This window comes from Nitrosomonas nitrosa (assembly GCF_003051105.1).
Lineage (GTDB): Bacteria > Pseudomonadota > Gammaproteobacteria > Burkholderiales > Nitrosomonadaceae > Nitrosomonas > Nitrosomonas nitrosa.
The window spans coordinates 115344-160461 of record NZ_QAOO01000007.1; the positions used below are offsets into that span (position 1 = coordinate 115344).

39 protein-coding genes and 1 pseudogene (1 of these 40 running past the window's edge) are annotated in these 45118 nt (G+C 46.4%); 24 read left to right on the top strand and 16 right to left on the bottom strand.

Features of this window, described 5'->3' with window-relative positions; genetic code table 11:
* The 3 genes in view from dxs to C8R30_RS05475 are tightly spaced (at most 50 nt apart) and all read right to left on the bottom strand, a layout consistent with a single transcriptional unit that may run on beyond the window.
* A protein-coding gene (dxs, locus tag C8R30_RS05465) for a 1-deoxy-D-xylulose-5-phosphate synthase (protein WP_090667714.1) crosses the window boundary here: on the bottom strand, positions 1-262 show its 5' portion. It extends 1583 nt beyond the left edge of the window; the window shows 262 of its 1845 coding nt (coding positions 1-262); the start codon lies at positions 260-262; its stop codon lies off the left edge, out of view.
* A 50-nt stretch (positions 263-312) separates the two neighbouring features.
* Positions 313-1206 (bottom strand): polyprenyl synthetase family protein, encoded by an 894-nt coding sequence (locus tag C8R30_RS05470; protein ID WP_090667716.1) that lies wholly within the window; start codon positions 1204-1206, stop codon positions 313-315.
* A complete protein-coding gene (locus C8R30_RS05475; protein WP_107783835.1) occupies positions 1196-1462 on the bottom strand; it encodes an exodeoxyribonuclease VII small subunit in 267 nt (88 codons plus the stop codon). Before C8R30_RS05475 ends, C8R30_RS05470 begins: the two co-directional genes overlap by 11 nt.
* A gap of 613 nt (positions 1463-2075) precedes the next feature.
* On the opposite strand from C8R30_RS05475, the gene C8R30_RS05480 reads away from it, so the two are divergent.
* The 10 genes from C8R30_RS05480 (at position 2076) to chrA (ending at position 12511) form a co-directional block, all read left to right on the top strand.
* Positions 2076-2558 carry a hypothetical protein gene (locus C8R30_RS05480; protein ID WP_239654143.1) on the top strand — a complete coding sequence of 161 codons (483 nt, stop codon included), beginning with the start codon at positions 2076-2078 and terminating at the stop codon, positions 2556-2558.
* A 195-nt stretch (positions 2559-2753) separates the two neighbouring features.
* Positions 2754-3902: an N-acetyltransferase gene (locus C8R30_RS05485; protein ID WP_107789721.1), complete on the top strand. Its 1149-nt coding sequence runs from the start codon at positions 2754-2756 to the stop codon at positions 3900-3902.
* A gap of 92 nt (positions 3903-3994) precedes the next feature.
* Positions 3995-4831 carry a nucleotidyltransferase family protein gene (locus C8R30_RS05490; protein ID WP_090667724.1) on the top strand — a complete coding sequence of 279 codons (837 nt, stop codon included), beginning with the start codon at positions 3995-3997 and terminating at the stop codon, positions 4829-4831.
* A 14-nt stretch (positions 4832-4845) separates the two neighbouring features.
* A complete protein-coding gene (gene lptF, locus C8R30_RS05495) occupies positions 4846-5922 on the top strand; it encodes an LPS export ABC transporter permease LptF (RefSeq protein ID WP_107789722.1) in 1077 nt (358 codons plus the stop codon).
* Positions 5919-6983 (top strand): LPS export ABC transporter permease LptG, encoded by a 1065-nt coding sequence (gene lptG, locus C8R30_RS05500; RefSeq protein WP_107789723.1) that lies wholly within the window; start codon positions 5919-5921, stop codon positions 6981-6983. The genes lptF and lptG overlap by 4 nt, the downstream gene beginning before the upstream one ends.
* A gap of 33 nt (positions 6984-7016) precedes the next feature.
* Positions 7017-8249 (top strand): CDP-alcohol phosphatidyltransferase family protein, encoded by a 1233-nt coding sequence (locus C8R30_RS05505; RefSeq protein ID WP_107789724.1) that lies wholly within the window; start codon positions 7017-7019, stop codon positions 8247-8249.
* On the top strand, positions 8215-9225 hold the full coding sequence (locus C8R30_RS05510; RefSeq protein WP_258191947.1) for a diacylglycerol/lipid kinase family protein: 1011 nt from the start codon (positions 8215-8217) through the stop codon (positions 9223-9225). Before C8R30_RS05505 ends, C8R30_RS05510 begins: the two co-directional genes overlap by 35 nt.
* A gap of 13 nt (positions 9226-9238) precedes the next feature.
* On the top strand, positions 9239-10213 hold the full coding sequence (locus tag C8R30_RS05515) for a hypothetical protein (RefSeq protein WP_090667739.1): 975 nt from the start codon (positions 9239-9241) through the stop codon (positions 10211-10213).
* 38 nt (positions 10214-10251) lie between these two features.
* The gene (locus C8R30_RS05520; RefSeq protein WP_090667742.1) at positions 10252-10905 is read left to right on the top strand and encodes a DUF2959 domain-containing protein; all 654 of its coding nucleotides are present in this window, start codon (positions 10252-10254) and stop codon (positions 10903-10905) included.
* Positions 10906-11140: 235 nt separating this feature from the next.
* On the top strand, positions 11141-12511 hold the full coding sequence (chrA, locus tag C8R30_RS05525) for a chromate efflux transporter (protein WP_090667746.1): 1371 nt from the start codon (positions 11141-11143) through the stop codon (positions 12509-12511).
* A gap of 94 nt (positions 12512-12605) precedes the next feature.
* Here chrA and C8R30_RS05530 read toward each other — a convergent pair whose 3' ends face one another.
* The 7 genes from C8R30_RS05530 to glnA all read right to left on the bottom strand — a co-directional run bounded on the left by C8R30_RS05530 (position 12606) and on the right by glnA (position 19469).
* A complete protein-coding gene (locus C8R30_RS05530; RefSeq protein WP_107789726.1) occupies positions 12606-13076 on the bottom strand; it encodes a hypothetical protein in 471 nt (156 codons plus the stop codon).
* Positions 13077-13259: 183 nt separating this feature from the next.
* Positions 13260-15632: an endopeptidase La gene (lon, locus tag C8R30_RS05535; RefSeq protein ID WP_107789727.1), complete on the bottom strand. Its 2373-nt coding sequence runs from the start codon at positions 15630-15632 to the stop codon at positions 13260-13262.
* Positions 15633-16016: 384 nt separating this feature from the next.
* On the bottom strand, positions 16017-16328 hold the full coding sequence (sugE, locus tag C8R30_RS05540) for a quaternary ammonium compound efflux SMR transporter SugE (protein WP_090667751.1): 312 nt from the start codon (positions 16326-16328) through the stop codon (positions 16017-16019).
* 121 nt (positions 16329-16449) lie between these two features.
* Positions 16450-16914, bottom strand: a complete 465-nt coding sequence (locus C8R30_RS05545) for a methyltransferase family protein (protein ID WP_090667754.1) — start codon at positions 16912-16914, stop codon at positions 16450-16452.
* A gap of 87 nt (positions 16915-17001) precedes the next feature.
* A complete protein-coding gene (locus C8R30_RS05550; RefSeq protein ID WP_090667756.1) occupies positions 17002-17430 on the bottom strand; it encodes a DUF4124 domain-containing protein in 429 nt (142 codons plus the stop codon).
* Positions 17431-17436: 6 nt separating this feature from the next.
* Entirely contained in the window at positions 17437-17943 is a 507-nt protein-coding gene (locus C8R30_RS05555) for a DUF4124 domain-containing protein (protein ID WP_090667758.1), read from the bottom strand.
* Between the two features lie 116 nt (positions 17944-18059).
* Positions 18060-19469: a type I glutamate--ammonia ligase gene (gene glnA / locus C8R30_RS05560; protein ID WP_090667761.1), complete on the bottom strand. Its 1410-nt coding sequence runs from the start codon at positions 19467-19469 to the stop codon at positions 18060-18062.
* Positions 19470-19786: 317 nt separating this feature from the next.
* Here glnA and C8R30_RS05565 point away from each other — a divergent pair, with 317 nt between their 5' ends.
* The 3 genes from C8R30_RS05565 (at position 19787) to C8R30_RS05575 (ending at position 23236) form a co-directional block, all read left to right on the top strand.
* A complete protein-coding gene (locus C8R30_RS05565) occupies positions 19787-21247 on the top strand; it encodes an SLC13 family permease (protein WP_090667763.1) in 1461 nt (486 codons plus the stop codon).
* 33 nt (positions 21248-21280) lie between these two features.
* Positions 21281-21676, top strand: a complete 396-nt coding sequence (locus C8R30_RS05570) for an RNA-binding S4 domain-containing protein (protein WP_090667766.1) — start codon at positions 21281-21283, stop codon at positions 21674-21676.
* A 348-nt stretch (positions 21677-22024) separates the two neighbouring features.
* Positions 22025-23236 carry a porin gene (locus C8R30_RS05575; RefSeq protein ID WP_090667769.1) on the top strand — a complete coding sequence of 404 codons (1212 nt, stop codon included), beginning with the start codon at positions 22025-22027 and terminating at the stop codon, positions 23234-23236.
* A gap of 131 nt (positions 23237-23367) precedes the next feature.
* Here C8R30_RS05575 and C8R30_RS05580 read toward each other — a convergent pair whose 3' ends face one another.
* Complete coding sequence (locus C8R30_RS05580) at positions 23368-24861, bottom strand: helicase HerA-like domain-containing protein (RefSeq protein WP_090667772.1); 1494 nt, start codon at positions 24859-24861, stop codon at positions 23368-23370.
* Between the two features lie 219 nt (positions 24862-25080).
* On the opposite strand from C8R30_RS05580, the gene C8R30_RS05585 reads away from it, so the two are divergent.
* The 6 genes from C8R30_RS05585 (at position 25081) to C8R30_RS05610 (ending at position 31863) form a co-directional block, all read left to right on the top strand.
* Positions 25081-26604 (top strand): ABC transporter permease, encoded by a 1524-nt coding sequence (locus C8R30_RS05585; protein WP_107789728.1) that lies wholly within the window; start codon positions 25081-25083, stop codon positions 26602-26604.
* Complete coding sequence (locus C8R30_RS05590) at positions 26601-28676, top strand: ABC transporter ATP-binding protein (protein ID WP_107783852.1); 2076 nt, start codon at positions 26601-26603, stop codon at positions 28674-28676. Before C8R30_RS05585 ends, C8R30_RS05590 begins: the two co-directional genes overlap by 4 nt.
* Before the next feature lie 15 nt (positions 28677-28691).
* Complete coding sequence (locus C8R30_RS05595) at positions 28692-30302, top strand: peptide chain release factor 3 (RefSeq protein ID WP_107789729.1); 1611 nt, start codon at positions 28692-28694, stop codon at positions 30300-30302.
* A gap of 170 nt (positions 30303-30472) precedes the next feature.
* Positions 30473-30970, top strand: a complete 498-nt coding sequence (locus tag C8R30_RS05600; protein ID WP_090672358.1) for a hypothetical protein — start codon at positions 30473-30475, stop codon at positions 30968-30970.
* 15 nt (positions 30971-30985) lie between these two features.
* Entirely contained in the window at positions 30986-31537 is a 552-nt protein-coding gene (locus tag C8R30_RS05605) for a YMGG-like glycine zipper-containing protein (RefSeq protein ID WP_090672355.1), read from the top strand.
* A gap of 62 nt (positions 31538-31599) precedes the next feature.
* Positions 31600-31863, top strand: coding sequence for a thioredoxin family protein (locus tag C8R30_RS05610; RefSeq protein ID WP_239654144.1), 264 nt, complete (start codon positions 31600-31602; stop codon positions 31861-31863).
* A 102-nt stretch (positions 31864-31965) separates the two neighbouring features.
* Here C8R30_RS05610 and C8R30_RS05615 read toward each other — a convergent pair whose 3' ends face one another.
* Both C8R30_RS05615 and C8R30_RS05620 read right to left on the bottom strand, forming a co-directional pair.
* Positions 31966-34542, bottom strand: coding sequence for a putative bifunctional diguanylate cyclase/phosphodiesterase (locus tag C8R30_RS05615; protein ID WP_107789730.1), 2577 nt, complete (start codon positions 34540-34542; stop codon positions 31966-31968).
* Between the two features lie 412 nt (positions 34543-34954).
* A complete protein-coding gene (locus C8R30_RS05620) occupies positions 34955-36565 on the bottom strand; it encodes an NAD-dependent malic enzyme (protein ID WP_107789731.1) in 1611 nt (536 codons plus the stop codon).
* A gap of 198 nt (positions 36566-36763) precedes the next feature.
* Between C8R30_RS05620 and C8R30_RS05625 the strand changes: the two genes are divergently transcribed.
* The 5 genes from C8R30_RS05625 to C8R30_RS05645 all read left to right on the top strand — a co-directional run bounded on the left by C8R30_RS05625 (position 36764) and on the right by C8R30_RS05645 (position 42540).
* The gene (locus tag C8R30_RS05625) at positions 36764-37195 is read left to right on the top strand and encodes a group III truncated hemoglobin (protein ID WP_090672343.1); all 432 of its coding nucleotides are present in this window, start codon (positions 36764-36766) and stop codon (positions 37193-37195) included.
* A gap of 80 nt (positions 37196-37275) precedes the next feature.
* Positions 37276-38226, top strand: coding sequence for a bifunctional riboflavin kinase/FAD synthetase (locus C8R30_RS05630; protein WP_107783855.1), 951 nt, complete (start codon positions 37276-37278; stop codon positions 38224-38226).
* Between the two features lie 475 nt (positions 38227-38701).
* Entirely contained in the window at positions 38702-41518 is a 2817-nt protein-coding gene (gene ileS / locus C8R30_RS05635) for an isoleucine--tRNA ligase (RefSeq protein WP_107789732.1), read from the top strand.
* Positions 41519-41623: 105 nt separating this feature from the next.
* The gene (gene lspA, locus C8R30_RS05640; RefSeq protein WP_090672333.1) at positions 41624-42094 is read left to right on the top strand and encodes a signal peptidase II; all 471 of its coding nucleotides are present in this window, start codon (positions 41624-41626) and stop codon (positions 42092-42094) included.
* A gap of 104 nt (positions 42095-42198) precedes the next feature.
* Positions 42199-42540 carry a putative signal transducing protein gene (locus C8R30_RS05645; protein WP_090672330.1) on the top strand — a complete coding sequence of 114 codons (342 nt, stop codon included), beginning with the start codon at positions 42199-42201 and terminating at the stop codon, positions 42538-42540.
* On the opposite strand, the gene C8R30_RS05650 is transcribed toward C8R30_RS05645, so the two are convergent.
* The 3 genes and pseudogenes from C8R30_RS05650 to C8R30_RS05660 form a co-directional block, all read right to left on the bottom strand.
* Positions 42537-43991, bottom strand: a complete 1455-nt coding sequence (locus C8R30_RS05650; protein WP_090672327.1) for a DEAD/DEAH box helicase — start codon at positions 43989-43991, stop codon at positions 42537-42539. The genes C8R30_RS05645 and C8R30_RS05650 overlap by 4 nt on opposite strands.
* Positions 43992-44032: 41 nt before the next feature.
* Positions 44033-44812 carry a hypothetical protein gene (locus C8R30_RS05655; protein WP_090672324.1) on the bottom strand — a complete coding sequence of 260 codons (780 nt, stop codon included), beginning with the start codon at positions 44810-44812 and terminating at the stop codon, positions 44033-44035.
* 207 nt (positions 44813-45019) lie between these two features.
* Positions 45020-45118, bottom strand: a pseudogene (locus C8R30_RS05660) (cytochrome C554); the annotation flags it as partial.

Consider the following 45118-nt stretch of genomic DNA (forward strand, 5'->3'; position numbering starts at 1 on the left):
CCTCGCGCCGCCCTGTCAGTATCTTATGCGCATAAGTCTGATGCCCGACATCCCATACTAATCGGTCATAGGGGGTATTGAAAACATAATGCAAAGCGATGGTCAATTCGACAGTACCGAGATTTGAAGATAAATGTCCACCTGTTTTTGCCACCGATTCAATCAGAAATTGACGTAATTCATCGGCGATTTGTGGAAGCTGCTTGCGTTCGAGTTTTCTTAACTCGGCAGGTGTATTAACGCGTTCAAGTAAGGAGTACATGCAAACTCAGAAAATTTTTAGCTGATAGATAAAAATGAAAAATACTTGGATCAAAACTCACGCTGAACGATGAAATCTGTCACTTGCAGTAAACGAGGGGCAGCCACCCCTAAGTGATCAAGTGCTCGATAAGCATCTTTTTGTAGATCTTCAGCCAACTCTCGAGCCTGCTTCACACCCAAGATGCTGACATAAGTTGGTTTATTCTGTTCGGCATCTTTGCCAGCCGTTTTACCTAATGCTGCAGTAGTCGCTTCAGCATCGAGCACATCGTCAACTACTTGAAATGCAAGGCCAATACATTTAGCAAAATGATCTAAATGACTTAATTGTTCGTCATTTAATCCTTCACCGCAGCGTGCACCTAACATGACTGCAGCACGTATAAGCGCACCAGTCTTGTGAATATGCATGAATTCAAGTTCTGGTAAAGTGAGTAACTTACCCACGCTTGCCAGATCAATCGCCTGTCCACCCGCCATGCCCCGCGAACCAGCCGCTTGAGCTAATTGTTTAATCATTTCCAATTGCTTGTGCGGGTGGTCAGTCAAAGGAAATTCTGCCATCAACTGAAAAGCCAGACTTTGCAGACTATCGCCCACAAGCAGGGCTGTCGCTTCATCGTATTTTACATGACAGGTCGGCTTACCTCTCCGCAGAGTATCGTCGTCCATGCAGGGAAGATCATCATGCACCAACGAATAAGCATGTATGAGCTCCACTGCTGCCGCTGCTACTACGACGCTTTCATCTTCCGCCCCACTTAGTTCACCGGCAGCAAAAGAGAGTAATGGCCGAATTCGTTTTCCACCTCCAAGTACTACATAGCGCATCGCCTCATGCAAACGCTCTGGCGCACAATTATCGGCAGGAAGTCGGTTTTCCAGATACGATTCAATTTGTGATTGGCGGTTTTTTAACCAGCCTTGAAAATCAGCGTTCATCGGCACCCGATGCAGAAAAATCTTTCAACATATCTGCCTCAAGAATGCGTACTTGCTGCTGTGCATTTTGTAAGGTTGTTTGACAATAGTGTAGCAATTCCACTCCACGCTTATAGGCTGAAAGCGATGCTTCCAGCGTCATTTGGCCTGCTTCCATGGTTGTTACGATACGCTCTAGCTCTGCTGTTGCCGCTTCAAAACTTTCCGGTTGAGATGATAGATCGACCGTTAATGAGTCATTGGATTTCTTTTTCATGCTGTATAGTTTTTCTTGGAAGATTCAGGCGAGCAACGGAGAAACAGAATAGATTCAGGCTTATTAATTTTTATTTACTTAAAGCGATCAAAAATATCGCAATCTCTATAAATTGGTCAATCTTATTTTAACCTTTCCTTGATCTCTTAGATACCGAATTAATCAAATAACTAGGTTATACGTTTACTTTTCTTACTTCTTTTCGGATTCTTAACTATTTCGATTACACCACCACATCTACCCGAGATGCCAATCGCTTGCGTTTGCGGGTACCGCTAAGAATCTCTTGTTCGTCACAATACATCGTTGTTCACAAAAAAATGTTTTCTGACCTCTAAATCGTAGGCTGCACCAACATTTTTTGCTCTCACCTCGTCTTGTTTAAATTGCTGAATTTTTTTTAGGCATCCTTGCCTCAGTATGACTTTTTATAAAAATTCATACAAGGCACCCAAGGTATCACCCTTTTATTGATCCACAGCTTAACCTATGGCAATATCAATCATGAGTTTGCATAACAAAATTAATCGCTTAATTTATTTATGATGCTTCTCTTTTAATTTGTTTTACAATTTCAATTTACTTAACCATTACGTGATAAGACGAGGTAATTTTGGAAAATACGGAAAACACTATTAGTTTTTTTGATCAATTGAGCCTGTATTTCACGGAAGTGCCTACATGGCCGTTCGTTTTATTGGGGGTTGTTATCGTATTTGCCCTTGGCGTCGAGTTAATCAACCGCCGTCGGCGAGCGGATGCTGTGGATTATTATGACACGACATTCCGAACTGAACTCGCTGGCTTATACCCTAATCCAACAAACTGGCCAGAAGATCTTGCGCTTCATCTTAAAGCAAGCTTTCCACTCATGCGTGACGCTTTTGAAAACTTGAGAGGGTTCATTCCTCAAAAGCAGTTGTATGATTACAATCTTGCTTGGAGCAATTTCTATGATTTTTGCCGATCGAATGGTGCAATCAGCGAAAATCAAGCGGGAGAAACATCACCAGATAGCACAGAGCCTGACCCCAAGCAAGTATTTCATCAATTAGTCACTGAGCTTCTAGCATTTACTGAGCAGTTCAAGCGCTAGGCATAGACACTCCCCGCTTTGATGCTATTTGTATCGAATAGCAAAACGCCAACTTGAACTTGAAGCGTATTTAGGTAGGTACGCCAAAAAATCGTGCATTGCATGGGTAATGGCTCAACAGTGGCTTTTTTGCCAGCCCATGACAAGATGATCCTCTCGGATGTATCGAATTAAGCCATCTCTTCATCACAACTCATGAATAATTCGTCGCAGATAAGAAAAGTGATTCATATCCATCCCGTCACCTCTTATCGTGACATGAGCACATTCATTGATCTTCCATGGCAAATATACGCTGACGACCCCATGTGGATCCCTCCCTTACGTTTAGAGCGGCGCTTGCATTATTCAAAATTCAATCCCTTTTTCGCACATGCAAAATGGCAGGCGTGGATTGCTTATAAAAATGGCCGAGCAGTTGGTAGAATCAGTGCACAAATCGATGCACTCCACCGGCAACGTTACGGAGCCGATACCGGTCATTTCGGTTCGCTGGAATGTATCCAGGATGTAACGGTCTTTGCCGAGCTTATACAAACTGCGGAGCAATGGCTCACTACACAGGGTACTCATCGAGTAAGTGGACCGTTTAATTTATCGATCAATCAGGAATGCGGGGTATTAGTGGAAGGATTCGATACGCCACCCGTTGTCATGATGCCACACTCTCCTAGATGGTACGATACCTTTCTCCAGCAATGCGGTTACCGGCCTGCCAAAGACCTGCTGGCATATTGGGTGGAAGTAGACTTCACGCCCCCCCGGGTCATGCGTACGATCACACAGAAGCACGCAAATCAAATTAAACTCAGAACGTTGCGACACGATCGCTTCGATGAAGAAATGGAAATTTTACGGGATATCTTCAACGATGCGTGGTCGGACAACTGGGGATTTGTACCCTTCACGCAAGCTGAATTTGCCGAACTCGGTAACAGCTTGCGCTGGCTCGTCCCCATCGAATTTATTCAAATTGCGGAAGTGGGCGGAAAACCGGTCGCATTCATGGCTGCCCTACCCAATCTCAATGAAGTGTTTGCTGAGCTCAATGGTCGTTTGCTCCCATTTGGTTGGTTTCACTTGATTAAACGACTCAAATCCAAAAGTATCCGTACCGCCCGCATACCTCTGATGGGCGTGCGCAAACAATTTCATCATACCTCGCTTGGCATGGCGCTGGCATTCATGGTCATCGATGCACCGCGGCAAGCAGGATTGGCCAGAGGTATCAAAGAAGTCGAAATGTCCTGGATTCTGGAAGATAATCAAGCAATGCGCAGCATCCTCAAAAGTATCGGCAGCAGAGAATACAAGCGATATCGACTTTATGAGAAAACACTTTAACAGACATAGCATCCTTCCCTGCAATACGGTGATCACTGCGCACAAACGGCCTATTCAGCGCTCGAATCGCCTTATTTTCTTCAGGAGTTCCCATGCGCCAGGATGATCGTTATGTTGCCTTGGTGCTTGCCGCGGATCGCACCGCGAATGATCCCGTTGCCAGTAAAACTGGTGTCGCCTGTAAAGCTTTTGCACCGGTGGGCGGCAAACCGATGATCATTCGCGTCCTGGATGCCTTGGCTGCAAGCAGCACAATAAAAACAACCCTATTGTGCGGGCCGCCTAAAGCACTTCTGCCCCAATGCCCCGAACTCATGCAACGTATTGAAAATGGGCAAGTCATCTGGACGGAAAATCAAGATTCACCAAGTCGCAGCGCTGAGCATAGCCTTAAACAAGTGGACGCAACCGCCCGAATACTCTTGACTACCGCTGATCATGCCTTGCTCACATCGAAAATCATTGATCATTTTCTACTCGCTTCTCGTGCTATGGATTGCGATGCCACAGTGGGAATAGTCCGTCATGATATGATGCTAGCTGCATTTCCTAGCAGTCAACGCACGGTTATACGCCTCCGTGATGGTGGATTTTGCGGCTGCAATTTGTTCACTTTCAATCATGGAGGCCGTGAACTTGTTTCATTCTGGCAACGTGCCGAAGCACAACGCAAGCGCCCCTGGCGTCTGATCAGCCTTGCTCTAGGCTGGAAAACCGTAATACGCTACCTAATTGGCTCACTGACATTAACGCAAGCACTAGACGCTATTTCAGCCCAAACGGGCATACGCGTGCGCTCAGTTTTCCTGCCCTTTCCTCATGCGGGAATCGATGTCGACAAAGTAGATGATTTACTGCTGGTAGAATCGCTTCTAGAAAAGTCTGCATTGGACTCGAAAAACGCACAAGCTGATACAGCTAACGAATAAAGCCACAGCGATTAATGAAAACCATCGAAAAATACATCACTCGCGAATTGCTTATCCCATTTTTCGCTGTGACCAGCATACTTGTCGGACTGTTTGTCAGCTTCAGTACAGCACGCATCCTTGCTAGCGCGGTAACCGAAACACTTGGCATGGTCGCCATGCTCCAACTGGTCATGCTAAAAACGATCATCGCACTAGAAGTTCTGGTACCGATCTCGTTCTATGTAGCAATCATTTATGGGCTCAGCAGGCTCAGCAGGGATCAAGAAATGAATATCCTGCGTGCTGTCGGCTTTGGCGATAACCGTATCCTCTACACCGTGCTGTTGATTGTCATTCCTGTCAGCATCGTAAGTGGCACACTCTCACTTTATGCGCGTCCCTGGGCCTATGCAGAAAGCTATATTCTCGACGCACAAGCCCAGGCTGAATTAAATGCCAATCGTTTCCAAGCGGGCCGTTTCTACGGAAGTGAAAAAAGCGGCCGGGTTATCTTCGTGCAAGCAAAGGACGATTCCGGCATGCGCATGAAAGAAATTTTCCACTTTATCAAGAAGGACGGTATCAGCGAAATTGTCGTCGCCAAGGACGCTATTCAGCAACAGCAACTCTCGCTCGATCAGCGACCGCATACCGAATTATTTAATGGTTTCATTTATCGCTTAGCCTATCCAGAAGGGAAAGACAGCGCGATTCGATATGAAAAAATGATCTACTATAATGAGAACGAATTGGTAACGAATTATCGGCGTAAGGCGGCTTCAACGCGTGCATTGTGGGAATCTGACCAACCTCGCGATATCGCTGAGCTGCAGTGGCGGCTCTCCCGGCCGGTTGCAACCATTCTGCTTGCCCTCATAGCCGTCTCTTTCACACGCGTCTCACCCCGTCAGGATAAAAGCGATAAAACTCTGCTACTCGCCGCGGTAATATTCGCTGTCTATTACAATCTCACAGGTCTGGCCCAGACATGGGTGGAACAAGGTGTGATTCCTTCCATGCCCGGCGTCTGGTGGCTTTATCTATTGCTTTTCATTTTCGCCGTCCTATTACTGCCTGGAATGAGGCATCGTTTGTTTAGCAAGACATGAAAACCGCAACTCGTTATATCATCAAGCAGGTTGTGATGGGTATGGTCATCGCAACGGTCGTACTTTTGCCCTTGTTCAGCTTCTTTGACTTATTGGATCAACTTGATGACGTCGGCAAGGGCACTTATCAGACTAGCGATGCTTTCTTATATACTTTCTTGCTGATGCCACGCCGCTTTATACAGTTAGCACCGTTTATCGCGCTCTTAGGAACAGTGGGTGCATTAGGAAAATTAGCGGTCAATTTAGAGTTAGTCGCTTTACGGGTTGCCGGTCTCTCGCCGATTCAAATCAGTATGGCGCCGATCGCAATCGGCATTACGATGCTTATCGGCATTGCGTTGCTGGAACAATTTATTGCCCCGCAGCTTCAGCAACAAGCCATCACCAGCCGTGCAGTCGCACTGGATAAAACGGCGGAACTCGGCAAAGGACTGGGTATCTGGACACGGAATGAGCGTAATATTTTGCGTATTGGAGAAATGCTGCCCCCTAATCGAGCGATCGATATCGAGATCATGCATTTCGATAAACAAGGCTTCTTAGCAATGCACAGTCATGCTGAATATGCTGAAATCGTCGACGAACAATTATGGAAGCTGCATAACGTCACAGTCCGAACTTTCACTGAAAAAAATATTGCGCTGACCAGCGCCAGCAGCGTAGAGTGGCAGTCTTTCCTGAGAGCGGAAGATATCGCCACGTTGACCAAACCGCCCGAAAGCCTCTCGCCGCTCGAATTGGTACGGCATGCTGCGTTTCTGCAAGCGACTGGTCAGAAAGCGGATGCTTACCTGATGGCCATATGGCGTAAAGTAGGTAGTGCACTGATGACCTTAGCGATGATTTTGCTCGCTATTCCCTTTATCTTTGGATTAGCACGCGAGGGACTGGGAAATAAGTTGGTACTGGCCTCTATCGTGGGCGTAAGCGTTTACCTGCTCGACCAGATCATCGCTAATGCCGCTTTATTGTTACACTTGAATCCGGTGTTGATTTCCCTTCTTCCCAGTCTGACGCTCATTACCCTTGCTATTCTTTGGTTACGGCGAATTTTCTAATCTTTCAATCGTTTAAATATATCTCCATTACTCATGTCGACAACCTATATTTTTATCCTTGGCGAGAGCGAAATCAGTCTCTGGGGATTAAGCGGCCGCGAACGGCTACAACGGATAGTTGCTTCACTCAAACAAGTCTGCCTGATCGATAATCCGGCAGCCATCCCAGCGGATGCGCCCGCATTGCTGTTGCGTGCAGATCATCTGTACGATGCCAGGGTCATCACGGCTTTGGTTCAGTTACAGGAAGAAATGTTGCTCATGAGCCAGACTGCTATTCCAGTGGCGTTACGTTCCACCGGCAAAAACTTACCCACCTTGCTTGAATCAATGCGCAACGCGAACATCTCTGCGCTTTCCGGCATACAACAATACACGCTGCAAGATTTACAAGTCGGCATCCAACAAACGCTCAAAAAGAAAGAATCGCCTTTTGTACTACCCATCAACGCCGCCCAGCGCAAAGCGCTGGAATGGGAATTGTTCGCCGGCTCCTACAAAGGGGTGACTGATCTGGTCACCAAGTGGCTATGGCCTGTCCCTGCATTTTGGGTGACACACCTTTGTGTTCGCTGGAAAATCACACCCAATCAGGTAACATTTCTCAGTTTGTTACTGGCTGTTCTCGCTGGGTGGGCTTTTTGGTATGGCCATTATGCAAGCGGCCTGGTCATGGGATGGCTGATGACGTTTCTTGATACCGTCGATGGCAAACTGGCGCGCGTGACGCTTACATCGAGCCGCCTGGGTGACGTAATGGATCATGGCTTGGATATCATTCATCCTCCATTATGGTATTTAGCCTGGGGGGTAGGGCTGGCGACAACCGCATACCCGCTGGCCGATCTGGAATTTTTGGCTTGGCTGATGTTTGTAGGTTATGTCGGGGGGCGTATTTGCGAAGGGCTATTTGAATTTTGGCTTGCTCCCTTCACTTTGTTTATTTGGCAGCGTATTGATTCGTTCAATCGCCTGATTACCGCACGACGCAATCCGAATCTCATTTTAATGACATCGTGCTGGTTAGCCGGTCGACCAGATATCGGCCTTTTGCTCGTGGTAGGTTGGCATGCCGTATCGACACTTTTCCTGGCATGGCGCGTGATCTTGGCCTGGTTAACTCGCCGACGCGAAGGCAGTCTAACTTCCTGGATGGAGGGGATCGACCCGCTTCATGACAGACAACAACTGGCCGTCAGAGTATTTACTCGCGTCCCGCTCGCTGAACAAAATGTGCAAAATGCGCGTACCGACACACATTCATAGTCTGACCACAGGCACAGCGCGCGTTGGTCTGATTCTCAACCCCTTAGGCGGGCAGGCACGCAAACGTCTACATGCCATCAAACAACTATTGTCTGATATGCCGCAAATTCTTCAATGGCAAATCACGTGCGTACAAGACTTTGACTTCGCCGTAACAGCTGCAATCGAATCCCAACTTGACTGGTTGATCATTCTTGGTGGTGACGGGACTGTCCAAGGCATACTCAATCGATTACTTGGCAAACTGTCTTCGGAAAACTGGCCACTTCTGACCGTTATCCCGGGTGGAACCACCAATATGACTGCCCTGGATCTGGGTAGTCGCGACAAACCGGATCAAATGCTAAAACGCTTGAAACACTATTTGCATCAGCCTGCTCCACGCCCCGCCCCTTTACGCGTTGAACGTCCCGTGCTGTGCATCACTCAAACTGGACAAGAAAACATTTACGGGATGTTTCTTGGGTTAGGATTGATTGCACGCGGCGTAAAATTCTCACGCAGCCGTATCAAGCAAATTGGTGTGACGGGTAATTTGTTTACTGCCTTGATCGTATTGCGCTCAATTATCGGTACCTTTATGGGTCGTCCCCATCCTGAATGGGCACCTGTAAACATTGCAACTGTCGATGAAACGGGCGCAACGCACCGGGAAAACTACTTATTCGTTCTTGTCAGCGCTTTAGAGCATCTCCTGATGGGTATCCGTCCATATTGGGGAATAGAACGAGCACCCTTGCATGTAACTTTTGTCAGGCAGCAAAGTAAACGATTTTGGTATGCGATCTGGCCGTTGATAACGGGTCGTGGTCATACGCTCCGAGAAGAGCACGGTTATGTCAGTTACAATACGCCTTTGCTGGAGCTATCGCTGGATGATGACTATATCGTGGATGGGGAATTGTTCCATGCCTCGCTGCAACATGGACCTCTTCGTATATCGGCCAGTGGCCCGCTCACATTTCTGGTACTGTAATGCGTGCCCAACAATGAAAAACAACATCCCTTCGCTAGCTCAAACGGTGCCCAGCACGCTGATAGATACGATCGCTTGGCAAAATACTCAATCGGTCTCATCAGATTTTGCGCCGCTAGTCGAGGCAATCACGCAACACTTTAGTACATCCTTGGATGCGGTCATTCTGTATGGGTCATGCTTGCATACCAGTGACCTGACCGAAGGTATCGCCGATTTTTATGTACTGGTCAACGATTACCGCGCCGCTTACCCCAAACAACGATATCTGGCTTACTTGAATGCTTGGCTGCCACCCAACGTATTTTACCTGGAGGTTGTTCATCGTGAACAAATACTTCGCGCCAAGTATGCTGTCGTTTCCACCGCCGACTTCGAATATGGCAACCAATTCTGGTTTCATCCTTATCTCTGGGCACGTTTCGCCCAGCCCGCGCGGCTACTTTATGCACGTGACGACAACATACGCTTGCGTATCCATGTCGCCATGGCGCAAGCAGTCATTAAATTCTTGAAATCCAGCCTGCTTACGCTTGAATCGCAGACGTTGGATGCCGAAGAGATCTGGACACAGGGATTGATGTTGACCTATGCAGCCGAGCTGCGGGCCGAACGTGAAACACGCGCACGCCACTTGGCCCAGCAAAGCTTGCAAAATTATACCCTTCTGACCACTGCCGCTTTGCCCGCTCTAGATGGGTTATTGACAGCGCAATCGGATGAACAATATCTGTGCCATACCACGCCAACGGATAACCGTCGCGCTCGCTTCCATTGGCGTCTCCGCCGCTGGCAAGGACGGCTCCTCTCGATTCTGCGTCTCTGTAAAGCTACGCTGACCTTTCGCGATTGCCTCGATTACGCTGCTTGGAAAATCGAGCGCCATAGCGGTATTCATGTTGAAATCACTCCGATGCTGCGGCGTCATCCAATTTTGTGGGGTTTTAAGGTCATGTGGCAACTATTGCGGCGAGGAGTATTGCGTTGATAGGATGTATTGATTAATTTCATTTTCAGGAGAATCTGATGACTCTTTTATCTCGCTTTTTCATTTTCTCAGCTTTTTTATGGCTGTTTTTTCTAACCGCTTGCTCCACCATGTACTACAGCGGGCTTGAAAAAATCGGCATCCCTAAACGGGATGTACTTGTCCATCGGGTCGAAAAAGCACGCGACACCCAGGAAGAAACCAAAGAACAGTTCAAATCGGCCCTGGAGCAGTTTACCGCGGTCACCAATTTCAGAGGAGGTGATCTGGAAGCGGTTTATAATAAACTGAATAACGAATACGAAGCCAGTGTCGCAAAAGCAGAGGAAGTCAGTGATCGTATTGCGGCAATCGAAGATGTTTCACAAGCCTTGTTCACTGAGTGGGAACAAGAAATCACTCAGTATTCGAATGCTGCGCTCAAAAGCAGCAGTCAACAAAAACTGACCGCCACCCGTGCGCATTACAAACAGCTGATCAGTACCATGAAAACTGCTGAGGCCAAAATCCAGCCAGTACTGACTGTATTCAAAGACCAAGTGATGTTCCTCAAACATAACCTGAATGCCCAAGCGGTTGCGTCGCTAAAGGGCGAACTTGGCACACTCCAATCTGATGTTTCTTCTCTGATTGCCTCGATGGAAAAATCCATTAATGAAGCCAATGCATTTATCAGCACAATGGAAAAATAGTGATTTATCAACTCGATGCCGTTAAGGTGCTAGGCCAATCCGCTTGCAGACAAGGCACAAGCTTTTCAGAGCCGTGGTTATGTTTATGCAGTTTGCAATTGGTCTATTTTTTTACTCAAATTTAAAGAGACCGCGTCCCTTCAAACGCTCACGCAGTTCCGAGACAAATTTGTAAGACATTGTATAGCAATAGAAAACTGTCCATAAACCAGGCCCAACATACCTCACCCCATCAATGCCAAGCGCTCGCTCCCATCGCATAAGTTACCAAGAAGCGTTTCATACCTGGTTGAAAATTGGCTTGCTGAGCTTCGGTGGGCCGGCCGGCCAGATTGCCATCATGCACCGCATCCTGGTAGAGGAGAAACGCTGGATCAGTGAAAGCAGGTTCTTACATGCGCTCAACTACTGCATGCTCATACCGGGGCCTGAAGCGCAGCAGCTTACCATCTACATTGGATGGTTGCTACACGGTTGGCGCGGGGGCGTCGTTGCTGGCACCTTGTTCGTCTTACCAGGATTTCTGTCGATTTTCGTGCTTTCCCTTCTTTATGCACTTTACCAGCAAACGGAGTTGGTTACGGCGCTGTTCTTCGGTTTAAAAGCCGCCACACTCGCCATCGTGGTGGAAGCCGTGTTCCGTATTGGACGGAAGGTGCTCAAAAATCGCACCATGGTGATTCTCGCTGCCTGCGCTTTCGTCGGGATATTTTTCCTTGAATTACCGTTCCCACTGATCGTGCTGGCAGCTGGCCTGATTGGGCTCATCGGTGGCCATGCCCAGCCAAAGCACTTTTGCGTGATTCACGGTCACGAGGCAGCCACAGAAGAGCGAAATAGCGTGATTCATGATCACCAGATAAACCACACGCAACCGACTTGGGGGCGGGCTATCCGCGTTACTGCCCTCTGGCTTGCAATCTGGTTTGTACCCATTGCTTTGCTGTTTGCCTGGTTAGGCTCTGGCCACGTGCTGTTTGTCGAAAGCCTTTTTTTCAGCAAGGCTGCGGTCGTCACCTTTGGAGGCGCCTATGCCGTCCTTGCTTACATGGCTCAACAGGCCGTAGAAGTATATGGCTGGCTACAGCCAGGCGAAATGCTGGATGGACTTGGCATGGCCGAAACGACACCTGGCCCGTTGATTCAGGTCGTTCAGTTCGTAGGCTTCATGGGGGCCTATCGTAATCCCGACCCGTTCGACCCTCTCATGGCAGCCACCATGGCATCGGTTATCACCACCTGGGTCACGTTTGTTCCATGTTTTCTGTGGATATTACTCGGTGCACCTTATATTGAACGGCTGCGCGACAATAAACTGCTTTCCGCCGGACTCTCGGCGATTACTGCGGCCGTTGTCGGTGTTGTGCTCAATCTGGCGATATGGTTTGCGGCGCATGTCGCGTTCGGCCATGTGGAAGAATGGCGCGGATTTGGTTTGCGTCTGCTGCTTCCTGAGTGGGCAAGCGCTGACTATGCTTCGATTGTGATTGCCTTGGGTGCTTTCTTTGCAATGTTCAAACTAAAGTGGAATATGATTCTCACGCTTGGCGTCGCTTCACTCACTGGAATCGGTTATGTTTTGTTGATATACCCTTGGTTATTCTGAGTTACATCGATTCACCAGTCGGGATCGACTTGCCATCTACCGACAGACGATTGGAAAAGCGCTCTCATAGGCTGTCTTACTCGCTTTGTTGCTATTATTCTTCATAATAAGGCGTTTCATTGCTAATATCGGCCATGCTCTCAAGGTCCTCATGGGTTTTCTGTTTGGAAGGGTGGGGGCGCTCCGATCGCGTACGGTCAGGAAGTGAGTGAAACAGCGGATTAAACCCTTCAGCGCCTGATGCACTACCCGTATCGTGGCTGATTGATTGGGATTGGGCATCGATCAACTCTTGGTTAGGTATAGTTTGTGTACCGAATAAATCGGCATTGGTTTGCTGAGAAGGGGCAAAGCCACCGTACTGTGAAAACAGCGTACCAAGTGCCATACCGGTAATACCCAATACGAATAAATAATTAATCCCCTTGAATGCTTGCCGCCTTGTTTTTTGATCGCTTAGGTTACCAACCGAGAGCAACTTTAATAAACAGACTAATATGACTAATGCTAAGCCAGCCAATATCCATACATTATCGAGATATTTCCAAAGTACCAAAGACTCCACGCGTGTCCCCTCCTCCGCCCCACTGTCAAATCGATACACAAATCCAAATGGCTTATATTCATTTGTGTATTCCGTAATTCAAGTATTAATCATAAGATAATCTTTCAAACCAAAAATTCATAAAACTTGATCTCCACCTCATTTTAAGTAGATCGGGATAACAACTTAGGGCATGTTTTAACATCAAACCAGCTTCAGTTCTGAATTTGTATGCTGCCCAGTCTGTGCAAGCGCGGCTTGAATAGCATCATCCGCAGTTTCCAAAAAAATGAACTGGATGGCAGATTTGGCTGCTTCAGGCACATCGCGCAAATCCTTCTGGTTACGGGCTGGTAGAAGCACGCTCTTTAACCCTGCCCTTTGTGCTGCAAGCACTTTTTCCTTAATGCCCCCGACAGGCAGCACCAATCCCCGCAGACTAATTTCACCGGTCATTGCGACTTCATGATGCACCGGTCGATTGGTAAACAAAGAAGCCAGCGCTACGAACATTGCCACTCCTGCACTGGGTCCATCTTTTGGAATCGCGCCCGCCGGGACATGCAAGTGCACATCGATCCCTTCAAACATTGATGCTGAAATATTCAGTTCATTGGCGCGCGCCTTGACTAAAGTCAAAGCCGCCTGTGCACTTTCCTTCATAACGTCACCAAGTTGCCCAGTAAGGATCAAGCGTCCACTCCCACTCACACGCGTCGCCTCTATAAACAGGATATCGCCTCCCACCGGCGTCCATGCCAGGCCGGTCGCAACGCCAGGTAGACTGGTACGCGAGGCGACTTCATACTCATATTTAGCAGGCCCCAAGATGGCATCTAGATTGGGAGCATCGATTCGCACTTGCAGGTGTGTGTTTTCTGCTACTCGCAAGGCGACATGACGCATGATACGACCGATTTCACGTTCAAGCTGGCGCACGCCCGCTTCTCGCGTATAGTTGGCAATAAGGCTATCCAGCGCGTCGACTGTCATCTCACATTGATCCTCGCGCAGACCATTGGCTTCTCGCTGGCGTTGCACCAAATAACGCAGTGCGATCTGAAGTTTCTCTTCACGCGTATAGCCAGGCAAATCGATGATCTCCATACGATCGCGAACCGGTGGTGAGACATGATCGATTACATTGGCGGTAGCGATGAAAATCACCCTACTTAAATCAAACGGCACGCCGAGGTAATTATCACGAAAAGTCGAATTTTGCTCCGGATCCAGGATTTCGAGTAATGCAGCCGAAGGATCACCGTGTGCACTGGCTGTCATCTTATCGATTTCATCGAGCATCATGACGCAATTACGTGCACCTGCCTTACGCAATCCTTGAATAATATTACCAGGCATGGCGCCCACATAGGTACGGCGATGACCGCGCATCTCCGCTTCATCGTGCACTCCACCCAACGACACACGCACAAAAGGCCGCTGTAAGGCACGGGCGATACTCTGTCCCAACGATGTCTTGCCTACGCCTGGCGGGCCGACAAAGCATAGAATAGGTGCACGCCCTTGAGGTTTCAATTTTTGTACTGCCAGGAACTCGATAATACGTTGCTTTACGCGTTCCAAACCGAAGTGATCCGCTTCAAGAATATCACGTGCAGCATTGAGATCGATCGGTGATTCATCCGGTAGCTGCCAGGGTAGTTCTGTGATCAAGTCCAGATAAGTATGCAACATCGAATACTCGCTTGATGCACTGGGCATACGACGTAATCGCTGAAGTTCCTTCCGGACTTGAGTTTCGATCTCTTCAGGCATGCCTGCTTTGGTGATCGCTTCATCTAGCTGAGCAATTTCCTGATCGTTATCACCATCTTCACCCAGCTCTTTCTGGATCGCCTTTAATTGTTCGCGCAAAAGATACTTGCGTTCGCGATCCTCCATCTGCTCTTTCGTTCGTTCGCTGATTTCTTTCGATAACCGCAGAACTTCAATCCGGTGAGATAAAATCTCGAGAACCTTTTGCAGCCGTTCTTCGATTTTGATCGTTTCAAGCAGTGCCTGTTTTTCGCTGACTTCTGTATCGAGCAAACTGGCGGTAATATCGGCAAGCTGCGAGGGTGCCCGTGTCGTTTGTAATGCATGTCCCAGTTCTGCTGGGATACCCGGCAATAGCGATAGAATTTCAGTTGCCCGTTCACGTACTTGTACGGCAAGCGCTTCCGCTTGCGTGGAGGGTTGAGTGGTTTCTTCGATATGACTTATGCGCGCAGCCAAAAAAGGATAACCTTCGACCAATTCCTTGATTTGGAAACGCTCTATTCCTTGGCAAACGGCATGCTGTGTTCCATCCGCTGAAGTGATATGACGAACGATCCTGGCCATCGTGCCAGTCAAACACAGCTCGGCTAAGTCCGGATCATCAACCGAAGGATCCCGCTGCAATACGATACCGACAGGAGAGTTCGATTGCAGCACATGTTCAATCGCAGCGATTGATTTAACCCGTCCAACAGTTATCGGCATGAGAACGTGCGGAAAAAGTACCACGTTACGCATGGGGATGAGCGCGATAACATCTTCGGGCAATTCGAACTTGGCTATGGCTGGCTGTTCCATGATCAGTTTCTCCATAAGGGAAATAAGAAGTGAATCTTCATCTGCACCATCTTCCCGCGTTCAGATGAAATGTACTGAACACCCTATATGTTGTCAAATATGTAGAAAACAAGTAAATGCTGCACAAAGAAGTTACCGACCCAAGATTCGTTATTACCGATATTTCCTAAATAAAGGTATCGCCCAAACGTAATAGAATAAGCAGTCGTTTTCATTTGCTGAGCATGTCTAAAATGTTACGCGTGGACTACCCTTTGATAACGAGAGCGGTTATAGCTTCTGTCAAATTTAAAATGTCGTCAGGAACATACGAGAACTTTACCTTTCACCAGGCAATACTGCCCGTTGGGTATTTTTGGGTGCTTGATCAATGAGGAATACTTCTCAAGCTAACTTGAGGCCGATGATACCTGCCACGATCAACACGATGCTGACTATTCTCAACGTATTGATAGGTTCATCAAACAACACGATGCCTAGGATAACTGTCCCCACTGCACCTACGCCCACCCAGATAGTATAGGCTGTTCCCACTGGAAGAAATTTCATTGCGACACTCAACAGCCATAGGCTTGCAACGATCGCGAGTACCGTCCAAAGAGATGGCCAGAAACGGGTAAATCCTTCGGTATACTTCAATCCGATCGCCCATCCCACTTCAAACAAACCAGCCAATATAAGAATGCCCCATGCCATGGCGTTTCCTTTCAGAATGATGGGGTTGTCCCCGATGGTTGCAGCGTAGCGAGGTCCTCTAAACTACGAATAATGAATTCGAGGAGCCTAAAATAGGCTCGAATGTGATCTATCTGATCGACTACAACCACCGACGCACATTTCTCTTGTAAATTGCGTATTCCTCGCCAAATTTTGCAAGCAATGCTCGCTCCTCGGGGAAGATCTGATAACGGTTCATATACCAAACAAATGCAAACAATCCTGCAAAAGAAATCGCATTTGATAAATAGACTGCCCAAGATAATAAAATCAGCAAGAACCCCAAATACATGGGATTACGGCTGATTGCATAGACTCCTTTGGTAACAACAGCGGTAGCATTGCTGGGTTGCAGGGGATTGACAGTCGTTTTGGCTGCCCTAAACGCAATAGCCCCTGCCAAAATGAGCGCTGTCCCCGCTACGCCTAGAGCTATCGCGATGACAGTCCCTTCCGGAATTATCCAGGTCCACTCAGGAACATAATCAGCAACCAACCACATAAAGACACCATTCAGCCCCAGTACGACAAGGGGTGGAATTTTGAGTTCAAGCTTGCTGCTCATGGGTTTTAAGCTGATATTGCATTAAAACGAAAAAATTACAAAACGATAAATTGCTTTATGCTTACAGGGTGTCTGTTTCAACATCGCTCAATAACCACCTCCTAAATTATAAAGCTCTATTTCAAGCGCTTCGATATTATCCTCATACAGCTCTATATCTTCTATGAGCTGTTGCACGCGGTCATAATCGCTCATTTGCGATGTTGTTGCCTGAGTTGTGTGGTCCAATTGAGCTGCTCCGCTACCCATCATTTGATCTGTAGCCACATCGCCTGTCTTGTCGATAATTTCATGTTGCCGTTCCGCAGCGATCGTTTCGCTTTTAGCCGATAAAACTTCAGTACTTTGTGCAGGCAATACAGTTAGCTCAGGTAATTCAATTGGGTCCGCTCCTTTTGACTGTATATCGGAATATATAATATGGCCATCTTGATCTACTCGCTTATAAACCTCTGATTGTGCAGAGCAGACAAAACTAGACAGAATAAATACGAAGAATAAAATGACTTTTTTCATTGTTCACTAAAGCTTCTCTAATTCGGTACGAAGTGCCATCACGTTGCGTTCATGCGATGCAACTTGTTTACGTAATTGCGTGATTCGTTCATCATCGGATAAAGAACCCGCCATGGTTGAATCAGCCTGTACCTGCAAGCTTCTTTTTGCATCATCTAGTGCGCGTTGCATTTCAAGCAAGCGTTTCGTTTCTTCGGCTAATTCATTTTCGAGAATTTGACGGCGCTGGTCATCCCGCCGTTTTTGCTGAATAGCGCTTACTTTAGGAAAATTTCCCATTGAGGTTGGAGGTGTTGTCACCACAGCTTTTACAGCGGCTCTTGACCCAAACGCTTCTGGTGCACCAAACTGGAGTTTCTGCGCACCTCTTGCAGGCGTATTGGTATAAGTCACACGGCCATCTTCATCCACCAATTTATAAATTCCCGCTCTCACATCTGTTGTAACCGCTAACAAAGCCAGCAATGCAGTAATCGCCGTAAGCGCGGAAAGTATGAAATCTCTCTGCCTCATCGTTAATCTCCCAACTAATCAATCTAACTACTACCAAAGAAAATGACGGTAAACTAGATTTTCGGTTAATTACCGTTGATTCAATTAAGAAATAAGCGACTAAAATTTGCCGTTTTTTACAAACTGTAATACATGGAAAACTCGATCGGATGAGTTGTAGTGCGATAAAGCATGGCTTCTTCCATTTTCAGTGCGATATACGCATCGATCATGTCATTTGAAAATACGCCCCCCCGGGTTAGAAATTCCCGGTCCTTATCCAAATTTTCCAATGCTTCTTCCAGAGAGCTGCAGGTATTAGGGACTTTAGAGGCTTCTTCGGGAGGAAGATCATACAGATTTTTATCCATAGGATCGCCAGGATGAATTTTGTTCTGTATGCCATCAAGCCCCGCCATCAGCAATGCAGTAAAAGCCAGATAGGGATTGGCGATCGGATCGGGAAATCGTATCTCGATGCGTCGTTGTTTCGGGTTGCTGGCATAAGGAATTCGCACAGCAGCGGAACGGTTGCTTGCTGAATAAGCAATATTGACCGGTGCTTCGAAACCGGCTACAAGTCTTTTATAGGAGTTGGTCCCGGGATTGGTAATCGCGTTCAATGCCTTGGCATGCTTGATAACACCGCCAATGTAGTATAACGCGGTCTCTGACATGCCTGCATAACCGTTTCCCGCAAACAGGTTCTTGCCATCTTTCCAGATTGATTGATGCACATGCATGCCAGAGCCATTGTCACCGACGATGGGCTTAGGCATGAATGTAGCTGTTTTACCATAGGAATGCGAAACGTTGTGCACCACATATTTCAGTATCTGATTCCAGTCAGCGCGCTTCACCAAGCTATTAAATCGGGTGCCAATTTCACATTGCCCTGCATTGGCAACTTCATGGTGATGAACTTCTACCGGAATTCCTATTTCTTCCAGAACGAGGCACATTGCCGAACGAATATCATGCAATGAATCGACGGGAGGCACTGGAAAATACCCCCCTTTGACGGCGGGTCTGTGGCCAATATTGCCATTTTCATATTTCTTTTTTGAACTCCAGGCCGCTTCCTCAGACTCGATTTCCAAGAAACAGCCGGACATGTTAACTTGCCAACGAACAGAATCGAAAATGAAGAACTCTAGCTCAGGACCAAAATAAGCAACATCGCCCACACCCGTCGATTTGAGATAAACTTCACCCCGCTTAGCCAACGAACGAGGATCACGGTTATAACCCTGCCCATCTGAAGGATCAACGACATCGCAGGTCAGAAATAAGGTAGCTTCATCCATAAATGGATCCATAGTCGCGGTATCGGGATCTGGCATTAGCAACATATCCGAGGCGTGAATCCCTTTCCATCCAGCAATCGAAGAACCATCAAACGCGTGTCCATCCTCGAATTTGTCCGCATCAAACGCATGTGCAGGCACCGTCACATGATGCTCCTTGCCATTCGTATCGGTAAAACGCAGATCTACAAATTTAACTTCATGGTCTTGAATCTTTTTTAAAACATCTGCTACCACCATTGTTATCTCCAGACAGGCATTATGGTTTGTGAAAGCGGGTTAAGAAAATTTGTGTAGTAGAATGTCGGGAAGCACGGCATCTGTACGAGACGCAAGTCGCGGATTCCGTCGCTTACTATGCTTAGGCAGCACTGCCCAGACTCATACCCAACATATTTTTCCTGGAACGTTTGTTTCAAGCAAGGTAAATTAGCAAGTGGTAGCATCCCTATTCGTTTGCTCCACTTCTTCTTCAGCTCATCAAAAATTAATATTCAAACTGCAGTTCCAATGATTCGCTAATTATAAAGAAAGAATCCTGTAATTTTGTCATTGTGATGAAAAAATATACTGGCAACCCTTTTTCGACGATACCCAAACGTATCGGTTTTACTGTTGGCCTCGGTTGCTTGATGATGACCGTTATTTTGCCTGCGCCCACCGACATGACTGTATTTGCATGGCACACCGCCGGTATTGCAATGCTGCTTGCAGCATGGTGGGCCACGGAAGTTTTACCCATACCGATTACATCACTGCTACCCATCTTACTCTTTCCTGCTTTCGGTATCTTGACGACGGGAGAAAGCACCGCACCTTACGCTGCGCCAATTATTTTTTTATTATTTGGCGGCTTTATCATTGCGACTGGGTTGACAAAGTGGAATCTGCACAGGCGCTTGGCGTTAAAAATCTTGTCCCGCATTGGAACGAGCCCACAGGCAATCATAGCGGGTTTTATGGGAGCAACAGCCCTCCTTTCCATGTGGATCAGCAATACCGCAAGCGCTATCATGATGATGCCCATTGCACTTTCCTTAGCCTCAGACATCACAAAAACCAAGGAACACGAAAAGTTCCTTTTATGCTTGATTTTAGGGATCGCGTATGCAGCCAGCATTGGTGGGCTAGGAACCATTATCGGCACGCCACCCAATTTACTAGTGGTGGGTTACATGAAGCAAACCTATGGTATAGAAATCAGTTTCCTAGAATGGATGCTGCTGGGAATTCCGGTTGTCTTAATCATGATCACGCTGACTTGGTGGATGCTGACTAAGTGGGCCTATCCTTTCGACGGAAAAAACATTCATCTATCGCAGCGCATCATCACTGATGAATTGGACAAAATGGGCAAATTCACACAACCTGAAAAACGACTCACTATCGTCTTTCTGTTGGTTGCCATTGCATGGATCTTCCGCATTCCCGTGCAGCAGCACTTTGGTATTTTTCTTTGGCTGGATGATGCCATGATTGCCATTGGCGGTGCAGTCATGCTGTTTCTCATTCCTTCTGGCCACGCACAACAAAAAACATCTGCTCTACTGGATTGGGAAAGTGCGAATAAAATCCCTTGGGGTGTATTATTACTCTTTGGCGCAGGACTAAGTCTCGCTGCCGCTATCGAGAAAACAGGTTTGGCTGGCTGGCTAAGTAACAGTTTGGCTGCTTTAGCCAACCTCGAGTTATTTCTTATTATGCTGGGGCTCGTTACACTGGTCATCTTTCTCACCGAGCTTACCAGCAATACAGCCACTACCGCGACGCTGCTCCCTATTCTCGGCGCACTGGCAATGACACACGGAATCGAGCCGATGCTATTGATTGCACCTGCCGCTCTCGCTGCAAGTTGTGCCTTTATGCTGCCTATAGCGACAGCACCCAACGCCGTGGTATACGCAACTGGCCATGTAGCTATTGCTCAGATGGCGCATGCCGGCTTTAAATTAAATCTGATTGGCATTGCCGTACTGACGGGAATATCTTACTTGATCGTACCGAGACTATTTGGATAATCGATCAGGCAACATATTGACACTCAAAAGCAAATGATGACGAAAAACGATGTTGAGAAATTCCGTATCGACAAATGGCTTCATGCAGCCCGTTTTTTCAAGACTCGATCGCTTGCGGCGGATGCTGTAGAACGTGGCAAGGTACAAATCAATGGAATGCGCGTCAAGCCTTCCAAAACCGTGGCGACAGGAGATAAGCTCATGATACGGATTGGACCCTACCAGTACGAGATCGAAGTGCTGGCATTGTCCAATAAGCGAAGCTCAGCAACGGAAGCGCAGAAACTATATCAAGAAACCGATGAAAGCCGTAAAGCACGCGAGAAACTTACAGAGCAAATCAAAGTGCAATCGCAGCAATTTTATACCAAAGGTAGACCCACCAAACGCGACAGGCGCGAAATAGAGCGTTTCAGAAATCAGGAATAAACACGCAGCGGAACAAGTAGACGCTAGATTTTCGATCAAAGCTTTCCTCAAACGAACTTCATTCATTGAAAAAAGAATTACGTCTGGGATAGTAATTATGCAAACAGAAATGCTTTTACCTATCCTTTTATAAAGAAATGATTTTTATGTTGCACAAAAACAACATAATGTTGCTTGAAATAGAGAAAAAAGTGGTTTTTTGTTGCGTCTCAGATTGGTGTTGGGCACAATCTGCCTAACCTTTCCAGTTCGAAAGGTCTGGATAATGAAAAACGTTCGATAAGAATGAAATTGATAGACTGTAAGCATGACGATCCCTGTCGTTTTAATTTTAAAGGAGAGTTTCAAATGAAAAAGAAACTGGTTGCGTTAGTAGTAGCAGGCGCACTGGCAGCACCGATAGTTGCCTCGGCATCAGGTACACATGTCACCATCTTTGGTCGTATCCAAGGTGAATACGCTACTGTCGATATCGATCGTTTTGGCGCTCAAACTGGCGTCCTGGACGATGCGGCACAATCTCGTTGGGGTTTGCAAGTTGCTGAAGATTTAGGAATGGGCCTCAGAGCTTTAGGGCGTGTCGAGTTTGGCTTCAATCCTGGTGCAGGCACCACCCAGACCTCTCGGGAACAATGGGTTGGATTAGGTGGTGATCATTGGGGTGAAATCAAATTTGGCCGGGTTCAATCACCCTTCAAAGACTTTGCTGGTGGACACACGATAGATCCTTTTGCCTATACCAGTTTACATGCCAATGGTAGCGGTGGCTTGATGGTGGCTTCAGAAAATGGCTTAGGTTCAGGCGATAACAGCTTCGTTAACAGTGCAGTCCGTTACGATTCGCAAGTGGTCGAAGGATTCTCGATGTCTGCTTTGTTGATGCCGGGTGATGCCAGAAAACTGGATCCAATTTTCGGCAACAATAGCTACTCTGGCGGTGAAGATGGTGAGTGGGATTTCCAGGTCGCAGGTAAGTATAGCGGGCAATTCGATGCGATCGGACTTGACATTTTTGGCGGTTATTCACGTGATAACGTCAGTGATCGCATGAAATCATTGGCTGGTATAAGAGATGACGAGGAAATATGGCGTGGTGGCGCATTGATCTCAGTTGCTGATCTACGTATTCGCGGACAGTATGAATATATCAACAATGCCAATCCATTAGGTGGCGCAGCTTCCTGTACTTCTGCTGCAGCTTTTGGGCAAGCAGCTACTAATGCATTCTTTGGTGGTCAAACCTCAGGGTCACTTGATGGTCGCGGTCAATGTAATTCAGCCATGAATGCCAATGGTGATGGCTATCTCTGGTTCGCAGGCGCGGATTACACGATTGGAAACACCATGTTGGTCGCACAAGGCGGTATGAGCAGAGCGAAAAGCCTCGCTGGTGGCGCTGCTAGTAAAGATGTCGAAAATATCACCGTTGGTGTTATTCACAATTTGAGCAGACGTTCCAGCCTTTTCGGTGGTTACCAACGCGTTTGGGTTAAAGATAAAAATGTAGTAGGTGATACCGATCGTAATGTTTACTCAGTAGGCTTACGTCACGACTTCTAATCTAGTCTGTAACCGACAAAAAGGACACCTCTAGGTGTCCTTTTTTATTATGAAATACAAGAAAAAGGAAAAAGACAGGTACTGCTAGCGTCTATCCAGGGGTTCAGCCAACTTCACAATAAATACCACGATCAACGACGAGACTTCCCCAAGATAGAACCGAGTACACCCCGTAAAATTTGACGGCCAAGTTCAGTCCCTACAGTTCTTGCAGCACTTTTAGCTACTGTTTCGATAAGACCTTGCGGTTGACGTCTCGAACGTCGAGTATCGGTTTTATTACTGAATATCTCGCGCCAATCAAATTCACGATCAATTCCAGCCCCGCTCTCCTCTCCCACTTTCATTTCGACCTGCTTTTTCAGAATCTCATAAGCAGATTCGCGATCAACCATTTCCTCATAATAACCATAGAAAGCCGAATCATGGATTATTTCTTGCCGCTCTTGATCGGATATAGCCCCGATACGGCTCCTAGGTGGTAAGATTTTGCCTATCTCCACTGGTTGGGGACGCCCTTTCTCATCTAAAAAAGAAACCAAGGCTTCACCTACCCCTAGTTCCGTAATGGCTTCCTCAACATTGACACGAGGATTTGAACGAAAGGTCTGTGCAGCAGCTTTAACCAATTTCTGGTCTCGGGGAGTAAATGCACGTAACGCATGCTGAATACGGTTGCCTAGCTGTCCAAGAACGATGTCGGGAATATCCAGCGGGTTTTGGCTTACAAAATAAATGCCAACGGCCTTTGAACGGATCAAACGGGCTACCTGCTCGATTTTATCCAATAATGCTTTAGGCGCATCATTGAATAGCAAATGAGCTTCATCGAAGAAAAACACGAGCTTAGGTTTATCGAGATCCCCCGCCTCGGCAAGATTCTCATAAAGTTCGGAAAGAAGCCAAAGTAACAATGTTGCGTACAATCTAGGATTTTGATGCAGTACCTCAGCCGAAAGTATATTAATCACCCCCCGTCCCGCTGTATCGATTTGCATAAGATCAGTGAGATTGAGCATTGGCTCTCCAAACAGATATTCGCCTCCCTCATGCTCAAGCTGTAGTAATTTACGTTGAATAGCGCCCAGTGTCGCCGCTGAGATATTGCCGTACTCGATTGCCAGTTGTTGTGAATTCAAGGAAGCATACTGGAGCATCGCTCGCAAATCCTTTAGATCCAGCAGGAGCCAGCCATGGTTATCGGCAGCTTTGAAAAGTGCTGTCAAGACACCTGCTTGCGTATCGTTAAGATCCAGGACACGCGATAGCAATAAGGGCCCCATATCCGTGATGGTCGCACGCAGGGGGTGTCCTTTTTTGCCATAAACATCCCAAAAGACTACGGGAAACCCGACATACTCAATGGGTAATATCCCAAGCTCCTTAGCACGCAGCTCTACTTTCGCGTTACCACCGCCGGCCTGGCCCAAACCTGATAAATCACCTTTGATATCCGCCATGAATACGGGTACGCCTGCCAATGAAAATTGCTCAGCTAGGCGCTGTAAGGTCACAGTTTTGCCCGTGCCAGTGGCGCCCGCAATGAAACCGTGTCGACTGGCCATTGGAAGTAACAAATCAAGCGCCACACTTTCTGTCTGCGCAATAGTGAGTTTATCGACCATGATTAGATGATGTATTGATTAAAAATAGGTTTCGGCAATTCGCAAATACTAAGCTATAACTGTATGCGCTTTGATCTTATCAGTTGCGATCTTTCTTGCCTACTCATGGACAGGTTTAACGATTCAGTAAAAGTTATACCCGCAATTGCAGAACTCACGGATAAATACACTACAATACGCTATCCAATATATTGGTAATTTTAGAGAATTTAAATCATCATGCCTTTCGACCCGATCATTCTTTGGACTGATGCACTTGTCTACCTACTCGTAGGCATTGTAATCATAGTTGGTTGGTACATACGCCGCTCCCCACATTTACGTGCACCCTGGCGCCGGGTAACGCACAGTGCAAGCGGCATGGCTGCGCTTACCATCTTGGCTTTTTTTATTTTGATTGGGGTGTTAGATACGATCCACTTTCGCCCTTTGTTAGCAGATGCTAGCGAGCAGGCGGGAAAAAAAGTATATAGCGTAGAAGTACTGAGTCTGTTTGATATCATAGCCACGCCTTTGCGTACACGCGTCGAAAAAACATACTCAGCTCCCTTATCGGCCTATCTCTATGCTAAAGAAACCGTGGAGCTGCCTGATGGGAGTCAGGTACGTGAATTTACGCGACTGAAGTACGGTGGTGCACACTTGGCAGACCCGGAAACGCAACGTGTGGATGATGTTATTCAACGAGCTATCAAGGGGGGGGGCTGGGGGTTATTCGCTTGGAGTCTCATCGTAATTGGGTTAAGTTGGGGGTTAGCCAATCGCAACCATACCCATTTTTTGCATACGCAGACCTTGATTTGGCGTGGTGCCACTGAAATACCGTGGCGTGTCATCTTGATCACGCTTGCATTAGGCTGCGTATTGCTCGGCATGGTAGTTGCTTTGTCGTCTCATTACCATGTCCTGGGTACCGATAAAGTCGGGCAAGATGTGTTATACCAAGCTCTTAAGAGTATTCGTACCGGTCTCGTGATCGGCACATTGACGACTCTGATCATGCTGCCCTTTGCATTACTGCTCGGTATCGCTGCCGGTTATTTCCGCGGCTGGATCGATGATGTCATCCAGTACATCTACACGACATTAAGTTCGATCCCAAGTGTTTTACTCATTGCCGCTGCAGTACTCATGATGCAGGTATATATTGAAACCCACCCTGAAATGTTCGATACCATTTCAGCACGCGCTGACCTACGCTTACTGTTCCTTTGCATTATTCTTGGCATCACCAGTTGGACAGGGCTTTGTCGTTTATTACGCGGAGAAACGCTAAAATTGCGTGAAATGGAGTATATCCAGGCTGCTCATGCCTTTGCTGTTTCACATTGGCGCATTATCAGCCGGCACATTTTACCCAATGTCATGCATATCGTTTTAATTGCCATTGTCATGGATTTCAGTGGTTTGGTGCTGGCGGAAGCTGTGCTCTCCTATGTAGGTGTGGGTGTGGATCCATCCATGATCAGTTTTGGCACGATGATCAATGCCGCCAGACTGGAAATGGCAAGAGAACCGATGGTATGGTGGACGTTGATGGCTGCATTTGGATTTATGTTCATGCTGGTATTGAGCGCGAACCTCTTCGCTGACGCCGTGCAAAACGCGTTTAACCCAAGAATCAGAACATTACCGGGAAAAGTGATCCAATCATCACACCATAAGGCTGCGCCTACTTTACCAACACCTCAGGCGGCATCTTCCCCCCTCGCGCCTAATGCAAAGGACACGGCACACCCATGACACCACTACTCGACATCAAAAATCTCAGAACGATGCTGCATACAGGTCTAGAACCTGTCCGCGCGGTTGATGGTCTGGAGCTCTCTATTTCAAAAGGAGAAACCTTTGCTCTTCTTGGAGAATCAGGCTGTGGTAAATCCATGTCAGCACTCTCCATTATGCGCTTGCTGCCTGAAGCGGCCGAGATTGTAGATGGCCAGATTAAGATTGATGGCTGCGACTTGCTTCAGTTACCAGAAGCCGAGATGCGAAAAGTACGGGGTAAACGCATCAGCATGATTTTTCAGGAACCGATGCTCAGCTTGAATCCCGTTATGACGATTGCAGCGCAAATTGAAGAAGTATTAAATCAACACTTTGATCTGCATGCGGGCCTTGCTCAGGAACGAATAAAGGCCATCTTGCAGCAAGTAGGAATATCGGATGCAGCACGCCGCATGAATGAATATCCTTTTCAGTTTTCAGGAGGTATGAAACAAAGGGTAATGATCGCCATGGCGCTTGCAGGCAATCCAGAATTATTGATTGCGGATGAACCAACGACCGCGTTAGATGTGACCATTCAGGCTCAGGTACTTGATCTTATGCGCGATCTTCAGCAGCGTACTCATATGGCGATTCTGCTGATTACCCATGACCTTGGAGTGGTCGCTGAAATGGCGCATCGTGTTGCCGTAATGTATGCAGGTGAGATCATCGAGACAGCGCCACGCGAACATTTCTTTCAACAGCCAGCTCATCCCTACTCCCAGAAATTATTTGCTGCACTCCCGACAAGACACAAAAGAAATCAAGGTTTGGCTGTCATCAGCGGACAAGTCCCGCCGCTATCCCAAGAATTCCATGGCTGCCGCTTCGCAGATCGCTGCCCTCATGCGTGGGCATTGTGCCGCCATACCATCCCCGAATGGATCGAGATTGCTCCGAACCATCGTGTAAGATGCCACTTATTCGATCAGCAAGCACCATCTTTACGGTCAGCATCAGCAGCAGAGATGCCTGGAAATTTGCCAGCCGACTCTAAAAAGGTAATGGCAGATCAAGAATCTGAGCTTCTCAAGATTACTGATCTCAAAATTTTTTTTCCCATCCAAAAAGGACTGCTCAAACATACTGTTGGTCATGTCAAAGCGGTGGATGGCGTTTCACTCACTATCGCCCCAGGTAAAACCCTTGCTTTGGTAGGCGAGTCCGGCTGCGGCAAAACGACAGTTGGCAAAGCCATTTGTCAGCTTATCCCGATTACGGCGGGAAGCGTACTATTGAATGGCACAGAACTCATTGGGCTAGCACGCTCTCAACTACGCAAAAAACGAGCTGAATTCCAGATCATTTTTCAAGACCCATACTCTTCTCTCAATCCTAAAATGCGCGTCACGGATATCATTGAAGAAGGCATCAACGCGTTAAATCCCGGTTCGGATAAAAGTTCGTCAAAGCAAACGTCGCAATCCACTTCCACAGAGAATCAGGTCGATACGCTTTTGCAACGCGTTGGTTTACCAATAGAAGCGAAATGGCGTTACCCGCATGAATTTTCTGGTGGTCAGCGCCAGCGCATAGCGATTGCACGTGCCCTGGCGGTTAATCCCAAATTACTAATTTGCGATGAGCCAACCAGTGCACTCGATGTTTCTGTACAAGCACAAATTCTAAATTTACTCAGAACTTTACAACAAAACCTAGGTCTTGCTTATTTATTTATTACTCACAATATATCGGTAGTCGAATATCTTGCCGATGAGGTCGCAGTCATGTATCTGGGCAGAATAGTGGAAAAAGGCCATGTCGATGAGGTATTGAACACACCCAAACATCCTTATACGCAAGCCCTGCTTGCTTCGGTCCCTACAATTGAATCAACATCCAAACGCGTAAGTACCCACCTTTCGGGTGAATTGCCTTCTCCTGCCAATACACCATCAGGCTGTTATTTTCACCCCCGTTGCCCGCATGTGATGCCTATCTGCCGAGAAACTTATCCAGAAAAAAGCACATTCAGCACGACACACAGTGCACATTGCTATCTTTATCCACAAGATAAAGATAGCTCGCAAACAAACACCAATTAGTTTTAAGGATTTTCGATCATGATCGACCAAGAAGTACAACGACGCCGCACTTTCGCCATCATTTCTCATCCAGATGCCGGTAAAACCACATTAACCGAAAAATTACTCATGTTTGCAGGTGCAATCCATATAGCAGGGAGCGTCAAGGCCCGCAAAGCAAGTCGCTATGCTACCTCTGACTGGATGGAAATCGAAAAGCAGCGTGGGATCTCGGTCGCCAGCTCAGTCATGCAGATGGAATATCGGGGCCATGTCATCAATTTACTTGACACCCCTGGCCACCAAGATTTCTCCGAGGATACTTACCGTGTCCTTACGGCAGTAGATGCCGCGCTGATGGTTATCGATGCCGCCAATGGCGTCGAGGCACAGACTCTGCGCTTGCTTGAAGTGTGCCGCGCGCGAAATACGCCCATTCTTACCTTCATCAATAAGATGGACCGCGAGGTTCGTAACCCGCTCGATCTTATTGACGAGATTGAGCGCACACTGAATATGGCAACGATCCCTTTTACCTGGCCCATCGGAATGGGAAAACAGTTTCATGGCGTGTTCGATTTACGACATCATAGCATGCGTGTATTCCGCCCCGGGTCTGATCGTATTGAACAAGAAGGTGAAATCATCCAAAACTTAAATGATGATGCGCTTGCAAGTCGTTTTGGCCAAAATTTTACCGAAGCGCGACAAGAAATTGACTTGATTCAAGGTGTCATACCAGAATTTGATCGCGCTGCTTTCCTTGCAGGCGAACAAACACCCGTATTTTTTGGTTCGGCGATCAATAACTTCGGTGTGCGCGAAATTCTAGATGCTTTAGTCGATCTCGCTCCGCCTCCTGGAGCGCGCCGTTCTCTTCAACGCGAAGTACCTCCAATCGAACCCAAGTTCTCCGGTGTGGTTTTTAAGATCCAAGCAAATATGAATCCTGCTCATCGCGATCGAATTGCATTTGTGCGCGTCTGCTCTGGAGAATTTAAACGTGGAATGAGTCTCAAGGTAGTTCGGAATGGCAAAGAAATACGGACCAATACCGTCGTTTCCTTTCTTTCACAGCGAAGAGAATTACTTGATGTTGCCTATGCAGGAGATATTATCGGCATACCCAATCATGGCACGCTGCAACTGGGGGACACCCTTACTGAAGGAGAAGCGCTTCATTTTACCGGCTTGCCCTTCTTTGCTCCCGAAATTTTTCAGACAGTCGAAATTGCCGACCCCATGCGCAGCAAACAACTGAAGTTAGGACTTACACAACTGGGTGAAGAAGGTGCCATCCAGGTTTTTCGTCCACATATCGGTAGCACCTTGCTGCTAGGTGCCGTGGGAAACCTGCAATTTGAAGTCGTTACTCATAGGCTGCAACACGAATATGGTGTGGATGCGCGTATAGCGTCCGCCAAGTACCAGCTGGCTCGCTGGGTCACTGCCGATGATCCCACTGAACTTCAGCGTTTCATCGATTCGAATGCACACCGCATTGCTTATGACGCTGTCGACGCACCCACTTTTCTAGCTTCCTTCGCAGCAGAACTAAGTGTTGCCCAAGAAAACTGGCCAGCTATCCGCTTTCACAAGATGCGAGAGCATGCTGGCTTGGTATTTCAATCCCACATGCAGAACTAAAGTAAAAATATGATTTACCAACCTATCACATAGATGTTGCATACTTTTTCTATCCTGCTCCGAAACTTTAATCAAACCGATTCATCCAATTTTGGTTATATCAGCAGTATCAATCACCGGCTGAAAATGAAACGTAAGTTAACTTTGGTTTGCCAGATGGAGGTTTTTCCATGAGAAAAATAAGCTTACTTTATGGGGTCATTGTTGCTATTTTCGCCTTGATACTGCCAGATGCAGCATGGGCACACCGCCCTTATAATCATTTCCTTGGCTCTGGCTATTTTCCCAGCGGCCATAACATCGGATTAGGGTTTGGAACGGGCTACGGTTTTACCACCTTGGGTTATCGTAATTATTATGGCTATGGTAGCCGCCGTAGTGGATTTTATGGTAGCTATTCTTTTGGTGTTCCTTACGTTCCGTATTATTCCAGACCTTATTACGGTGGATATGGCTATATGCCCTTTCCTTCTTATTCTTATTACCCACCTGTGGTTGTCGTCCCCGCGACGCCGCCTGTATATATTCAGCAGCCTAGTGCACAGCCGCCATCGCCTCCGCCAGAAACAAACTACTGGCATTATTGTGAAAATCCGGCGGGCTATTATCCTTATGTCAAGAAATGCCCAGGCGGATGGTTAAAAGTTGCTCCTCAGCCAGCAGAATAATTCAAGGAGTTATCCATGCTAAATTTTCCAAGATCGATTTGTTATCTCTTATTGTTACTTTCGCTTGCAGCTTGTGTCCATATTCCCACAGGCCCAAGCGTCATGGTTCTGCCCGGCGCGGGTAAAACATTCGACCAGTTCCGCAGTGACGATTTCTTATGTAGGCAATATGCTCTCCAGCAAAGTGATCACCAAACACCGAGACAAGCGACGATATCCAGTGGCATGGAAAGCGCCGCTGTTGGCGCAGCCCTTGGTGCAGCAGCAGGCGCTGCATTTGGTGGTGGACGAGGTGCCGCAATCGGTGCAGGAAGCGGTTTACTTGCGGGTGGTTTGAGCGGGAGCAGCTCCTCGCAGACTTCCGGCAGTATTAGTCAGCAGCGATATGATATGTCGTATATTCAATGCATGTACGCGAATGGCCACCGTGTACCGATAGTCGGCCAGTTCTCGAGTGACCCTTACGCGAGTCAAGGACAAACTATGAACACACCAGCACAGCCCTCAACAAGAAGCATTCCTCCGCCGCCACCCGGCAATCCACCCCCCGCTCCTCCGGCCTATTAATATCATCAATAATTCTCATTATTATCAATGAGCCTATGTGATAAAATGCGCAAGCCATTTGTATGACTAATATTGAAAAGGAGTTTTATATGGCAGCAAAAGCTATTTTTTATCATGCAGGTTGCCCAGTTTGTGTTGCAGCAGAACAGACTGTTGCTAATGCGATCGATCGCTCAAAATATGATGTTGAAATTGTGCACTTAGGTACTGATAAATCCCGTATTGGAGAAGCTGAGGCAGCTGGCGTTAAATCTGTTCCCGCACTTGTTATGGATGGCGCTGCTTTCCATATCAATTTTGGCGCAAGTATCAATGATCTGAAATAATCTCTCGTTATTTTATTTCAGGTATTTCAGAGTACCCCCAGCAATGGGGGTTCCTTCATGGCCAGAATAACAGCATTATCAGTTTATCTACCGCTTATTAACCTAACTATATTCTTTTAGCCACAAAAGCAAATCTGTTTCCGTCATCGGATACGCCAGCAAATAGCCCTGTACCAAGTAACAACCATGTTGCTGAAGAAACGCTAATTGCTCGTTTTTTTCTACCCCTTCTGCGATGACCTCTAGCTCGAGATTCTTGGCAAGCGCAATCGTTGCCTTGACGATCTCTTGATCATTGGAATCAATCAGCATATCACGGACAAACTCTTGCGCGATCTTAAGCTGATGAAATGGCCAATGTTTCAGCCTAAGCAACGATGAATACCCTGTCCCGAAATCATCAAGCGAAAATTTGATTCCTTGTTGCGCCAAACCATTTAATACCTGGTCGATATTCGTTCTTGGTTCAACCATAATACGCTCAGTCAACTCCAACTCCAGCACATCTCCTGACAAAGAATAGGTATTCAATAAATCGATCAGCCTTTCCTGAAATTTATCACCATCCAGTTGCAGCGGCGAAATATTGACAGACATCACGCCCAGATCGATGCCTTGGTTATGTAATCGGTTCATGGTTGCACATGCCTGTTCCAATATCCTAAAACCAAGGCGATGCATCATGCCATGGGTTTCTGCAATAGGGATAAATTCGGCTGGTGAAATAAAACCTTGCGTAGGGTGATTCCAGCGAAGCAGTGCTTCGACACCCATAATTTGCTTATTCACCGTATTGATTTTAGGCTGATAAACAAGAAAAAGATTATCTGCGTTGAGTGCTTCCTTCAGATCTTGATGCAACGCAAGGCGGCGGCGTATCTCATTGGTCATCTCGCTGGTGTGAAACGTAAAGCATCCCCGTCCCTTATCTTTAGATTTGTATAGCGCGGTATCGGCCTGCTCGAGCAAATCTATCTCAGTTGAAAGTCCAGGTTGCCAATGCGCAATTCCAATGCTTGCACCTACCTGAACTTTAGCTTGGTTGATGATATAGGGCTGCGACACAATTTCAATCAGTTTCTGGCTCAATATGGAAGCATCGTCCAGTGAGCGCAGGTTACGCTGTAAGATAGCAAACTCGTCGCCTCCCAATCGCGCCACTAAATCTTCTTTGCGTACACGGCTTCTAAGCCGCTGCGCAACTTCTTTCAGCAGCCGGTCACCCTCCAAGTGACCTAACGTATCGTTGATCTGTTTGAAGTAATCCAGATCCAACATGAGAACCGCGATAATAGTGTGATTACGTTTTGCATAAGCGATCTCGCGCTTAAGTGCATCCATAAACTGCGCACGATTGGATAAACCCGTCAGACTATCGTGATAAGCGAGGTGAGAAATATATTGCTTATTTCTCTCCTGTTCTTCTTTATAGTTTTTATGAATGCGATAAAAAACAACGATCAAAATGATATTGATCAATCCAAGTAAGGAAATGATCCAAACGGGTTTTATTTCAGACGCCCAGCCATCAATAGGAATCGCCCCTATTTGCCAGGAACCACCCGGCACAGAGATATTCATGATAACTGCTTGCTCATTGAATACACTGGGATCGCCAAAAAACACTTCACCTTTGCTCCCTGTTCCGTCCTTTCCACGAATGGCCAATTTTAAACCGACGGCTGGATCGTACAAGCCCGCAGCTTGATAAACCGCCTCGGCATGGATTACGCTAGAAACTAACCCCCAGAACTCTTGCTGGCCTAATTCATTCTCAGTATGGACGGCCAATCTGCCAATGAGCCCCAACCCTCCTTGAACCAGTTTAACCGGTCCTGCCAGTATAATTTGATTCTGCTCCTTAGCTTTCAACACAGCAGGCAATTGATCAGGCAACCGACGGTAATCAAGGTTGATCGCTTGCTGATTTTCTTCAAAAGGGTATAGCATACGAATCACAAGATCAGGCGCCGCTGCAATATTCCGAATGTTGGGATTCCCATCGATAAGTTTTTTGGCTATTTGTTCAAATTCAGCCTGGGTCAAATAGGGGTTAAGTTGAATGTGTGCAAGTAACCCTTTTAACAATGTAATATTGCTGTTAATAGAATTCTCCAGCTGTGAACGCAATTTAACCAGCGTACTCGATACCAGATACTTTTGTTCGTTTATTTCGCTATTCCGGTACAAAGCCACTAAAAACCAGCTAACCGCTAACGTAAGTACGATCAAGGATAGTGAAGATAGACGATGAAAGCAGTAGAGCCCTGACCAGCCGATTATCAATAGCACGGCGGCAAAACATAACACCACCAGGGCAGACAAGATCCAGTCTCCCAACCCCTTCTCGATAAATGGTGGAAAATAAACTTCCTCTTCCTGGGCAGACTCATAGTGAGCAAAACGATCCATCTTCCCTAAAGCAACATCACTCTGCACAGAAATCATCGGCAATTCCAGTGATGACAGCCCGCCAAAAAGAAGGCTTTGTTTATCGTGATCGGACTCCAAAGGTGAAGCGCAAACGGGTCGTTGCAAGTGAATTACCTGGGTTTCTTTAAAGAAAAAATCCCAGGAAAGCGAGGCAGTCAATATTGATTCTGATGCATCAGCCCTAATCGGAAAAAGCATGATGATGAACCATAAATGTAATAACCATTTTTCTCGCCTTTTTATCATATCGAATCCACTCTGCCAGCAAGTTAATCTGAATCATCTGATCATGGAGCCCGCTTTCCGTTATAAAAAGAGAAAGCTTTAAAATAACTTCGGATGACTGTATTTATCGAATCGCTAATCTCTATCTTGAATAACTCGCCTCAATAGTTCACCGAATATACTTTCCCGATGAGCGGCACAGGAACCAGAAAAATAACAAAAACGGATTTTCAGCTTGATAAAAAAGTATTTCGAGCCTGTTTGTTTGATGCAGTGGCAACACTGCACATTTATCAACGGCCTTAAGAATTAGGCCTTCCAAGATTACGTCATCATATGGCTGAAATATGATTTACTTCAAACAAAATAAATAGCTTGAAAGGTAAAAATCAAATCAAAGATTAATTTTCTCGACCAATAACTGCAATAAAGCTTAATATCCGGGTTCATACATCAACGAACGAACGTAGGCTGCTAGATCTTGAGGAAGTTCATGCGTTGCAAGCCCCTCTTGTTGCGCAACCTGACATACCGCAATAGCGATCGCATGAGAAACGGTTCGAACCCGATTAAGTGAAGGATATATTGCACCGACTTCGATCTCCTCTTGCAACACCATATCAGCAAGCACTTTTGCTGCGGTTAGAAACATCCTATCGGTAACCAAACGCGCATGACTCGCGACAATTCCAAGGCCCACCCCAGGAAAAATATACGCGTTATTCCCTTGAGCCGGTTTAAACACGCTTTCTCCCAGCCTGCAAACAGGAAATGGACTACCACTGGCAAAAATTACCCGCCCATTACTCCATCGATAGGCTTCTTCAGCGGTACATTCAGTATGAGATGTAGGGTTAGACAGCGCAATAATAACTGGACGCTCATGACATTCCGCCATTTTTTTGACGATGGTTTCATCGAATGTACCCGCTACTCCCGTTGCTCCGATTAGCACATCCGGTCGAACACGCTCGATAGCCTCAACAAAACTTACACAAGCATGGTCATGGGCAAAAGGTCGTATCCGTGGTTTGATATGCTCACGGCTCGATACGACTAACCCTTGTCTGTCCACGAACCATAGCCGTGATCTAGCATCTTGCTCACTCAGACCCGCAGCACAAAATGCAGATACCATCAACTCTCCGATTCCACTTGCAGCAGAACCCGTTCCGAGCAGCATTATTCTCAAATCGGCGAACCGTTTATGCGTAATACGACAGGAAGAATACACACCGGCAAGCGTGACAGCAGCCGTACCTTGGATATCATCATTAAAGCACCGCACCTGATTTCGGTAGCGATCGAGTAGCTCGAACGCATGTTGGCTCTGAAAATCTTCAAACTGAAGCAGGGCATTGGGAAACTTTTCTTGAACCGCGTGCACGAATTCATCTACTAGTGAAAAATAAGCCTCTCCTGTCAAACGAGGATAGGGATAACCTAAATAGAGTAAATCTTCCCGCAAAGCTTGATTATTCGTACCCACATCAAGCATTACCGGCAGGCATTGCGACGGGTAAATACCCGCACAAGCCACATACAAAGCCGTCTTGCCTATCGAGATTCCCATGCCATTAGCGCCGAGATCGCCCAATCCCAAAATGCGTTCTCCATCCGTAACTACGATGATCCGTATATCTTTCTCATGCCAATTATCCAGAATTGACGCAATTTCACCTCGATCTTCCGGTGTGATATAAAAACCCTGCGGATTACGGTAGATGTGAGCAAATTCCTTGCAAGCTTCCCCCACAGTCGGCGTATACACCAACGGCAAAATCTCATCGATATGATCGATCATCGTTCGGTAAAATAATCGCTGATTACGCTCTAACAAGCTGTTCAGAAAAATATATTTTTCGATATCACTATTTTTTCGGCGCAGATTACCTAAAACGCGCTTTTGTTGCGTTTGAATGTCGGCTATCTTATAGGGTAGTAAACCTCGCAAACCAAGTCGATTTCTCTCTTCACGAGAAAACGCGGTTGATTTGTTCTGAGCTGGATCATCCAGCAATGATTTGCCTCGCAATAACTTCATTTAGATTGCCTTCTCAAGAGTATAAGACAGGTAAAGCGTTTAAAATTACCTTGCACGACTTTTGTTATAATTGCGATGAATAGGAACAAAACGACTAAGTTATCATCACATGTATTGCAGCATACGTCGAGACTAGAAGCTTAAGTTACGTACTGTTGCATAATAATGTTCAACCAACAATAAATATAAAATATCACTATGACAACACATTCCATACCAACACCGAACCCGGATCTTTATACCGAAGAAGAGATTTCCCAACTCGTTCACAATTTTTACGCCAAAGCGAGAAAAGATCCGGGGCTTGGCCCTATTTTCGAAGAACATGTGATCGATTGGGATGCCCATTTCGTGCAAATGACCAATTTCTGGTCCGCTCAACTACGCGGCACCAGCCGTTTTCGGGGCGCTCCTATGCCTAAGCATATTGCACTTCCAGAACTGAACTCAGATCTATTTAAACGCTGGCTACATTTATTCAAAGAAACTACGCATGAATTAGGTAATCCTGCATTGAAACATCATGCAGATACAGTCGCCACGTTTATTGCTGGCAGACTCTGGCTTGGTTATCAGATGGGTAATTACCCGGAGCGTCACCCCACTGAACTTTTTGCTGACACACATTAACTCAGTCAAGCGCACTTAGCTGGACTCTGAAGTCTCAATATCGACACCCGATTCTGTTAAGATACGCTACAGCCAATATCATGCTGGTTTGCAGAAAGGCTTCATCGGGACCCAAAACACCGATAGCCTTGACAATAGGCAATTTCGATGGCGTCCACCTCGGTCACCAGGCAATGCTTGCGCGGTTAAAACAAGTTGCCAGACAGCTACACATTGCGTCTTGCGTACTAACGTTTGAACCACATCCACGCGAGTTTCTTACGCCACAGCAGGCGCCCACTCGTCTGACGAGTTTACGTGAAAAATTAGAGCTATTGGCAGAATCGGGTATCGATCGTGTTCAGATTTACCCCTTCAACCGTGATTTTTCCAAAATCGATGCGACTTCATTCATCACTGATATTCTTCAACAAGAGTTGGCAGTACGCTGGCTTCTAGTAGGGGATGATTTCCGCTTCGGCGCAAAACGGACGGGTGACGTAGAAATGCTCAGTAAATTCTCTCGACAATCCGGTATTTTTGAAGTGGAAGTCATGCCGGGCTTTAATGTGGATGGTTTACGTGTTTCGAGCACTGCCATACGTGAAGCATTGGTTCGTGGCGATCTCGTGCTCGCCGAACAGCTATTGGGGCGTCCTTACAGCATTAGTGGACGTGTCGTCAATGGTGATAAGTTAGGAAAGAAAATAGGTTTTCCGACCGCTAATATACAATTAAAGCATAATCGTCCTCCCTTGACAGGGATTTTTGTTGTCGAAGTGACTAGCGCAACTCATACAGCCTTACCCGCCTCGATGCGGGGTGTCGCGAGCCTGGGTATCCGTCCGACTACGCATACAAATAATCAACCCATACTGGAAGTACATCTGTTTGATTTCTGCAAGGAGATATACGGGCATCACCTGCGTGTACATTTTTTGCATAAGCTTAGAGATGAAGAAAAATACCCTGATTTGGAGACACTAATAAAACAAATAGAACAGGATATCGCAAACGCAAAGCACTATTTTTTGACGACGGTAACTGCCTAGAGGCTGTCCGAGACTGATCTACTGCAAACGGGCCTGGTTGGCCGGATTTTCCGATCCTTTTCGTTAAATAGAACGACTATTCGCCTCAAATGATCGAAAAATCCAACTCAATCAATCTTACCCTCGCTACCATCGCTATTCTCAGACAGCCTCCTAATTCTTCCCTCATGCCTCGTGAAGAAGTCCCAGTACCCGCTCCTGGATTCCCGTTGTTAATTTAGTAGCAAAAATGTCCATTTTGCGATCACGATTCAAACTTCGTTTTTAAGTTTTGGTAGCATTCTTAAAAAATCATAGGGAGCGCTCTAAGCGCAGAGATGTAACATATCAAAGAGATAGGTAGTGAGCGCCCGGCTATCCAACCCAGTGATTGAAATCCGTAGTAGATTTATTCACAACCTCTTAGTAGACGCATGTTCACACGCTCTGAGATAATGACGATCCTGTTTCATAGCACAACCCAACTTGATACGCCATGACCGATTATAAAAAGACACTCAATTTGCCCGACACGCCCTTTCCGATGCGCGGTGATCTTGCTAAACGGGAGCCGGGGATGCTCAAAGCTTGGCATGAAAAACAGCTTTATGAAAAAATTCGCGCCACTTGCCATGGTCGCCCCAAATTCATCTTGCATGATGGCCCTCCCTACGCCAATGGAGATATTCACATTGGCCATGCTGTCAATAAAATTCTCAAGGACATCATCATCAAGAGTAAAACCCTGGCGGGCTTTGATGCCCCCTATGTTCCAGGTTGGGATTGTCATGGGTTACCTATTGAACACCAAATCGAGAAAAAATATGGCAAGCGCCTGCCAGCAGAGCAAGTGCGTGAACTTTGCCGTACTTTCGCCCAGGAACAAGTCGAGCGGCAAAAAGCTGATTTCATCCGTTTAGGTGTATTAGCTGACTGGGAACACCCTTATCTCACCATGAATTATCAGACCGAAGCAGATATTATTCGGGCACTTGGCAAAATATACGAAAATGGCTATCTCTATCAAGGGCAAAAACCAGTCAACTGGTGCATTGATTGTGGTTCAGCTTTAGCAGAAGCTGAAGTCGACTATGAAAACAAAACTTCGCCAGCTATCGATGTTGGCTTTGCAGTTGTTCACGACCCTGATGCCACCCACCCACTCGCTAAACCCTTCGCAATATCGATACCTGAAAACAAAACGGCCTTTGTGGTTATCTGGACAACAACCCCCTGGACCCTGCCCGCCAACCAAGCTGTGTGCGTCCATCCAGATTTTGATTATGAATTGGTCAACACCCAAAGAGGATTATTGATTCTAGCAGCTGGACTCAAGCAAGCCTGTTTGACTCGCTACCATATTTCCGGTGAAACATTGGCAACCTGCAAAGGGCATGACTTGGAACATCTCCAGCTTCATCATCCGTTCGATGCGCGCACGGTCAGCATCATTTGTGGTAAACATGTCACGTTGGAAGCTGGCACGGGTTTAGTCCATACCGCACCGGCACATGGTCTGGATGATTATTTTATTGGTCAACAATATGGGTTAGCCAGCGACAGCCCAGTCAATGGGGAGGGTAAATTCATTGATACCACTCCGCTCGTAGGCGGATTGTTTGTCTGGAAAGCAAATGATGTCATCATCGATGCATTAAGTGCTAGCCAGCACTTGTTGTATGTAGAAAAAATAGAACATAGTTATCCGCATTGCTGGCGACACAAAACACCGATCATTTTCCGTTCCACCCCACAGTGGTTTATTGGTATGAATGCATTGCACAGCGGAGATTCTTCCAAAAAAGGCGCGTCGCTGCGTGAACTTGCCAAGAAAGCCGTTGATGCAACAACGTTCTTTCCCGCTTGGGGGCGTGCACGATTGGAAGCGATGATCAAAAATCGCCCAGATTGGTGTATCTCACGCCAGCGTAACTGGGGCGTACCCATGACCTTCTTTATCCACAAAGAAACACAAACACTCCACCCCCGCACACCGGCATTGTTGGAAGCCGTTGCCTGCGAGGTAGAAAAACAGGGTATCGAAGCATGGTTCAAGCTCGAGACTACCACCTTATTGGGGAAAGAAGCTGACCATTATCATAAGCTAAGCGATACACTCGATGTCTGGTTCGATTCAGGCACGACTCATGCCACTGTACTCAAAAATGATTCTCAACTTAGTCATCCTGCCGATCTCTATCTTGAAGGCTCCGATCAGCATCGCGGTTGGTTTCAATCCTCGCTGTTGACAGGCTGCGCCATGGATGGACGCGCCCCCTATCATGCTTTACTCACTCATGGCTTCGTCGTGGATGGTCAAGGTCACAAAATGAGTAAATCCAAGGGTAACGTAATTGCACCGCAGAAAATCGTCGATACCTTGGGAGCGGACATCTTGCGCCTTTGGGTGGCTTCGACTGACTACTCCGGTGAGCTATTCATTTCCGATGAAATCCTCAAACGCATTGTTGAAACCTATCGACGTATCCGTAATACCTTGCGCTTTCTATTAGCCAATCTAGCTGACTTTAGTCCCAAGACAGACAGTTTGCCGATGGAGAATTGGTTAGAAATCGATCAATATATGCTCGCCCATACTCAAGAGCTGCAAAATCATGTCACGGCACTTTACCAACGCTATGAATTCCATCAAATCGTGCATACTTTGCATAACTTCTGCTCCGAAGATTTAGGTGGATTCTATTTGGATATCCTGAAAGATAGGCTGTATACCACCGCAGCACAAAGCAAAGCACGCCGCTCAGCGCAGAGTGCGTTATACCATATCACCCATAGCCTAGTCCGTTTGTTTGCCCCCATTCTCAGCTTCACTGCTGAAGAAGCCTGGGAACAGTTGGCAGCTGTTCCAGATGACAGCGTGTTTCTGCACACATGGCATCGTTTACCTTCCCATCAATCGACTGAGGAAGTCTCTAAACTGATATCCCGCTGGAATCGGCTGCGTCAACTGCGTTCGCACGTACAAAAAAAACTGGAAGAGGCACGTACGCAAGGACTCATTGGTTCATCTTTGGCGGCTAATATTACAATTTGTACAACTGCAGAGAATTACACATTGCTGAGTTCACTTGGAGAAGATCTACGCTTCGTCATGATTACTTCCGAAGTTCATTTGCAAGAAATATCTTCTGAATCAGATGAAAACATTTTGGTGACAGCAAGCCCCCATGCTAAATGTGAGCGCTGTTGGCACTATCGAAAAGATGTTGGTAGTGATGTCAACCACCCAACACTGTGCAGTCGATGCCTTTCAAATTTATATGGAGCTGGAGAGCAGCGCCATCATGCCTAAGGAAACCCATGTCAGTATCTCTACTCATAGGCCATAACATTAAGATGAATGCGCCGATCCTTATCTCCATCTTTCTAATCCAATGACAATCACGACAACTCAGTTATGAAACTTTCACATTGCCTGGTAATTGCATTCATCGTTCTGGTCATAGATCTAGCTACAAAATACTGGGTTGAATCCAGTTTGAATTATGGTCAGCAGATTCCAATCACTTCCTTTTTTAATTTGGTACTTACTTATAATGCTGGCGCAGCCTTCAGCTTTCTGAGTGATGCATCAGGCTGGCAACGTTGGTTCCTGAGCGGTATCGCGCTAACGGCCTCAATTATAATTATCATTTTGCTTCGCAAGTATCCAGAAAACACGCTGTTCTGTCTTGCGCTGAGTTTGGTATTGGGCGGAGCACTTGGGAATCTATGGGATCGCATCACGCTTGGACACGTCGTTGATTTTCTGGATTTTTATATCGGCAACTATCACTGGCCGGCTTTTAATATCGCCGATTCAGCCATTTTTATTGGTGCAATATTACTGATTGTTGATAGTTTCCGAACTAATAAAAACCAAAAATAACTAAAAAAAGAGAATAGCTCGATTATTAACTTCCACCCATTTCGGTGATGCAATCAAGCTCATTTGGTTTATTTGCCCATGCATTGGTGAATTAGCAAAAAGGCATGAAAAAGCTCTATACTGCCAATAATCTAATCGAAGCACAATTAATTATCAATCTGCTTGGACAAGCTTACGTACCCGCAAAGTTATTTAATATCCATGCTCAGGGGGCAGTAGGCGAGTTACCATTCACGCATGCCTACCCTGAAATATGGATTATGCATGACGATGATCTCGAAAAAGCGCAGGCTGTTATTCACATCTACGAAAACTCACCGATCGAGGAAGGTTATGTATATTGCCCTGCATGCAACGAACAGAATCCGCGAAATTTCCAATTATGCTGGCAGTGTGGAGAGGGGCTGGAAGTCGTGCATTTAAAATTAGAGGGTAAGCTTGATTAATCTTGATCCGACTTATTATTGACAATAGGTGGCGCAAATAAAGCAGGAATAGGCTTTTTGTTCGATTTAAAAATTGAGCGGGAAATATTCTCGGCCACGTCAGCTTTCTTTACTAATGCCATAGGCACGTAAGGCTGGCTAAAGATCGGGTCAACCGGTTGCGAGGATTTATTTCTGCCATATGTGCCTGGGTGTGATCTCGCGATTTTACCACTTCGTTTATCAATACCGGTTTTATTGAATGTTGCTTTATCATCAGATCGTTTGCGGTCATTAGCTCTTGGCAAACCACCTTCTCCAACTTCAAATCCTCCTACATTTTTCACAATCAGCTTTGTCTTAAGCAGCTTCTCAATACCTGCGAGAAATTCTTTTTCATTGTTGCTCACCAATGAAATAGCATTACCTTTACTTCCTGCCCTTCCGGTTCGTCCAATTCGATGAATGTAATCTTCTGGAACAGTTGGCAGTTCAAAATTAATCACATAGGCGAGATTTTCTATATCCAATCCACGTGCAGCCACATCGGTTGCGACTAGCACCTGAATTTTACCTTCCTTGAATTCATTCAGTGCCTGAGTACGTTGCTGCTGGTTTTTATCTCCATGAATTGCCGTTGCTGAAATCTTAGACTGCGTAAGCTGCTTGACCAAACGATCTGCACCCTGTTTGGTTCTAACAAACACCAGCACTTGTTTCAAATCATTTTGTTGAATAAGCTGCACCAGCAGTTCGTGTTTTCGTTCAGCAGCCACGATATGGACAACATGGGAAATTGATTCATTGATAGCATTCCGTTTTGCTGCTTCGACTAAAATGGGTTGCTTCAGCAATTTATCTGCAAGTTGTTTGATTTCTTCAGAAAACGTTGCCGAGAAAATCAAACTTTGCCGCTGAGGAGGGAGTTGCATGAGAATACGCTTAATGTCCGGCAAAAAACCCATATCAAGCATTCGGTCTGCTTCATCGAGCACTAAAATTGCCACATTAGAGAGATTGACCGTTTTCTGTTCAAGATGGTCAAGCAAGCGACCTGGCGTCGCCACCAGTATTTCTACACCTGCACGTAAGTCTTTGATCTGAGGATCAATACTAACGCCACCAAAAATAACAGTACTTCTCAATTGCGTGTATTTTGCATAGTTCTTTACATTATCATGTATCTGCGTAGCAAGTTCACGCGTTGGCGCGAGTATCAATGCTCGGATAGGGTGTTTTGCGGGTGACGTACTTGAATTCTCGTAGGGCTGTAAGCGATGCAACAGCGGTAACGTGAAACTGGCAGTTTTACCCGTGCCTGTTTCAGCGCTGCCCATGATATCTTTGCCTGCAAGTATATGCGGGATAACCTGGCTTTGGATAGGCGTCGGTTTGATATAACCTTGATCGGTTATTGCCCGAAGAAGTTGTTCTGATAAGTTTAACTGATCAAATGTAGTGCCATGACTCATAAGTTGTTCAGTCTCATTGACTGGGTTTAAATATTTTTCGATTACTTTGTCTCCTGTTGAATAGTCCGTTTAGTTTTATCGAATCTCAACCATTCGCTGAATTTATTCATTGCATTTAGAACGATGGGAGCACCGCCAATAGCGACTGCATCAACGAGGCAATACCAAGCAGCCACGCCACTTGGCGGGTTTCCCTGGGATAGCCCGAATATCGGTTCAAGTTTTGCCCAGTACCATGTTCCGGCTGCCGTGCCGATCAATTCCAGCCAGGTTGTTATAAAGAAAGCTGCCAAGTAGACCATGGGCGATCTACCTTTGAATAGATAGATAAGGAACACGCAAAAAAGGATAGCACCTACCTGATCACCTTGCTCGGGTAGGCCACTAATCCCCCAAAGTGACCACAACCCACAAACGATTACGACAAATGCTGCAATTTTCCTGGCATACCGAAGAAAGAAACCTGATCTCGCAAGCGCAACAGCGGTTAAATAAACCATTCCATGGCCTGGTGGAACATATAAGGGTACGTTTTCAAAACGATAGGTATACCCCCCCATATAAACTGAAGCAAAATGCTCACCTGCTGTCGCAAATGCGACTGCAATTGCCACTTGAATTCTGATTTCCTTATTTTCGCCAACTAACAACCCAATCAGGAATATCCAGGCAATAACGCCTAATATATTTTGTATGGTCAAGCTAGCATGTGCGTCAATGACAAGGCTTACCGCAACACAAAAAAATGTGAACCCCGCAATAAAATAATCGCGTTTCCTATGAACATAAGCGACATCAGGTGCTGGAAAATAACGAAGCATTCTCTTACTCACTGAGATAAAAGCTCACCAATTCAGACGAGCATTGCAGTTTCTTTGTACCTCTCGCCCATAGCTATAACATGTACAAAGCACTTTAACCTTCTACTCTCTTTTGAGAAATAACGATAGAAGCGGGATGAATACTGCCTGGAGAAATCGGCTTCTTTCTCCAGGCAAAGCATGAAAAATGAGTATGAAGCAAGTGATTTACTCTTTTCCTTTTTTGTCGTCTTTTTCAGCTACTTTGGCATTCGCCTGAAATTCGTCGTGGAATTTGAATTTAGGTTCACCTACAAAGACACCATC

Bases quoted from the DNA above. Each gene is read 5' to 3' on its own strand.
- C8R30_RS05470 (WP_090667716.1), bottom strand. From the start codon at position 1,206: ATGAACGCTGATTTTCAAGGCTGGTTAAAAAACCGCCAATCACAAATT.
- C8R30_RS05475 (WP_107783835.1), bottom strand. From the start codon at position 1,462: ATGAAAAAGAAATCCAATGACTCATTAACGGTCGATCTATCATCTCAA.
- C8R30_RS05485 (WP_107789721.1), top strand. From the start codon at position 2,754: ATGAATAATTCGTCGCAGATAAGAAAAGTGATTCATATCCATCCCGTC.
- C8R30_RS05490 (WP_090667724.1), top strand. From the start codon at position 3,995: ATGCGCCAGGATGATCGTTATGTTGCCTTGGTGCTTGCCGCGGATCGC.
- lptF (WP_107789722.1), top strand. From the start codon at position 4,846: ATGAAAACCATCGAAAAATACATCACTCGCGAATTGCTTATCCCATTT.
- lptG (WP_107789723.1), top strand. From the start codon at position 5,919: ATGAAAACCGCAACTCGTTATATCATCAAGCAGGTTGTGATGGGTATG.
- C8R30_RS05505 (WP_107789724.1), top strand. From the start codon at position 7,017: ATGTCGACAACCTATATTTTTATCCTTGGCGAGAGCGAAATCAGTCTC.
- C8R30_RS05510 (WP_258191947.1), top strand. From the start codon at position 8,215: ATGTGCAAAATGCGCGTACCGACACACATTCATAGTCTGACCACAGGC.
- C8R30_RS05515 (WP_090667739.1), top strand. From the start codon at position 9,239: ATGAAAAACAACATCCCTTCGCTAGCTCAAACGGTGCCCAGCACGCTG.
- C8R30_RS05520 (WP_090667742.1), top strand. From the start codon at position 10,252: ATGACTCTTTTATCTCGCTTTTTCATTTTCTCAGCTTTTTTATGGCTG.
- chrA (WP_090667746.1), top strand. From the start codon at position 11,141: ATGCCAAGCGCTCGCTCCCATCGCATAAGTTACCAAGAAGCGTTTCAT.
- lon (WP_107789727.1), bottom strand. From the start codon at position 15,632: ATGGAACAGCCAGCCATAGCCAAGTTCGAATTGCCCGAAGATGTTATC.
- sugE (WP_090667751.1), bottom strand. From the start codon at position 16,328: ATGGCATGGGGCATTCTTATATTGGCTGGTTTGTTTGAAGTGGGATGG.
- C8R30_RS05545 (WP_090667754.1), bottom strand. From the start codon at position 16,914: ATGAGCAGCAAGCTTGAACTCAAAATTCCACCCCTTGTCGTACTGGGG.
- C8R30_RS05550 (WP_090667756.1), bottom strand. From the start codon at position 17,430: ATGAAAAAAGTCATTTTATTCTTCGTATTTATTCTGTCTAGTTTTGTC.
- C8R30_RS05555 (WP_090667758.1), bottom strand. From the start codon at position 17,943: ATGAGGCAGAGAGATTTCATACTTTCCGCGCTTACGGCGATTACTGCA.
- glnA (WP_090667761.1), bottom strand. From the start codon at position 19,469: ATGGTGGTAGCAGATGTTTTAAAAAAGATTCAAGACCATGAAGTTAAA.
- C8R30_RS05565 (WP_090667763.1), top strand. From the start codon at position 19,787: ATGAAAAAATATACTGGCAACCCTTTTTCGACGATACCCAAACGTATC.
- C8R30_RS05570 (WP_090667766.1), top strand. From the start codon at position 21,281: ATGATGACGAAAAACGATGTTGAGAAATTCCGTATCGACAAATGGCTT.
- C8R30_RS05575 (WP_090667769.1), top strand. From the start codon at position 22,025: ATGAAAAAGAAACTGGTTGCGTTAGTAGTAGCAGGCGCACTGGCAGCA.
- C8R30_RS05580 (WP_090667772.1), bottom strand. From the start codon at position 24,861: ATGGTCGATAAACTCACTATTGCGCAGACAGAAAGTGTGGCGCTTGAT.
- C8R30_RS05585 (WP_107789728.1), top strand. From the start codon at position 25,081: ATGCCTTTCGACCCGATCATTCTTTGGACTGATGCACTTGTCTACCTA.
- C8R30_RS05590 (WP_107783852.1), top strand. From the start codon at position 26,601: ATGACACCACTACTCGACATCAAAAATCTCAGAACGATGCTGCATACA.
- C8R30_RS05600 (WP_090672358.1), top strand. From the start codon at position 30,473: ATGAGAAAAATAAGCTTACTTTATGGGGTCATTGTTGCTATTTTCGCC.
- C8R30_RS05605 (WP_090672355.1), top strand. From the start codon at position 30,986: ATGCTAAATTTTCCAAGATCGATTTGTTATCTCTTATTGTTACTTTCG.
- C8R30_RS05610 (WP_239654144.1), top strand. From the start codon at position 31,600: ATGACTAATATTGAAAAGGAGTTTTATATGGCAGCAAAAGCTATTTTT.
- C8R30_RS05615 (WP_107789730.1), bottom strand. From the start codon at position 34,542: ATGATAAAAAGGCGAGAAAAATGGTTATTACATTTATGGTTCATCATC.
- C8R30_RS05620 (WP_107789731.1), bottom strand. From the start codon at position 36,565: ATGAAGTTATTGCGAGGCAAATCATTGCTGGATGATCCAGCTCAGAAC.
- C8R30_RS05625 (WP_090672343.1), top strand. From the start codon at position 36,764: ATGACAACACATTCCATACCAACACCGAACCCGGATCTTTATACCGAA.
- C8R30_RS05630 (WP_107783855.1), top strand. From the start codon at position 37,276: ATGCTGGTTTGCAGAAAGGCTTCATCGGGACCCAAAACACCGATAGCC.
- ileS (WP_107789732.1), top strand. From the start codon at position 38,702: ATGACCGATTATAAAAAGACACTCAATTTGCCCGACACGCCCTTTCCG.
- lspA (WP_090672333.1), top strand. From the start codon at position 41,624: ATGAAACTTTCACATTGCCTGGTAATTGCATTCATCGTTCTGGTCATA.
- C8R30_RS05645 (WP_090672330.1), top strand. From the start codon at position 42,199: ATGAAAAAGCTCTATACTGCCAATAATCTAATCGAAGCACAATTAATT.
- C8R30_RS05650 (WP_090672327.1), bottom strand. From the start codon at position 43,991: ATGAGTCATGGCACTACATTTGATCAGTTAAACTTATCAGAACAACTT.
- C8R30_RS05655 (WP_090672324.1), bottom strand. From the start codon at position 44,812: ATGCTTCGTTATTTTCCAGCACCTGATGTCGCTTATGTTCATAGGAAA.